General features: G+C 66.7%; 47 protein-coding genes and 1 tRNA gene (2 of these 48 only partly in view). 26 read left to right on the forward strand and 22 right to left on the reverse strand.

Annotated features, from left to right (window positions below; all coding sequences use genetic code 11):
* Together QWJ37_RS05245 and QWJ37_RS05250 are read left to right on the forward strand one after the other, a co-directional pair.
* Positions 1-595 carry the 3' portion of a zf-HC2 domain-containing protein gene (locus QWJ37_RS05245; RefSeq protein ID WP_290244504.1) on the forward strand. It extends 338 nt beyond the left edge of the window, so only the last 595 of its 933 coding nucleotides appear in the window; the start codon falls outside the window, past its left edge; its stop codon occupies positions 593-595.
* A 47-nt stretch (positions 596-642) separates the two neighbouring features.
* Positions 643-1,107, forward strand: coding sequence for a Sec-independent protein translocase TatB (locus QWJ37_RS05250; RefSeq protein WP_290244506.1), 465 nt, complete (start codon positions 643-645; stop codon positions 1,105-1,107).
* Positions 1,108-1,172: 65 nt separating this feature from the next.
* On the opposite strand, the gene QWJ37_RS05255 is transcribed toward QWJ37_RS05250, so the two are convergent.
* The 3 genes from QWJ37_RS05255 to QWJ37_RS05265 are packed head-to-tail and all read right to left on the reverse strand — an operon-like array spanning position 1,173 to position 4,269.
* On the reverse strand, positions 1,173-2,396 hold the full coding sequence (locus QWJ37_RS05255; RefSeq protein ID WP_290244833.1) for an Mrp/NBP35 family ATP-binding protein: 1,224 nt from the start codon (positions 2,394-2,396) through the stop codon (positions 1,173-1,175).
* 9 nt (positions 2,397-2,405) lie between these two features.
* On the reverse strand, positions 2,406-2,990 hold the full coding sequence (locus tag QWJ37_RS05260; RefSeq protein ID WP_227903628.1) for a DUF1003 domain-containing protein: 585 nt from the start codon (positions 2,988-2,990) through the stop codon (positions 2,406-2,408).
* Positions 2,983-4,269: a CBS domain-containing protein gene (locus QWJ37_RS05265; protein ID WP_227903627.1), complete on the reverse strand. Its 1,287-nt coding sequence runs from the start codon at positions 4,267-4,269 to the stop codon at positions 2,983-2,985. The genes QWJ37_RS05260 and QWJ37_RS05265 overlap by 8 nt, the downstream gene beginning before the upstream one ends.
* A gap of 118 nt (positions 4,270-4,387) precedes the next feature.
* Here QWJ37_RS05265 and QWJ37_RS05270 point away from each other — a divergent pair, with 118 nt between their 5' ends.
* On the forward strand, positions 4,388-5,353 hold the full coding sequence (locus tag QWJ37_RS05270) for a general stress protein (RefSeq protein WP_290244508.1): 966 nt from the start codon (positions 4,388-4,390) through the stop codon (positions 5,351-5,353).
* A gap of 77 nt (positions 5,354-5,430) precedes the next feature.
* Here QWJ37_RS05270 and QWJ37_RS05275 read toward each other — a convergent pair whose 3' ends face one another.
* Positions 5,431-6,999: an aminopeptidase P family protein gene (locus QWJ37_RS05275; protein ID WP_290244834.1), complete on the reverse strand. Its 1,569-nt coding sequence runs from the start codon at positions 6,997-6,999 to the stop codon at positions 5,431-5,433.
* 139 nt (positions 7,000-7,138) lie between these two features.
* Between QWJ37_RS05275 and QWJ37_RS05280 the strand changes: the two genes are divergently transcribed.
* The gene (locus QWJ37_RS05280) at positions 7,139-7,996 is read left to right on the forward strand and encodes a PHP domain-containing protein (RefSeq protein ID WP_227903625.1); all 858 of its coding nucleotides are present in this window, start codon (positions 7,139-7,141) and stop codon (positions 7,994-7,996) included.
* Between the two features lie 69 nt (positions 7,997-8,065).
* Here the strand turns inward: QWJ37_RS05280 and QWJ37_RS05285 are convergent, their stop codons facing one another.
* Both QWJ37_RS05285 and QWJ37_RS05290 read right to left on the reverse strand, forming a co-directional pair.
* On the reverse strand, positions 8,066-8,962 hold the full coding sequence (locus QWJ37_RS05285) for a site-specific DNA-methyltransferase (protein WP_227903624.1): 897 nt from the start codon (positions 8,960-8,962) through the stop codon (positions 8,066-8,068).
* Positions 8,963-8,975: 13 nt separating this feature from the next.
* Entirely contained in the window at positions 8,976-10,625 is a 1,650-nt protein-coding gene (locus tag QWJ37_RS05290; protein ID WP_227903986.1) for a DEAD/DEAH box helicase, read from the reverse strand.
* A 459-nt stretch (positions 10,626-11,084) separates the two neighbouring features.
* On the opposite strand from QWJ37_RS05290, the gene QWJ37_RS05295 reads away from it, so the two are divergent.
* Positions 11,085-11,798, forward strand: a complete 714-nt coding sequence (locus QWJ37_RS05295) for a ferritin-like fold-containing protein (protein ID WP_227903623.1) — start codon at positions 11,085-11,087, stop codon at positions 11,796-11,798.
* 75 nt (positions 11,799-11,873) lie between these two features.
* Entirely contained in the window at positions 11,874-12,971 is a 1,098-nt protein-coding gene (locus tag QWJ37_RS05300) for an SGNH/GDSL hydrolase family protein (protein ID WP_290244512.1), read from the forward strand.
* A gap of 246 nt (positions 12,972-13,217) precedes the next feature.
* Here the strand turns inward: QWJ37_RS05300 and QWJ37_RS05305 are convergent, their stop codons facing one another.
* From QWJ37_RS05305 to QWJ37_RS05315, 3 genes are read right to left on the reverse strand one after another with little or no spacing between them, the layout of a single operon-like run.
* Positions 13,218-13,517: a hypothetical protein gene (locus tag QWJ37_RS05305; protein ID WP_290244515.1), complete on the reverse strand. Its 300-nt coding sequence runs from the start codon at positions 13,515-13,517 to the stop codon at positions 13,218-13,220.
* A gap of 18 nt (positions 13,518-13,535) precedes the next feature.
* On the reverse strand, positions 13,536-13,760 hold the full coding sequence (locus QWJ37_RS05310) for a DUF3107 domain-containing protein (protein ID WP_227903616.1): 225 nt from the start codon (positions 13,758-13,760) through the stop codon (positions 13,536-13,538).
* Between the two features lie 44 nt (positions 13,761-13,804).
* Positions 13,805-14,419 (reverse strand): TetR/AcrR family transcriptional regulator, encoded by a 615-nt coding sequence (locus tag QWJ37_RS05315; protein WP_227903614.1) that lies wholly within the window; start codon positions 14,417-14,419, stop codon positions 13,805-13,807.
* Positions 14,420-14,537: 118 nt separating this feature from the next.
* On the opposite strand from QWJ37_RS05315, the gene moeB reads away from it, so the two are divergent.
* Entirely contained in the window at positions 14,538-15,725 is a 1,188-nt protein-coding gene (gene moeB / locus QWJ37_RS05320) for a molybdopterin-synthase adenylyltransferase MoeB (protein WP_290244518.1), read from the forward strand.
* A 68-nt stretch (positions 15,726-15,793) separates the two neighbouring features.
* Here moeB and QWJ37_RS05325 read toward each other — a convergent pair whose 3' ends face one another.
* Positions 15,794-17,143, reverse strand: a complete 1,350-nt coding sequence (locus tag QWJ37_RS05325) for a glutamyl-tRNA reductase (protein WP_356881299.1) — start codon at positions 17,141-17,143, stop codon at positions 15,794-15,796.
* Positions 17,144-17,287: 144 nt separating this feature from the next.
* Between QWJ37_RS05325 and hemE the strand changes: the two genes are divergently transcribed.
* The 8 genes from hemE to hemL all read left to right on the forward strand — a co-directional run bounded on the left by hemE (position 17,288) and on the right by hemL (position 26,053).
* A complete protein-coding gene (hemE, locus tag QWJ37_RS05330; protein ID WP_227903608.1) occupies positions 17,288-18,349 on the forward strand; it encodes a uroporphyrinogen decarboxylase in 1,062 nt (353 codons plus the stop codon).
* Positions 18,350-18,351: 2 nt separating this feature from the next.
* Positions 18,352-19,881 (forward strand): protoporphyrinogen oxidase, encoded by a 1,530-nt coding sequence (gene hemG, locus QWJ37_RS05335; protein WP_290244522.1) that lies wholly within the window; start codon positions 18,352-18,354, stop codon positions 19,879-19,881.
* Between the two features lie 74 nt (positions 19,882-19,955).
* Positions 19,956-20,663 (forward strand): hydrogen peroxide-dependent heme synthase, encoded by a 708-nt coding sequence (hemQ, locus tag QWJ37_RS05340; RefSeq protein WP_227903603.1) that lies wholly within the window; start codon positions 19,956-19,958, stop codon positions 20,661-20,663.
* Positions 20,664-20,728: 65 nt separating this feature from the next.
* Positions 20,729-21,856 carry a ferrochelatase gene (locus QWJ37_RS05345; protein ID WP_227903984.1) on the forward strand — a complete coding sequence of 376 codons (1,128 nt, stop codon included), beginning with the start codon at positions 20,729-20,731 and terminating at the stop codon, positions 21,854-21,856.
* Positions 21,856-22,812 carry a hydroxymethylbilane synthase gene (gene hemC / locus QWJ37_RS05350; protein WP_227903601.1) on the forward strand — a complete coding sequence of 319 codons (957 nt, stop codon included), beginning with the start codon at positions 21,856-21,858 and terminating at the stop codon, positions 22,810-22,812. Before QWJ37_RS05345 ends, hemC begins: the two co-directional genes overlap by 1 nt.
* A 21-nt stretch (positions 22,813-22,833) precedes the next feature.
* Positions 22,834-23,700 carry a uroporphyrinogen-III synthase gene (locus QWJ37_RS05355; RefSeq protein ID WP_290244524.1) on the forward strand — a complete coding sequence of 289 codons (867 nt, stop codon included), beginning with the start codon at positions 22,834-22,836 and terminating at the stop codon, positions 23,698-23,700.
* 32 nt (positions 23,701-23,732) lie between these two features.
* The gene (gene hemB, locus QWJ37_RS05360) at positions 23,733-24,716 is read left to right on the forward strand and encodes a porphobilinogen synthase (RefSeq protein ID WP_227903598.1); all 984 of its coding nucleotides are present in this window, start codon (positions 23,733-23,735) and stop codon (positions 24,714-24,716) included.
* Positions 24,716-26,053 (forward strand): glutamate-1-semialdehyde 2,1-aminomutase, encoded by a 1,338-nt coding sequence (gene hemL, locus QWJ37_RS05365; RefSeq protein WP_227903595.1) that lies wholly within the window; start codon positions 24,716-24,718, stop codon positions 26,051-26,053. The genes hemB and hemL overlap by 1 nt, the downstream gene beginning before the upstream one ends.
* Before the next feature lie 59 nt (positions 26,054-26,112).
* Here hemL and QWJ37_RS05370 read toward each other — a convergent pair whose 3' ends face one another.
* From QWJ37_RS05370 to QWJ37_RS05385, 4 genes are all read right to left on the reverse strand, one after another.
* Positions 26,113-26,952 (reverse strand): MetQ/NlpA family ABC transporter substrate-binding protein, encoded by an 840-nt coding sequence (locus QWJ37_RS05370; protein ID WP_290244527.1) that lies wholly within the window; start codon positions 26,950-26,952, stop codon positions 26,113-26,115.
* Between the two features lie 128 nt (positions 26,953-27,080).
* Complete coding sequence (locus QWJ37_RS05375; protein ID WP_227903590.1) at positions 27,081-27,878, reverse strand: methionine ABC transporter permease; 798 nt, start codon at positions 27,876-27,878, stop codon at positions 27,081-27,083.
* On the reverse strand, positions 27,875-28,855 hold the full coding sequence (locus QWJ37_RS05380; RefSeq protein WP_227929558.1) for an ATP-binding cassette domain-containing protein: 981 nt from the start codon (positions 28,853-28,855) through the stop codon (positions 27,875-27,877). Before QWJ37_RS05380 ends, QWJ37_RS05375 begins: the two co-directional genes overlap by 4 nt.
* A 245-nt stretch (positions 28,856-29,100) precedes the next feature.
* Positions 29,101-29,823 carry a 3'-5' exonuclease gene (locus tag QWJ37_RS05385; RefSeq protein WP_290244532.1) on the reverse strand — a complete coding sequence of 241 codons (723 nt, stop codon included), beginning with the start codon at positions 29,821-29,823 and terminating at the stop codon, positions 29,101-29,103.
* Between the two features lie 75 nt (positions 29,824-29,898).
* Here QWJ37_RS05385 and QWJ37_RS05390 point away from each other — a divergent pair, with 75 nt between their 5' ends.
* Genes QWJ37_RS05390 through QWJ37_RS05400 form a run of 3 tightly spaced genes read left to right on the forward strand, consistent with a single transcriptional unit; the run spans position 29,899 to position 37,145 of the window.
* Complete coding sequence (locus QWJ37_RS05390) at positions 29,899-30,330, forward strand: MGMT family protein (RefSeq protein WP_227929560.1); 432 nt, start codon at positions 29,899-29,901, stop codon at positions 30,328-30,330.
* A gap of 12 nt (positions 30,331-30,342) precedes the next feature.
* Entirely contained in the window at positions 30,343-33,678 is a 3,336-nt protein-coding gene (locus tag QWJ37_RS05395; RefSeq protein ID WP_290244536.1) for an ATP-dependent DNA helicase, read from the forward strand.
* Positions 33,675-37,145 carry an ATP-dependent DNA helicase gene (locus tag QWJ37_RS05400; RefSeq protein ID WP_290244538.1) on the forward strand — a complete coding sequence of 1,157 codons (3,471 nt, stop codon included), beginning with the start codon at positions 33,675-33,677 and terminating at the stop codon, positions 37,143-37,145. Before QWJ37_RS05395 ends, QWJ37_RS05400 begins: the two co-directional genes overlap by 4 nt.
* Positions 37,146-37,175: 30 nt before the next feature.
* On the opposite strand, the gene QWJ37_RS05405 is transcribed toward QWJ37_RS05400, so the two are convergent.
* The 4 genes from QWJ37_RS05405 to QWJ37_RS16170 form a co-directional block, all read right to left on the reverse strand.
* On the reverse strand, positions 37,176-37,865 hold the full coding sequence (locus QWJ37_RS05405; protein WP_227903577.1) for a hypothetical protein: 690 nt from the start codon (positions 37,863-37,865) through the stop codon (positions 37,176-37,178).
* The gene (locus QWJ37_RS05410) at positions 37,862-38,794 is read right to left on the reverse strand and encodes an ABC transporter ATP-binding protein (RefSeq protein ID WP_290244541.1); all 933 of its coding nucleotides are present in this window, start codon (positions 38,792-38,794) and stop codon (positions 37,862-37,864) included. Before QWJ37_RS05410 ends, QWJ37_RS05405 begins: the two co-directional genes overlap by 4 nt.
* Positions 38,791-39,171 carry a GntR family transcriptional regulator gene (locus QWJ37_RS05415; RefSeq protein WP_227903570.1) on the reverse strand — a complete coding sequence of 127 codons (381 nt, stop codon included), beginning with the start codon at positions 39,169-39,171 and terminating at the stop codon, positions 38,791-38,793. The genes QWJ37_RS05410 and QWJ37_RS05415 overlap by 4 nt, the downstream gene beginning before the upstream one ends.
* A gap of 268 nt (positions 39,172-39,439) precedes the next feature.
* Entirely contained in the window at positions 39,440-40,951 is a 1,512-nt protein-coding gene (locus QWJ37_RS16170; protein ID WP_356881315.1) for a phosphotransferase, read from the reverse strand.
* A gap of 156 nt (positions 40,952-41,107) precedes the next feature.
* Here QWJ37_RS16170 and nudC point away from each other — a divergent pair, with 156 nt between their 5' ends.
* Both nudC and QWJ37_RS05430 read left to right on the forward strand, forming a co-directional pair.
* Entirely contained in the window at positions 41,108-42,070 is a 963-nt protein-coding gene (gene nudC / locus QWJ37_RS05425) for an NAD(+) diphosphatase (protein ID WP_227903567.1), read from the forward strand.
* Complete coding sequence (locus QWJ37_RS05430; protein WP_290244544.1) at positions 42,067-44,193, forward strand: ATP-dependent DNA helicase UvrD2; 2,127 nt, start codon at positions 42,067-42,069, stop codon at positions 44,191-44,193. Before nudC ends, QWJ37_RS05430 begins: the two co-directional genes overlap by 4 nt.
* Here QWJ37_RS05430 and QWJ37_RS05435 read toward each other — a convergent pair.
* Positions 44,190-45,311 carry a ThiF family adenylyltransferase gene (locus tag QWJ37_RS05435; RefSeq protein WP_227903563.1) on the reverse strand — a complete coding sequence of 374 codons (1,122 nt, stop codon included), beginning with the start codon at positions 45,309-45,311 and terminating at the stop codon, positions 44,190-44,192. The genes QWJ37_RS05430 and QWJ37_RS05435 overlap by 4 nt on opposite strands.
* A gap of 134 nt (positions 45,312-45,445) precedes the next feature.
* Between QWJ37_RS05435 and QWJ37_RS05440 the strand changes: the two genes are divergently transcribed.
* Positions 45,446-46,030 (forward strand): M48 family metallopeptidase, encoded by a 585-nt coding sequence (locus tag QWJ37_RS05440; RefSeq protein WP_290244547.1) that lies wholly within the window; start codon positions 45,446-45,448, stop codon positions 46,028-46,030.
* A 65-nt stretch (positions 46,031-46,095) separates the two neighbouring features.
* On the opposite strand, the gene QWJ37_RS05445 is transcribed toward QWJ37_RS05440, so the two are convergent.
* Positions 46,096-47,595 carry a zinc-dependent metalloprotease gene (locus tag QWJ37_RS05445; protein WP_290244549.1) on the reverse strand — a complete coding sequence of 500 codons (1,500 nt, stop codon included), beginning with the start codon at positions 47,593-47,595 and terminating at the stop codon, positions 46,096-46,098.
* Positions 47,596-47,841: 246 nt separating this feature from the next.
* Here QWJ37_RS05445 and QWJ37_RS05450 point away from each other — a divergent pair, with 246 nt between their 5' ends.
* From QWJ37_RS05450 to QWJ37_RS05465, 4 genes are all read left to right on the forward strand, one after another.
* The gene (locus tag QWJ37_RS05450; RefSeq protein WP_290244552.1) at positions 47,842-49,068 is read left to right on the forward strand and encodes a S16 family serine protease; all 1,227 of its coding nucleotides are present in this window, start codon (positions 47,842-47,844) and stop codon (positions 49,066-49,068) included.
* A 317-nt stretch (positions 49,069-49,385) separates the two neighbouring features.
* Positions 49,386-52,322 (forward strand): UPF0182 family protein, encoded by a 2,937-nt coding sequence (locus QWJ37_RS05455; protein WP_227903982.1) that lies wholly within the window; start codon positions 49,386-49,388, stop codon positions 52,320-52,322.
* Positions 52,323-52,384: 62 nt separating this feature from the next.
* Positions 52,385-52,461 (forward strand) — tRNA-Met (locus QWJ37_RS05460).
* 198 nt (positions 52,462-52,659) lie between these two features.
* Positions 52,660-53,259: a DUF6328 family protein gene (locus tag QWJ37_RS05465; RefSeq protein WP_227903554.1), complete on the forward strand. Its 600-nt coding sequence runs from the start codon at positions 52,660-52,662 to the stop codon at positions 53,257-53,259.
* Here the strand turns inward: QWJ37_RS05465 and QWJ37_RS05470 are convergent.
* Both QWJ37_RS05470 and QWJ37_RS05475 read right to left on the reverse strand, forming a co-directional pair.
* Entirely contained in the window at positions 53,256-53,996 is a 741-nt protein-coding gene (locus QWJ37_RS05470) for a PspA/IM30 family protein (RefSeq protein WP_227903552.1), read from the reverse strand. The genes QWJ37_RS05465 and QWJ37_RS05470 overlap by 4 nt on opposite strands.
* A gap of 104 nt (positions 53,997-54,100) precedes the next feature.
* Positions 54,101-56,053: a TPM domain-containing protein gene (locus QWJ37_RS05475; protein ID WP_341482217.1), complete on the reverse strand. Its 1,953-nt coding sequence runs from the start codon at positions 56,051-56,053 to the stop codon at positions 54,101-54,103.
* 470 nt (positions 56,054-56,523) lie between these two features.
* Between QWJ37_RS05475 and QWJ37_RS05480 the strand changes: the two genes are divergently transcribed.
* Positions 56,524-57,671 carry the 5' portion of a trypsin-like peptidase domain-containing protein gene (locus QWJ37_RS05480; protein WP_290244557.1) on the forward strand. 400 nt of this gene lie beyond the right edge of the window, so only the first 1,148 of its 1,548 coding nucleotides appear in the window; the start codon lies at positions 56,524-56,526; its stop codon lies beyond the right edge, outside the window.

The raw sequence follows: 57,671 nt of genomic DNA on the forward strand, positions 1-57,671 counted from the left end.
GGCCTACTTTGCCGGCACCCTGCTGGAGGTTCCCGCCGTCGCCGGAACACCGGCAGCCATGGCCGCGGGCTGGCATACGGTAACCCGCGGCTCCGACACACTGGGACAGGAGCAGCTCGCCTCGCTGCGGGCGCACGGATGGTCCTGCCCTGAATTTGCGGATCTGGGCCTGACGCTGGAGTCCGCCCGCTCCCTGGAAGTGGCCGGCCGCCCCGCCGTCGAAATGCGGTTTACCGGCAACGGAGAACAGATCCGGCTGGTGGAACAGCATCCGCTGCCCGGTGAAGACCGGCAGCCGGTTATCAACGCGGTGAGCGGCCGGGCGGTCGCTGCCGACGGATTCAGGGTCACCGGCTCCACCGAAGGCCCCGCAGTGTTCGGCGCGGACGGGAATCCGGGACAGACGGTGATAGCCGCGGGAAGCGTCACCTACACCTTTGAATCCACGCTGCCGGTGAAGACCCTGCCACGTGCCGTGGAGGAGATCTCGGTGATGGAATCCGCCCGCCTGGACCGGCCGCCCGCCGAGCCCGAACCCATGGAGCGGATAGTCCGCGGGCTGGCCGTGTTCTCGCGCACCGGGTGGGCGCTCTAAATGGCGGCAAGTGGCTCCCGGCTCCCGCGAAAAGGTAGTCTTCAAGAGTGGTAGGAATCAACGGTTACGAGTTCATCATCCTGGCGATTATCGCCGTGGTGATACTGGGTCCTGAGCGCCTGCCCGAATACGCCTCGCAGCTAGCCCGGCTGGTTCGGGAAGTCCGCAGGATGGCCACCGGAGCGCGCGAGCAGCTGCGGGAAGAAGTGGGGCCGGAGATTGACCAGGTGGACTGGCGCAAGATGGATCCGCGCCAGTACGATCCCCGCCGCATCATCAAGGAAGCGCTGCTTGATGACTTCGACGACACCGCCAAACCGGCCGCTGCCCGGCCTGCGGCTCCGGCACCGGCCGCTGCCCGGCCTGCGGCTCCGGCACCGGCAGGCCCCGGGGCGGCCCCGAGCCTGGCAAAGGCTCCGGCCGCGCCTGCTGCATCCCGCCCGCCCGCGGTAAAACCGCTTGAGCGGCTGGCAGCCGGTCAGCGCGCGCCCTTTGACATCGAGGCCACCTAGGGGCACTGAGCGAGGCACGCCCGCCCGGCAGCCGTTCCGCCCCCGCGGAGGCAGCCTGCCCGGTTTTAGACGGGGCTGACGCCCAGGTTCCTGCCGGCCAGCCCACGGGGCCGGCGTGCCAGATTCCGTGCAATGCGGCGGAGTTCAGCCGCCGCGGTATCTTCCCCGGTGGTATCTGCTCCGACAGTATCTTCCCTGTCCCCGTCTTCCACGGTACCGATTTTTCCGCGGCCGTCATCTCCGGCGCCGCCGTCAGGACCCAGCGCCACCGGGCGGCCGTTGTCGCCTCCCTCGCGCAGGGAAACGTCCAGGGGAATGCTTCCGAGCAGCGGCACCGGGTACCCGAGCGCGTCACCCAGCCGGCCGGAAACCGCTGCGCCCCCGCCGGAGCCGAAGACCTCCAGGCGTTCACCGCCCGGCAATGCCAGCCATGACATGTTCTCAATCACGCCGGTGACTTTCTGGCCGGTTTGCCGGGCCACGCTGCCTGCCCGCTCAGCGACGTCGGCTGCCGCGCTCTGCGGAGTGGTGACCAGCAGGATTTCCGAGCCGGGAAGCAGCTGGCCCACGGAAATGGCAATGTCCCCGGTGCCCGGGGGAAGGTCCAGGAACAGCACATCCAGGTCGCCGAAGTACACATCGGTCAGGAACTGTTCGAGCGCGCGGTGCAGCATCGGCCCGCGCCAGGCCACCGGCTGGTTGCCGTCCACGAACATGCCGATGGAGATGGTCTTGATCCCGTAGGCCACCGGCGGCAGGATCATCTCATCCACGCGGGTGGGCGGCTGGGTAATGCCCAGCAGGCCAGGCACGGAGAACCCGTGCACATCGGCGTCGACAATTCCCACACGCAGCCCCTGGGCCGCCATGGCTGCAGCGAGGTTCACGGTGACGCTGGACTTGCCGACACCGCCCTTTCCGCTGGCCACCGCGTAGACGCGGGTGAGTGAATCCGGCCGGTTGAACGGGATGGTGCGCACGGGGTCGCCGCCGCGCAGCCGGTCCTTCAGGGCGTTGCGCTGTTCTGGCGTCATAACGTCCAGCTCCACGCCCACGCTGGCGACTCCGGGGACCGCGGCAAGGGCACGTTCGACGTCGGCAGTGATGGTGCCGCGCAGCGGGCAGCCGGCGATGGTCAGCAGGACCTGGACCGCGACATTGCCGGCGTCGTCCATGGTGACGCCTTTGAGCATTCCAAGCTCGGTAATGGGCCTGCGCAACTCCGGATCCTGGACGCCGTCGAGGGCACGCAGTACCTGTGCTTCCAGCGGGGAAGCGGGTTCGGGCAGTGTCACGGCCTAGCTGTCCCTCCCGCCGGGATTGAGTTTGGGCATGGCATCGGCTCCCTCGCCATTACGCCGGCGCCGCCTGCTGCCGCCGTCCTCGTCATTGGCTTCGAGCAGTTCTTCGAGCAGTCCGCGGATTTCGGACCGTACATAGTCCCTGGTGGCAACTTCGCGCAGGGCAATGCGCAGCTCGGCGATTTCCCGGGTGAGGTACTCGGTGTCCATCAGATTGCGTTCGGCGCGTTCCCGGTCCTGACGGACGGAGACACGGTCACGGTCATCCTGCCGGTTCTGGGCCAGCAGCAGCAGCGGTGCGGCATAGGAGGCCTGCAGCGAGAGCATCAGCGTCAGGACGGTGAAACCAAGCGCAGCGCTGTCGAACCGGGCCGATTCCGGACCCCAGGTGTTCCAGATGAGCCAGACCGCACAGAAAACGGTCATGTAGACCAGGAACTGCGGGGTGCCCATAAACCGGGCAAAGTTCTCCGTGGCGTGGCCGAAGGCATCCGGGTTGGGGGAGAGCCGGGGCAGCCATCTCGTGCGTGCAGTGCGGGGAGTATCCAGGCCGCTGGTCGTCGACTTGATCTTCTCAGCCATTTTTCCTTCCCTGCTGCGTTATCGGGCCGGTCTCGTCGGAAACGCGCCAGTCGTCCGGTAACAGGTGGTCCAGCACGTCGTCCACCGTCACCGCCCCGACCAGCCGTCCGGCGTCACTGATGACCGGCAGTGAATTCAGGTTGTAGGTGGCCAGCATCCGCGAGACCTCGCTGATGGTGGCGTAGTCCCGGACCGGTTCCAGGTCCGTGTCCAGGATGTTGCCCAGTGCCTCCGGAGGAGCGGAACGGAGCAGCTGCTGGATGTGCACCACGCCGAGATACTTCCCGGTGGGCGTCTCCAGCGGCGGGCGGCACACGTAGATGGAGGAGGCCAGGGCGGGGGTGAGTTCCTCCCGGCGCACATGGGCCAGTGCTTCGGCCACCGTGGCTTCGGGCGGCAGGATGACCGGGACCGGGGTCATCAGCGACCCGGCGGTGTCTTCCTCATAGTTCATCAGGCGCCGGACGTCACGGGCGTCTTCGGGCTCCATCAGCTGCAGCAGTTCTTCCTTCTGCTCCTCCGGCAGCTCGTTGAGCAGGTCGGCCGCGTCATCGGGATCCATCTCCTCCAGCACATCGGCCGCCCGTTCCACATGGAGGGACTGCAGGATCTCGACCTGGTCATCATCGGGGAGTTCCTGGAGCACGTCTGCGAGGCGCTCGTCCTGCAGTTCGCTGGCGACTTCGATACGGCGCTTTCCGCTCATCTCGTGCAGCGCCTCGGCGAAGTCGGCGGCCTTCAGATCATCATTCTGCGCCACGAAGGAGGTCGCAGCCTGGGGCCCGGAGGTGTCCCAGTGGACGATGTCCTTCCAATCCACGATCATCTGCTCGCCGCGCCGGCGCAGGGACCCCAGCCGGGACGCCGACCCGCCGCGGCGCACAAAAAGGTTGGACACGTGCCAGTCCCCGGCACGGTTCTGTTCAATGGCAATGTCTTCGATGGTGGCGTCGCCGCTGCCGTCACGCAGCTTGACCCGGCGGTCAAAGAGCTCTGCGACCACCAGCATCTCCGCGCCGCGCTGTTCAAACCGGCGCAGATTGACCAGCCCGGTGCAGATGATCTGTCCCGGGTCCATGGAGGTGATGCGGGTCAGCGGAACGAAAACGCGTTTTTTGCCGGGTACCTCCACCACAATGCCCACCGCCTGCGGCGGCCGGCCGGGACCGCGGTCGAGCACGACGGCGTCGCGCAGCCGGCCCAGACGGTCACCGAGCGGATCGAAGACATCAAGGCCGAGCAGGCGCGCGATAAAGACACGGGTAGGATTTGTGCTCACATCATTAGGCTACTTTGTGCCCGCAGCTAACGCCGTATTAAGAGGTAGGCCGGCAGCGGACCGTTCACTGCCAGCGATACGTTACCCTTCCGGGACGCCCATGCGAGAGAATGGGGAAATGTCGAACCTATTTGGTGCCACACCCAAGCCGGACACAGGCCGCAGCCTGCCCCAGGGCGAAACCGTAGGACGGTACACCGCCTACCTGGACGCCCAGAAAGCAGTGGACTACCTCGCTGACAGCAAGTTCCCGGTGCAGATGGTTTCGATTGTCGGCAACGAACTGAAGTCAGTGGAACGGGTCACGGGCCGGCTGACGTATCCGCGGGTTGCGCTTTCCAGTGCAGCCACCGGTGCCTGGTTCGGCCTTTTTGTGGGCCTTGCCCTGATGCTCTTCGGCGGCAGCGGCGCGGGTATTTCCCTGATTCCGTCCATGGCACTCGGCGCCGTGTTCTGGGTACTCTTCGGCGTGCTCGCCTACGCACTGCAGCGCGGGCGCAGGGACTTCACCTCCACCAGCCAGGTCATAGCCACCAGTTACGACGTGATTGTGGCCCCGGAGGCAGCCAATGAGGCACGCCGGCTGCTGCACCAGCTGCCCATGGTCGGCCAGGCCGGCCACCCGCAGGCGCCTGGCGCCCGACCGAACGCACCCACCTTTCATCCGCCGGTCAACGGCGCGCAGGGACAGGCTCCCGAGCGTCCCTCCGGCTGGGCCAACCCCTACGGCCGGCCGGCAGCGGACACCGCTCCGGAGGAACCGAACACCACCGGTCAGGCTCCCGCCGGCGCTTCGGCAACCGAGAACCCCGCCCGGGCAACGACCCGGCGCGGCCAGTTCCCGGACCTGCCGGACGGCCGTCCCCAGTACGGTATCCGCCGCACGCCCCGGCCGGCTCCGGCATCGGATTCGCCGGGACAGGAGTCGCCGGCACAGGAATCACAGGCCCAGGATTCACAGGCCCGGGTTTCCCCCGGACAGGCACCCACGCTGGACAAGGCACCGGAGGAACCGGGCAGCCCCGAACAGCAGCCCGCCGCCTCCGGATCCGATGACACCGGCGAAGGCCGCCACCGCGGCTAAGAAACGGCAGGTACGCAGAAGGCCCGCACTTTGATAAGTGCGGGCCTTCTGCGTACCCGGCGGGGGCTGCCGGGTGGTTACTCTGCGGCGTAGATACCGGCCATCCAGTCCTCGACGTCGTCCGGGTTGCGGGGGAGGGCGTCGCTCAGGTTCACCGGACCGTCCGCGGTGATCAGGATGTCATCCTCGATCCGCACGCCGATGCCGCGGTATTCCTCGGGCACCGCAAGATCGGTGTCCTTGAAGTACAGGCCGGGCTCGATGGTGAACACCATGCCCTCGGTGATGGTGCCGTCCAGGTACAGCTCGGCGCGGGCCTGGGCACAGTCGTGTACGTCCATGCCGAGGTGGTGGCTGACGCCGTGCGGCATCCAGCGGCGGTGCTGCTGGCCCTCGGGGGAGAGCGCCTCCTCCAATGAAACGGGCAGCAGGCCCCACGCGTCCAGGCGCTCGGCCAGGACCTTGACCGATGCAGCATGCACGTCGCGGAACTTCGCACCGGGCAGGGCAGCGGCGAAGCCTGCGTCGGCTGCGTCGAGGACGGCCTGGTAGACCCTGCGCTGGACCTCGGTGTAGGTGCCGTTGATCGGCAGGGTGCGGGTGACGTCGGCGGTGTAGAGGCTTTCGGCTTCCACTCCGCCGTCGAGCAGGAGCAGTTCACCGGCACGCACCGCACCGTTGTTGCGGATCCAGTGCAGCACGGTGGCATTGTTCCCTGCCGCGGCAATGGTGTCATAGCCCAGGTCATTGCCTTCTTCACGGGCCCGGGCAAAGAACGCACCTTCGACAACGCGCTCGCCGCGGGGGTGGGAAATGGCGCGGGGCAGGGCCTTGACCACTTCGGTGAAGCCGTTGACGGTGGCGGCCACGGCGGCCTTCATCTGCTCGATTTCCCACTCGTCCTTGATCAGGCGGAGTTCGGAAAGGGCCTCGGTGAGCTCGCCGTCCAGGGCATCCAGTGCGCTGAGATCGGCGTTCTCCGGATCCAGTGCGGTGTTGTACCGCACGGTGTCCACCAGGGCGTCAACCATTTCGTCGACGCCGCGCAGCAGCCGGACGGAGACGCCGCCGAACTGCGGATCGCCCACATTGTTCGTGATGGCGGTTTCCGCTTCGTCCAGGTGGCGGGCGGGCAGGCCGAGCATGCTGCTGACGGCCTCCAGGCCCAGGCGGTCACCGATCCAGAAGGAACCGTAACGGGCGTTGGAGTAGAACTCGTCGCTGTCGGTGCCGGCGAGGGGACGGAAGTACAGAACGGCGGTGTGGTTGCCGCCGTCGTCACCGGTGCCGTTTTCCACCGGTTCCATCACCAGCACGGCGTCAGGTTCGCGGTCCAGCCCAAGGCCGGTCATGTGGGCGAAGCCGGAGTGCGCGCGGAAGCGGTAGTCGGTGTCGTTGGAGCGGACCTTCAGCGGACCGGCGGGGATGACCAGCCGTTCGCCGGGGAAACGCCCGGAGAGGGCAAGGCGGCGGCGTGCAGCGAAATCAGCCACGGCGTCGCGCTCCGGAAGTTCGCCGGACTCGGGGGCCCAGCCGGAAGACATGAACTTCTTGAACGCTTCGGAGGAGGGCCGCTGTGAGCGGTTGTTGACCCGGTCCTCGAGCGGCTGGCCCTCGGAGGGCTCGGGCAGGGTGTTCTCTGTCAATGCCTTCTCGGGGAAGGCCTTAGCGTCTGTAGTCACCCCTCCATCGTCTCACCGCCCCGCTAAGCGGCAAAACACCCTTTCCCGCCGGTACCCGCAGGTGCAGCGAAGAGAAGGCGGAACGGGGCGTTAGATTGGAAGCGTGAGAATAGACCTGCATACCCATTCCAGCGTTTCGGACGGCACCGAACAGCCCGCCGAAGTCATGGCTGCAGCTGCTGACGCCGGGCTCGACGTCGTGGCCCTGACCGACCATGACACCACCGCCGGCTGGGCCGAAGCCGCGGCGGCGGCTGTGAAGCTGGGCCTGGCCTTCGTGCCGGGCATGGAGGTCTCCTGCCGCAGTGCGGAGGGCATCAGCGTGCACGTGCTGTCCTACCTGCACGATCCGGAGCATCCCGGGCTGCTGGAGGAAATCGCCCGCTCACGCGCGGCCCGGGTCTCACGCGCGGAACTGATGGTTTCCCGCCTGGCCGAGGACTTTCCCATCGACTGGGCAGCGGTGCAGGAGCAGGTAGCGCCCGGAGCCACTATCGGCCGGCCCCACATCGCCGATGCCCTCGTGGCGGCCGGCGTGGTGCCGAACCGCTCGGCGGCATTCAGCGGGATCCTGACTGCGCGGTCCCCGTACTTCGTGGCGCACTATGCGCCGGAGCCGGCCCGCGCCGTGGAACTGGTGCGGCAGGCCGGGGGAGTGCCTGTGTTCGCGCACCCCGTGGCGTCCTCACGAGGGCGGGTGGTCGGCGAGGCCACCTTCCACGAGATGATCGACGCCGGGCTGCTGGGTGTGGAGGTTGACCATCGGGACAATCCGGAAGAGGGCCGGCAATGGCTGCGCCGGCTCGCCGGGGAGAACTCGCTGCTGGTCACGGGCTCCAGCGACTACCACGGAACCGGCAAGCCGAACCGGCTGGCGGAATTCACCACCGACCCGGCCGTGCTGGTACGCATCGCCGAACTGGGCACCGGCAGCGCCGTCGTCGGCACCCTGCCGGACTGAACCGGAAGCCTGCCCCGGCACCGTGCCGGACTGAACCGGAAGCCGGCCCCGGCACCGGGGCCGCGTTGGTCAGGCGCCTGCAGCAGGTAGCGGCCGGCCCGTTTCGGCGGACACCACGGATGCGGCGGAGCCCAGCCGCCGGGACATGACCTCAATGGCCTGCGGGTTCGCATCCACGCAGACGAATTTGCGGCCCAGCTTTGCCGCCACCGCGCCGAGCGTGCCCGACCCGGCAAAGAAGTCCAGCACCCAGTCCCCCTCGCGGCTGCTGGCGGCCACGGCACGGCGCAGCAGGCCCTCCGGCTTCTGGGTGGGGTAACCGGTTTTTTCCCTGCCGGTGGGGGAGACGATGGTGTGCCACCAGACATCGGTGGGCAGCTTGCCCAGCGCCACCTTTTCCGGGGTGACCAGGCCCGGGGCCATGTACGGTTCGCGGTCCACTTCGGCGTTGTCGAAATGGTAGGCGTCCGGGTTCTTCACATAGACCAGGATGTTGTCGTGCTTGGCCGGCCAGCGGTTTTTCGCCCGTCCGCCATAGTCATACGCCCAGATGATCTCGTTCAGGAAGCAGTCCCGGCCAAACAGGGCGTCCAGCATCACCTTTGCGTAGTGCACCTCGCGGTAGTCCAGGTGCACGTAGAGGGTGCCGTCGTCAGCGAGCAGGCGCCAGGCCTCGGCCAGCCGGGGTTCGAGGAACGCCCAGTAGTCCTCGAACGCGTCGTCGTAGCTGGAGAGCAGCCCCTTGACCGTGCTGTAGCTGCGGCCCTTGAAACCGATCCGGTCGCCGCTGCCGTCGATGCTGCGGACCATGGTGGTCTGCTGCCGGCGCTGGGCACGCCCGGTGTTGAAGGGCGGGTCCACGTAAATCATGGTAAAGGAGCCGTCCGGCAGGGTCGGGAGGAACTCCGCGTTGTCCGCGTGTACCACCAGCGACCCGCCGTCCGGCGTCCACAAAGGGGTGCTCATAGCAGTGCTGCGGCTATTCGGCGGCGGGGCTGGACTTGGCCACTACCTCGCCGTTGCGGCGGCGCGTGCGGCTGCGGCGGGGACGGTCCGCGGCCTTGTCGGCTGCGGGCGCTGCCGCCCGTGCCTCTGCCTGCCGCGATTCGGCGGGACGGTCGGCACTGCGGGATTCGGAGCGGGACTCGCCGCGCCGGGACTCACCGGAGCGGGACTCGCCGCGCCGGGATCCTTCGCGGGAGGAGCTGCGGGAACCTTCCCGGGAGCCGGAGCGGGCCGACCCGCTGCGCTCTGAACGGCCGCGGCCGCCGTCGCGGGTGGAGCCGCTGCGTCCGCCGGACTTGCCCGTTTCGCCCAGATCCTCGATTTTCTCGGCGTCAATACCGGCGTGCGTGCGCTTGTCACGCGGCAGCCGGCCCTTGGTGCCTTCGGGGATATCAAGGTCGGTGTACAGGTGCGGGGAGGAGGAGTAGGTTTCCACCGGCTCGGCCTGGTCCATGCCCAGGGCCTTGTTGATCAGGCCCCAGCGGGGAACATCGTCCCAGTCCACGAAGGTTACCGCGGTGCCCTTGTGCCCGGCGCGGCCGGTGCGGCCCACGCGGTGCAGGTAGGTCTTTTCATCTTCGGGGCACTGGTAGTTGATCACGTGCGTGACGTCGTCGACGTCGATACCGCGGGCGGCGACGTCGGTGGCCACCAGTACGTCCACCTTCTCGTTGCGGAAGGCGCGCATGGCCTGCTCGCGGGCACCCTGGCCCAGGTCGCCGTGCATGGCGGCAACGGCGAAGCCGCGGTCCACGAGTTCCTCGGAGAGCTTCGCGGCGGTGCGCTTGGTCTTGGTGAAAATGATGGTCCGGCCGCGGCCGCGGGCCTGCAGGATGCGGGCCACCACCTCGGCCTTGTCCAGGTTGTGCGCCCGGTAGACCACCTGCCGGATGTCCTTCTTCGTCAGGCCTTCGTCATCGGGATCGGCCGCCCGGATGTGGGTGGGCTTGGTCATGTAGCGGCGTGCCATGGAGACGACGGCACCGGGCATGGTGGCCGAGAACAGGAGGGTCTGGCGGACCGCCGGGGTGGCAGCCATCAGGGTTTCCACGTCCGGCAGGAAGCCGAGGTCCAGCATCTCGTCGGCCTCGTCGAGGACGACAATGCGTACGTTCTTCAGCGAGAGGTGCTTTTTGTTGTAGAGGTCGATCAGGCGTCCGGGGGTGCCCACAACGATTTCGACGCCGGCAGCCAGGGCCTCGATCTGCGGTTCGTAGGCACGGCCGCCGTAAATGGTGACAATGCGGGCACCGCGGCGGCGGGCCGCGGTGGTGAGGTCGCCGGCCACCTGGACAGCCAGTTCGCGGGTAGGCACCACAATCAGGGCCTGCGGGGCACCGGGGACCGCGAGGTCGGCATAGCCTTCGTCGTCGGGCGCCACCACGCGCTGCAGGGCGGGGATGCCGAAGCCGAGGGTCTTACCCGTGCCGGTCTTGGCCTGGCCGATGATGTCATGCCCGCCGAGTGCAACCGGCAGGGTCATGGACTGGATCGGGAAGGGGTGGGTGATTCCGGCATCAGAAAGGGATTCCACGATGTCGGCACGAACGCCGAAATCGGCGAAGGTCAGTTCGGGGATTTCCGCAGCCTCGGCCTTGGTGGCCAGACTGTCGGCAACCGTCAGTTCTTCGTTGCTGTCATCTGCGGTGAGGTGACGATCGTCCTCAACCTGGGAAAGTTCAGTGTTCAATTAAATACCGTTCAGTTTAGGCAGCGCGGGGTGCCAGGCTCGACGAGTGGCTGAGACAGCCCATCCCGGAGCGGATGGCACGCACGCGGTGCGCGTCCAGCGGAAGCCGATCGCGGGCTAACAACTGCGGGCCGCCTGTGCTCCATTGGCCACGGCGGCGGCCGAAAATTCAAGATCGCGTAGGGTTTGCGGGTCTGGTCAAAACAATAACTTCACGTGAGCAGGTCACGTGACTATTCATACGTTACTTATACGACAGACGACCGGGCATCCAGTTACTACCTCACCAGTCTACCCGGCACCCGCTGATCGCCCTGCATCCGTGACACGTGGAGGGGCCCGGGCGCGCCGCCGCCGTGCTTCGGGGCTCCGGCGCCGGGTACGCTGGCCGTTATGACTAACGGGCATCATTCGGATCTGCCGGCCTCTTCCGCAACGGACGCACAGGACGCCTCGGAGACGTATCAGCGGTTCCTGACGGATCTGTTCGGGGCTATCGCCTACGGGGAGCTATCCGCTTTTGAACGGATGTCCTCCGACGCAAGGTTTTCCCCCACGCTGCATGACCGCGCCACGCTCGGACGGCTGGCGGTGCACGAATACGCGCACTTCGAAGTGATCTGCACGCGGCTTACCGCCATGGGCGTGGACCCGGAAGAAGCCATGCGGCCCTTCCAGGCTTCGGTGGACGCCTTCCATGACCGGACCCGGCCCGCGGACTGGTACGAGTCACTGATGAAGTTCTACGTCACGGATGCCATCTCCGATGACTTCTACCAGGCTGTCGCCTCCTGGCTGGATGCAGAGACCAACAGCCTGATCCAGGGACTAAAAGCCACAGAACAGCCCGGGGAGATCCTTCAGGGGCGGCTGAAGGTAGCCTTGGCCGACGATCCGCGGCTTGCCTCCCGGCTGGCACTGTGGGGCCGGCGCCTGGTGGGCGAGGCCCTGACCCAGGCCCAGCGCGTAGTGGTGGAACGTGCCTTCCCGGGGAGCCTGCTTGAGGGGCAGGGGCGCGAGGCCGTCGACGCCGAAATCAAGGCGCTCACCGCACAGCTGACACGTAATCATTCGAAACGTATGAGTCTTCTGGGGTTAACTGCCTGACGGCCGCTACGCTTCCCCCATAGGGAGCCAATGGCCAGGACCGGCGGCTACGGGGGAACCAACGCGGAGGAACGAATGGGGCCAGTCCTTCATGCGCGGCGGCTTGCGGGTGTTGCCGTGCTGACCTGCCTGCTCCTGTGCAGCCCGTTTCCCGGCCCCGGCGGATCGGACCGGCCGGGATACGCCAAGCCTGCCGCAGCCGCCAAGACCCTGAATTCGGGATCGTTCAAAGCCGGCCTTGCGCCCGCAGGCGTTCCCAGGGAAGCCTGGCGGGATCTGCAGGTGCTGGCGGAAACCCAGCGGAAAGCGGGGCTGTCACCGGCCGTGCAGGCAGGGAAGGTGACCTGTAATGCTGCCGGGTGCAGCCGGCAGATCGGTGCGCGCCTGGAACTGCGGAATGCCGACACCGGCGCGCATCTGGTCCGCGACGCCGTCCATCGCGTCTGGAACACCCCCGAGGGGGCATCCCTCGGGTTTCCGATACGCTCCGAGTACCCCCATGGGAACGGATTCCGCACTGACTTCCAGAACGGTTCGCTGATGTATGACCCCGTGACCGGACGGGTAATGAGCGTGGTTCCCGGCGTCGATGAGTCCGCCCTGGTGATCGGCGATTCCCAGACTTCGATAAAGACCTGGGTTGGACAGGGCCTGATCCAGGCCGGTTACCGGCCCATCCTCCGGGGTGCCAACGGCACCGGATTCGCCCACGGGAACGGAACGGTCTCCGCATACGCCCAGGCACTCGAGTCACATCAGTGGCTGCTGCCGTGGGGAGAGCCCGCGCTGATCATCCTGCAGGGCGGCGGCAACGACACCGCACATTCAGCGGCAGAGATTCAAAGCGGCGCCCGCCGGCTGATCAGCGATGTACGCCAGAGCTATCCTTCGGCACGGATCCTTATGGTCGGAGTCATCGGAGACGGCACCGGCCCGCGGAAGGACGTGGACCGGTTGCTCGCGGCTACCGCAGCAGAAGCCGGGCTGGAATTCCTCAGCCCGGGGGACTGGTGGGCCCGCTACGGCCTCAATGGGGCGATGCGGCCGGACGGGAGGCACCTGAGCCCCGAAGGCCACGCCAGGACAGCCGGGGTTTTCGCCCGCGAACTGGAACGCATCGCGCCCGTGGACAGCGGCTTTTCCTCGGGCCGGCCGGCGCGTGCCCTGCAGTAAGCGGCAGCGGGCACCCGGAAGGACGCCCGCGTCCCGGACGGGCAGCCGGTCCCCGGCCGGAACCGGAACCGGAAACAGCAAACGGGACGGCACCGAAGTGCCGTCCCGTTATTGAGCTGCGTCCTGTTGAGCTGCGTCCTATTGAGCTGTGTCTTTTGGAGCAGCACCTTATTGATTAGCGTCTCAGCCTCGCCCGGCATGATTTCCCCGAACGTGCACCGGCCGGGCCTTCTCGGCACGGCTGGATCAGAGCCGGAGGATCCGGTCCTGCTCTGCTGCGTCGGCAGCTGCCCGTTTGCGGCCGATGGGTACGGCTGCGATGAGCGGGGCCAGGACGGCTACCGCGGCCGGCACCGCCCATCCGATCCATGCGGATTCAAAGGACGCGGCCCCGGCCATCTGGAACGCAATCCAGGTCAGGATCGCGGCACAGACGGCGATGCCCGGGAGCAGCAGCACACCGTATCTGTCCCGGTGCCGGTCCGCAGCCCAGACGGCAAGGCCGGCCGCCGCGGCGGTCAGGGTAACGAGGATCAGGCTGAGCATAATCCGGCGGCGGTGCGGCTAGAGTGCGCCGAAACCGACGCGGCGGACCTCTTCGGCGCCAATCTCCACATAGCCGATGGAAGCTCCGGGCACCACGATCAGGCGGCCCTTGACATCCTTCAGGCGCAGCAGCGCGCCGCTGGCCAGGGACTGCTCCACGGCGTCGGCAACTTCATCGGCGCTCTGGCCGGACTCGAAGACAATCTCGCGGGCTACGTTCTGAATGCCGATTTTTACTTCCACCGTGGTGCCTCCTGTAAACGATTAAGAACTTCTCGAAATCTACTCTAGATCTCCTTGGGGAACCGGCTGATTCCGCGCCAAGCTAAACGGTAGACCAGCTCGGACGCGGCATCGATGTCCAATCCGCCGTCGGTTTCCAGCCAGTAACGTGCGCTGACCTGCGCCATGCCGGCCAGCGCACGCCCAAGCAGGGTGGCTTCCAGATGGGAGAGCTTTGTGTCTTCGGCGATTACACCGGCAATACTGCTGGCGAACCGGGCATTGAATTCCTCAATGCGTGCGCTGACCTCGGCATCGGACGTCAGATCGGATTCAAAGACCATCCGGTGCCCCTGGCTGTCCTGGGCGACGAAACGGAAATAGGCCCGCATGGTTTCCCGCACGCGCAGTTTGTTATCCGTGGTGGACTTCAGCGCCGTATCCAGGAATTCGGTGAGGGTATTGAGGTGGTTATCCAGCAGCGCCATATACAGTTCCCGCTTGCCCGGGAAGTGCTGGTAGAGCACGGGCTTGCTGACATGCGCGGCCTCGGCGATCTCGTCCATTGCCGCACCGTGGAAACCGTGCGTTACGAACACCTCCTGAGCGGCGCTCAGCAGTTGCCGGCGGCGTTCCTCCCGCGGGAGTCGAACCGGTTTGCCGGCTGCCTGGTTACTCACTGATGGACCTTTCAACAGTTCCGGCGCGGTCCGCTGCACGGACAATGACCATTATTTTACCTGCGGGTGTTTGTAGCGACAGGTCCAAGAGCCATACCCGTGGCTTAGATTGGACTTCATGACCTTAGCAAGTTCACCGGTTCCTGCCACGGAACTACCCGCATTGGTGGCGCCGGGAGCGGAACTCACCCGTGAAGAAACCGAACGCTACTCCCGGCACCTGATCATCCCCGGGTTCGGGGTCCATGCCCAGCGCAGGCTAAAGAACGCCCGGGTGCTGGTGGTCGGGGCCGGCGGATTGGGATCCCCGACGCTGCTGTACCTGGCGGCCGCGGGAGTAGGCACCCTCGGTGTTGTCGACGACGACGTGGTTGATCTTTCCAACCTGCAGCGCCAGGTGATCCACGGGGTCTCGGATGTGGGCAGTCCCAAGGTGGAATCCGCGGCCCGCAGCGTGGCCGAGCTGAATCCGCTGGTGAATCTCATCCTGCACCGGGAGCGGCTGGATAATTCAAACGTGCTCGATATCTTTTCCGGCTATGACCTGATTGTGGACGGCACGGATAACTTCGCCACCCGCTACATGGTCAATGACGCGGCGGAGATCCTGGGCAAGCCGTACGTGTGGGGTTCCATTCTCCGCTTTGACGGCCAGGTCAGCGTCTTCTGGGGCCTGCACGGGCCGACCTACCGTGACCTGTTTCCGCAGGCACCCGAACCCGGATCGGTGCCTTCCTGTGCCGAGGGCGGAGTGCTTGGTGTGCTCTGTGCACAGATCGGTTCCGTGATGGTCAACGAAGCCATCAAGCTGATTACCGGTACCGGCCGGACCCTGCTGGGGCGGGTGCTGGTCTTCAATGCAATGGAAATGAGCTGGCGCGAGGTAAGGGTCCGCCGCGACCCGGCCGCCGAACCGGTAACCGAGCTCACCGATTACCAGGCGTTCTGCGGGGTGGCGCCGGCGGCAGCACCGGCTGGCCCGGAGGTGGACGTGGCGGTCCTGCAGGAACTGCTCGCGGAACGCTCCGCCGGGCTGCGCGACTTCGAACTTCTGGACGTGCGCGAGCCGGGGGAATACGGGATTGTCAACATCGAAGGGGCGCGGCTGGTGCCGCGGGGCACGGTCTTGGCGGGCGGGTTCCGGCCCGATCCGGGCCGCCCCGTGTACGTGCACTGCAAATCCGGCGGCCGGTCTGCGGAAGTGGCTGCTTATCTGCGCGGCGAGGGCTACCCGGAGGTCTATAACGTCGCCGGCGGGATCCTTGAATGGGTGCGCCGGGTGGAACCGGAGAAACCGCTGTACTGAGGAATCCGGCTACGGACGGTGGCAGGGCCAGGGGGGCGGGCCAGGACTATGCGGGACGGTGCAGGAGACTACGCGGACCTGGGTTCATTCCGGCCGGCGTCCTCTGCGTCCGTTTCGGCGGCGGGGGAGGGAGCAGCCGGTGTGGCATTGCCTGCTGTGTCCGCACGGTCCACGGTGATGCCGTACAGGGCTTCGAGTCCGCGGATGTAGTCCTCCTGCTGGCCGCTGGCAGCGAGCTCGCGGGCACGGACCGTGGGCACGTGGAGCAGCTGCTTGACCATGCGGCGCATGGCAAACTCCACTTCCTCGGCCGCGCCGGAGCAACCGTGCTGGGAGCGGACCTTTTCCAGCTCGGACTCCAGGACGTTCAGGGTGTGCCGGCGCAGCGCGATGATCGCGGAATCCATTTCACGGCTGAGCTGCTGCTTGGAGAAATTCCTGGCTGCCTCGGCAACAATGCTGCTGGCCTGCTTCAGCGACTCGGCCTGCTCCGCGGGGGCCGCCAGCCGGACGGATTCCAGGGTAATGAGTTCGACGCCGTCGATCTCGCGGACGGCGGGATCAAAGTCGTGGGTGAGGGCAAGGTCAATGATGATCAGCGGCTTGCCGGCTGCCGCGCGGACGCGGCGGACATCGTCGGCACTGACCTGGCTGTCACTGCCGCTGCAGCCGATCACGACGTCGGCGTTGGTCAGCGCTTCCGGAAGGGACTTGCGCGTCAGCGGCCGGCCGCCACGGGAGGCGGCGAAGGACTCGGCCCGGTTGGAAGAGGAGTAGACACTGATGTCAGTGCAGCCGCGGTCCTTGAGCAGGGCCATGGTGGCGCCGGCATAGGCGCCGGTGCCGAAGACCACCACTGACTTCTTTGACCAGTCGGTATCTTCGGAAAGGTCGGTAGCCAGGCCGAGGGCAACGGACACAATGGAAAGCCCCCGCTTGCCGAGGGCTGTCATGGCACCAACATCCTTCGCGGTGCGGGAAGCGGTTTGGAACAATCTGCTCAACCCGCCGCTGACCGTGCCGGATTCCTGGGCTTCAATCAGCGCCCGGCGCACCTGGCCGGCGATTTCGCGTTCGCCCACCACGGCGGAGTCCAGGCCCGCGCCCACGGCAAACAGGTGCTGGGCAACGGATTCACCGGTATTGGTGGCAAAGGAACGGGACACCTGGTCCTCACTCATGCCGGAGAGCCGGCTGATCTCTGCGACCACGGCGGAACGTGCGGCCTCGACGTCGTCGTCGGACTTCGTTTCGCAGTACACCTCCAGCCGGTTGCAGGTGGCAAGGACCACGGAGCCGGTAACGGCGGTTCCGGATTCGACCAGCGAAGACGGGACCTCGGACGCGCCGGCACTCAGGCGGGCGACAGTCTCCAGGTCTACGTCGGTGTGCGTAGCAATAAGGGAAAGTAGAACCACAGTAGGTCAATACTAGCCACCCCCGGCAGGTTCCCTTCAACCGGGCCGGCCGGAATCACGCCTGCGGGGGTGTGAGAAGGGACACCAGGCGGGCCCGGATGGCCCCGGTTATCGATTGCCGCGGATTTTGGAGAGAATCAAAGTATGACTCTTAGCGCCACTCATCCGCTGCTGGATGGCCGCACGGCCGATTCCCCCCTGATCACCGCCTACCGGGGCGGCACGCCGACGCGCCGCCCGGTGTGGTTTATGCGCCAGGCAGGCCGCTCCCTGCCCGAGTACCTGAAGGCGCGCGAGGGAATCGGGATGCTCGACTCCTGCCTGCGGCCGGAACTTGCCGCGGAGATCACCCTCCAGCCGGTGCGCCGCCACGATGTTGATGCGGGCATCTTCTTCTCCGACATTGTCATCCCGCTGAAACTCGCCGGGGTGGACGTGGACATTGTTCCCGGCGTTGGTCCTGTGCTTGGTTCCCCGGTGCGCACCGCAGCGGACGTTGCCGCCCTGCCGCGGCTGACCGAAGAAGCCCTGGAGCCGATCCGTGAGGCAGTCCGGCTGACCGTTGCCGAACTCGGGTCCAAGCCGCTGATCGGTTTTGCCGGCGCCCCGTTCACGCTTGCGGCGTACATGGTGGAGGGCAAGCCTTCCCGCGACCACCTCGGCCCGCGCACCATGATGCACGCGGACCCGGATGCCTGGCAGGCGCTGACCGCCTGGGCAGCCGACGCCTCCGGCATGTTCCTGCGCGCCCAGCTTGAAGCCGGTGCCAGTGCCGGACAGCTGTTCGATTCGTGGGCCGGTTCCCTGGGCCTGGCGGACTACGTCCGGCACGTTGCCCCGGCCTCCGCCCGCGCCCTGGACCACGTCCGCGGCCTGGGGGCCCCGCTGGTGCACTTCGGCACCGGCACTTCCGAACTCCTGGTGGCCATGCGCGACGTCGGCGTGGACGTAGTGGGCGTTGACTACCGGCTTCCGCTGGACGAAGCCAACCGCCGGCTCGGCGGCCGGACCCCGCTGCAGGGAAATATCGACCCCGCTCTGCTCAGCGCCCCGTGGCCCATCCTGGAAGCCCACGTCCGTGAGGTTCTCGCCGCCGGCGCATCGGCTCCCGGCCACGTAGTCAACCTTGGCCACGGTGTTCCCCCGGAAACCGACGCCACAGTGCTGACCCGGGTGGTTGAACTGATTCATTCGGTGGAGCCGTAACCATGCCGCACCGTTTTGCCGCCAAAACCGGACGGGCAGCCCGGCCCGGCAGAAGCACTGAGTCCGGCGCCGTCCCGCCTGAAAACACCCCTTCCGCCGTTGTTGTGGGCGGGGGCATCTCCGGCCTGATCGCCGCGCGTGACCTCGCCCGGGCCGGCATCCGCGTCACCGTCCTGGAGGCTTCCGGCTCCTTCGGCGGATGTGTGGGACGGCATGAGGTGGCCGGTATCCGGCTGGACAGCGGAGCTGAATCCTTCGCCACCAAATCCACTGCCGTGCCCGAGCTGATCAGCGAGCTGGGCCTGTCCGGCGCCGTCGTACAGCCGAACCCTGCCGGTTCCTGGCTGCAGCTGGCCGCCGCTGACCTGCCCGCCGGCGCACAGCGGATGCCTGCCAGCGGGATCCTGGGCATCCCGGCGGATCCGCGCGATCCGGACATAGTCCGTGCCCTGGGCCGGGTGGGGGCTGCCCGTGCAGCCCTGGACAAGGTTCTTCCGGTGGGTGCCCTGCAACGCCGGGAATCCGTCAGTCTGGGGGAGGTGGTCCGCAGCCGGATGGGTGAAGCGGTGCTTCGCCGGCTGGTCACCCCGGTGGTTGGCGGCGTCTATTCAGCGGACCCGAATGTACTGGATGTGGATTCCGTTGCCCCCGGGCTCCGTGCGGCCATTGCCAAACACGGCTCGCTGGCTGCTGCGGTGGGGGCCATCCGCGCCGCCGCCCCGGCCGGTTCGGCAGTGGCCGGACTGGAGGGCGGCATGGGCCGCCTGGCCGAGGCGCTGACAGCCGATCTTGAAGCCTCGGGCGTGCTGCTGCTCGCCGGAACGCGGGCCGAAAAACTGAGCCGGCATAACGACGGCTGGCAGATCCGCGTCGCTGACGGCGACGGCGACACCCGGGAACTCAGCGCCGATGCCGTGGTGGTAGCCACGGACGGCCCGGCAGCCGTGGACCTGATGTCCGGGGCCCTGCCCGAGCTCTCCGCGTACAAGCCCTCGCCGGGACCCGGCGTCGCACTGGTCACCCTGGTAGTGGACCGGCCGGAACTGGATGCCATGCCGCGCGGCACCGGCGTCCTGGTTGACCGGGAGGTGGAAGGCGTGGATGCCAAGGCACTGACCCATGCCACCGCCAAGTGGCAGTGGCTCGCGGATTCCACCGGACCCGGCACGCATGTGCTGCGCCTTTCCTACGGGCGGGCACTTTCACCTGATGACGCGGCCAGCGAACCCGCCCACGCCGAACGCGCTGACGAGGACCTCCTCCGGCAGGCCGTGGCGGATGCCTCCGCACTGCTGCAGGTTTCCCTCAGTGCCGAGGATGTGGTGGGCGCCGACGTGGTGCGCTGGGTCGGTGCACTGCCGTCCGCAGCAGTGGGCCACAGTGACCGGGTGGCGGCGGTCCGGGCAGCCGTGGCAGAAGTATCCGGGCTGGAAGCGGTCGGCGCCTGGCTGGCCGGTACCGGGCTGGCCGCGGTAACCGCGGATACCCGGACCCGGACGGCGGCTCTGGCGCGGGCGCTGCAGCAGGTGTGACATTAACCACTTTCTACAAGTTGTAGAAGTTCTGTGTTTCGATTTACCCACAAGCAAGGGGCAGACTGTTAATCATGACTGAGACGATGGATCAGAGCGCCTCCGGGGCGGCTGAAAACGAAGAGCAGTTCTTTACCCTCTGGACCGTATTCAAGCGGTCCGGGGCGCCCGCGACACCGGTCTCCGACGGTGCAGTGGAGGCCTTTGAAACCCTCGCGAAGGACCTCGGCGCCGACAACGTGACACTGCGCGGCCTGTACGACGTCTCCGCCATGCGCGTTGACGCGGACGTGATGGTCTGGCTGCACGGCAGCAAGGCCGAAGCGCTGCAGGCAGCCCTGCGCCGGATCCGGCGCACGGAACTGTTTGCGAACACCGAAATTGCCTGGTCCGCCATGGGCGTGCACCGCGATGCGGAGTTCTCGAAGAACCACTGGCCTTCCTTTGCCCGCGGTATCGAGCCCGAGGCCTGGATCTGCGTCTATCCTTTTGTCCGCTCCTACGAGTGGTACCTGCTGCCCGCCGAGGAACGCGGCAAGATGCTGCGTGACCACGGTATGCTGGGCCGCGAATTCCCCCAGGTCCTCGCGAATACCGTAGCTTCCTTCGCCCTGGGCGACTGGGAGTGGATCCTTGGCCTGGAGGCCCCCAATCTGGTTGATCTGGTCGACATGATGCGCCACCTGCGCTCCACTGAAGCCCGCAACCATGTCCGCGAGGAAGTTCCGTTCTATACCGGCCGGCGTATCCCGGCCGCCGAAGTTGCCGAGGTACTTAAATGACATCCGACCTTTCCCACGAGCCCGCTGCGTTCAACCCGCTGGAAGGGGTTGACGAAAACGGGCGCATGGAACCGAAGCATTACGACGCCATCCTGCTGGCATCCTTCGGCGGCCCGGAAGGCCAGGAAGACGTAATTCCTTTCCTGCGCAACGTCACCGCCGGCCGCGGTATCCCCGATGAGCGGCTGGAGGAAGTCGCCACGCACTACCGGGCCAACGGCGGCATCAGCCCCATCAACGCCCAGAACCGTGCGCTGAAGGCTGCACTCGAGGCTGAGCTGGAACGCCGAGGCGTGGAGCTGCCCGTACTGTGGGGCAACCGCAACTGGGCGCCCTACATCAAGGATGTCCTGCAGGACGCCTATGACACCGGGTACCGCCGGATCCTGATGGTCACCACCAGTGTTTACTCCTCCTACTCCAGCTGCCGCCAGTACCGCGAGGACCTGGGCATGAACCTGCTCAAGACCGGCCTGGACAAGAAGCTGCAGGTGGACAAGGTACGTCAGTACTTCGACCACCCGGGGTTTGTGGAGCCGTTCGTCGAAGGCGTGCGCGAGTCGGTCGCCAAGGTCCGCGAACAGCTGGAGGCCCGGGGCATCACGGACGGGAAGATTGAAATCCTCTTCTCCACTCACTCCATTCCCACTGCCGACGCCGAGGCCTCCGGCCCCCGCGACCGGGAGTTCGAAGAAGGCAGCGCCTACGTTGCCCAGCACCTGGCCAACGCCCGCGCCATCATGGACCGGATCCCCGAAGCCGCAGGCCTGGACTGGCAGCTGGTCTACCAGTCCCGCTCCGGCGCCCCGCACATTCCCTGGCTGGAACCGGACATCAACGATGCCATTGCCGAACTGCCGGCCAAGGGCGTCAACGGCGTGGTGATTGTCCCGCTCGGCTTTGTCAGCGACCACATGGAAGTCCTCTGGGACCTGGACACCGAAGCCATGGATACCTGCAAGGAACTTGGCCTCGCTGCAGACCGCACTCCGACACCGGGCATCCACGACACCTTTGTCTCCGGCCTGGTGGACCTGGTCCAGGAGCGCACGGCGGAGAACAACATTGCCGACCGTCCCGCGCTGACCGCACTCGGTCCGTGGTACGACGTCTGCCGTCCCGGCTGCTGCGCGAACCTGCGCGGCGAAAAGCCGACCATCGCCGGCGCTGATTCCACTGTGGGTGTCGAATAGTGGCCCACTCGCCCGTCCTGATCGGGACCCGCGGCAGTGCCCTCGCCGTTACGCAGACCACCACGGTGTCCGAAGCGCTTTCGGCCCTGGGCGGGTTCGACGTCGAACTGGTGCGCGTGCGTACCGAGGGGGACATCAACCGTGCCGCGTTGTCCCAAATCGGCGGAACCGGGGTTTTTGTCGCTGCACTGCGCGAATCGCTGCTGAGGGGGGACTGCGATGTCGCCGTGCATTCGCTCAAGGACCTTCCGACGGCTGCGGCCCCGGGCCTGGCGCTGGGTGCCATTCCCGAACGCGTGGACGTACGCGACGTGCTCTGCGCCCGTGACGGCCTGACCCTGGCGGAGCTTCCGGCCGGAGCCAAAATCGGCACCGGCTCGCCGCGCCGTGCCGCACAGCTGCGGGCCGCCCGCCCGGACCTGGAGATCGTGGACATCCGCGGCAACGTGGATACCCGGCTGGGACGCGTGGCAGGACTCGTGGCAGGCGCGCCGGGAGACCTCGACGCCGTGGTGCTCGCCGCGGCCGGACTGGCCCGGCTGGGCCGTCTGGGTGTGGTCACCGAGTTCATTGATCCCGCCGTGATGCTGCCTGCCCCGGGCCAGGGCGCCCTGGCCGTGGAGTGCCGTACCGCCGATGCCGAAGACGGCGCGCTGGCGAAGGCACTGCAGGCATATGACCACCGGGACAGCAGGCTCACCGTGGCCGCTGAACGCGCCATGCTGGGCAGGCTTGAAGCCGGATGCACCGCCCCCGTAGGCGCACTGGCGCATGTGGAGGAAGGCACCATCAGCCTCGAAGCAGTGGTCTGCAGCGATGATGGAACCCGCCTGCTGCGGCGCAGCGCCGCCGTCGCGGACCTCAGCGAAGACGCAGCCCGCGCCCTCGGCGTGCAGGTTGCCGAGGAACTGCTGGCAGCCGGCGCCGGGCAGCTCACAGATCTGCCCGCCAGCTGATGCTCCACGGGTCCTGCTGAGATGGCAGCCACCAGGCATAACGGTCCGGACCTCACCGGACTCAGCGTGGTGCTTCCGCGTACCCCGGACCGGGCCTCGGCCATGGTCCGGGAACTGGAGGACTGCGGTGCAGCGGTAGCGCTGATGCCGCTGATCGACTTCCAGTTCCCCGCGGACACGGCGGCACTGGACGGAGCACTGAATGCGCTCAGGGCAGGCCGGTTCGCCTGGGTGGTGTTCACTTCCGTGACAACCGTCCGGGCCGTCACGCACCGGTGTGCTGCCCTGGGGATCCGCCCCGGATCCGTGGTTCCGGCGGATACCCGGATCGCGGCGGTGGGTGCGGGCACCCGGCATGCCTTGGAGGAGGCAGGTTTCGACGTCGATTTTATGCCCGACTCGGACCAGTCTGCCCGCGGACTGGCTGCGTCCTGGCCGGACCCCTCCGGCTCAGACCCCGAAGGGGGAGACCTGCGGGTCCTGCTGCCCCAGGCGGACATTGCCGACCCTTCGCTGCATGACGCGCTGACCGCCCTGGGCTGGGAGGTGCGTGCCGTCACCGCTTACTGCACCGTTGATTTCCCGGCGCCGGGAATGCGCTTCACCCCTGAGGTTCCCGCTGACGGACTCCTGGACGCTTCGGCGTTCCGCGCCCTCACGCCTGCCGGGCCCCGCGCCGTCGTCCTGACCTCCCCGAGCATTGCCCTGCGTTTCGCAACGCGGTGTTCCCCGGTACCTGCGGGCACACTGCTGGTGGCGATCGGAGACAGCACAGCCGCGCAGATGCGCGGGCTTCACCTGCCGCTGCATGCCGTGGCGGAACACCCGACTCCCAAGGGAATAGCGCAGGCACTGTCCGTTGCTATGTCAACGGGCTCCAAAAACTAGCTCCACCAATACCGGAAGGCAGACTTACCTCTATGAGCTTCCCCCAGCACCGTCCCCGCCGGCTGCGCACCACACCCGCCATGCGCCGCCTGACAGCCGAATACCGGCTCGATCCGGCCGAGCTGATCCTGCCCGCCTTTGTCCGCGAGGGGATTACCGAACCCAATCCGCTGACCTCCATGCCCGGCGTTGTCCAGCACACCATGGACTCCCTGAAGAAGGCCGCCGCGGAAGCAGTGGAACTCGGGGTGGGCGGCATCATGCTCTTTGGCATCCCCGCTGAACGCGACGCCGTGGGCAGCGCCGGCACGGACCCCAACGGCATCCTCAACCGCGGCATCGCGGCGGTGCGCGAAGAAGTGGGGGACGAGCTGGTGATTATGAGCGATGTCTGCCTGGATGAATTCACCGACCACGGACACTGCGGGGTGCTGGATGACAACGGCGTGGTGGATAACGACACCACGTTGGAAATCTACGGCCGGATGGCTGTGGAGCAGGCCCGCGCCGGCGCCCACGTCCTGGGCCCGTCCGGCATGATGGACGGCCAGATAGCTGTTATCCGCCAGGCTCTGGACGAGGCCGGCTACCAGGACGTTTCCCTCTTCGCCTACGCCGCCAAGTACGCCTCGGCGTTCTACGGACCGTTCCGTGAAGCGGTGGACTCCCAGCTCAAGGGCGACCGCCGGACCTACCAGATGGAAGCTGCCAACCGCCGTGAGGCGCTCCTGGAAGTGGAGCTGGACCTCGAAGAAGGCGCCGACATGGTGATGGTCAAGCCGGCCATGAGCTACCTGGACGTGCTGGCCGACGTGGCCGCGATGTCACCGGTGCCGGTGGGCGCTTACCAGATTTCAGGCGAGTACGCGATGATTGAAGCTGCCGCCGCCAACGGCTGGATTGACCGCCGCCGGGCCATCGAAGAGTCGGTGCTGGGCATCAAGCGGGCCGGCGCGAACATGATTCTCACCTACTGGGCCGCCGAGCTGGCAGCCTGGCTGAAGGAAAGCAAGTAATGTCCTCACCTGTAACACCGTCCTCCAATGACGAGCTTTTCGACCGTGCCCGGGCCCTGATGCCCGGCGGCGTGAACTCCCCGGTCCGGGCCTTCGGCTCGGTGGGCGGCACGCCGAAGTTCATGGTCTCCGCCAAGGGGCCGTACATCACCGACTCCGAGGGCCGCGACTACGTGGACCTCGTCTGCTCGTGGGGTCCGGCGCTGGTGGGCCACTCGCACCCGGACGTGCTGGCCGCCGTGCACGCGGCCGTCGACAACGGGCTCTCCTTCGGCGCTTCCACCCCCGCCGAGGCAGAGCTGGCGCAGCTGGTCATGGACCGCGTGCCGGCTGTGAAGCGCCTGCGCATGGTTTCCACCGGCACCGAAGCCACCATGACCGCCATCCGGCTGGCCCGTGGCTACACCGGCCGGAACCTGGTCATTAAATTCGCCGGCTGCTACCACGGACACCTGGACGGCCTGCTGGCCTCCGCCGGCTCCGGCCTGGCCACGCTGGCCCTGCCCGGCTCCGCCGGCGTCACGGCAGCCACCGCTGCCGAGACCCTGGTGTTGCCGTACAACGATGTTGCCGCCGTGGAAAAGGCCTTTGCCGAGCACGGCTCCGACATCGCCGCGGTCATTACCGAGGCTGCCCCCGCCAACATGGGCGTGGTGACCCCGGACGAGGGCTTCAACGCCGCACTGTCCCGCATCACCGCCTCGCACGGTGCCCTGCTGATCCTGGACGAGGTCCTCACCGGCTTCCGCACCGGGCCGGCCGGCTACTGGGGCCTCACCGGCGGCGCAGCCGACGCGGCGGAGCGCTGGACGCCGGACCTGTTCACCTTCGGCAAGGTCATCGGCGGCGGCATGCCCGTGGCGGCCCTGGGCGGCCGCGCCGACGTAATGGACTATCTGGCCCCGCTGGGACCGGTCTACCAGGCCGGAACCCTCTCCGGTAACCCGATCGCCATGGCCGCCGGCGTGGCCACGCTGAAGGCAGCCACCGCCGAGGTTTACGCCACGGTGGACGCCCGCAGCGCGGAGCTCTCCGCCGCGGTATCCGCCGAACTGGACAAGGCCGGCGTGGACCACAGCATCCAGCGCGCAGGCAGCCTGTTCAGTGTCGCCTTCGGCACCTCCGCCACCGGCGTGCACAACTACGAGCAGGCCCAGGCGCAGGAAGCGTTCCGGTACCGGCCGTTCTTCCACTCCATGCTGGACTCCGGGGTGTACCTGCCGCCGTCCGTCTTCGAGGCATGGTTCCTTTCCGGTGCCCACGACGACGCCGCGATGGACCGCATCTACGCGGCGCTGCCGGCAGCAGCCAAGGCGGCCGCTCAGGCGCAGCCCTGATCCTGACGATAAAAAACCCCGCACCTGGCAGGTGCGGGGTTTTTTATTGTGCCTGAGGGCTAGAACGCAGCGGTCACGTCGCCGTTCGGCCAGGTTTCTTCAATGAAGGCCTTGGTCTCGGGGGAGTGCAGCAGCTCTTCAAGCTTGTCGATCCGGGCATCCTTGCTGCCGGCCTTCCAGACCAGGAAGTTCGCGTAGGGGTTCTCCTCCACGGATTCCACCAGCAGGGCGTCATCGGTGCTCAGCCCCGCCTCGAGGATGTAATTGCCGTTGATGATAGCCAGGTCCACCGTGGGATCACTGAGATCGTTGACCAGCAGTTCGGGCTGGTTTTCCTGGAAGTCCAGGTTCTTCGGGTTCTGCTCGTCGGTGAGGGTGAGCACGGAGGAATCCTCGGCAATGTCTTCGACGAGGCCTGCATCTTCGAGCATCTTCAGGGCACGGGCCTGATTGGAGGGATCGTTGGTGACCATGACGCGGGCACCGTCTTCAATGCTGGAGACGTCCTTGTGCTTCTCCGAGAAGGCGGCGTACGGCTCCACATGGATGCCGGCACCGTGCTCGAAGTCGTAGCCCTGGCTTTCCATCTGGGATTCCAGGTACGGCAGGTGCTGGTAGTAATTGACGTCGCTGTCGCCGTCATTCAGGGAGATGTTCGGCGTGATGTAATCGTCGAATTCCTGGATCTCCAGTTCCAGCCCGGCCTCTTCGGCGAGGTTGTCACGGACAAATTCCAGGATCCGGGCGTGCGGCGTCGGGCTGGCGCCCACGGTCAGGGTTACCGGATTGGCGGGGTCAAGGCTCTCCACGGCGCTGGGGGCGGAATCGGATCCACCACAAGCCGTCAACGCCAGAGCCGTGGCCACACCGGTGGCAACGAGGGTTAGTGCTTTACGCATCGAGTGCGTTCCTTTCGCGAAACCCGTGACGGAACTCCGCCCGCGGGTGGGGTGCAGCTAGCGGCTACTGGCTGCAGATCCGGGAATCAGTCCGGACGCTGCCCGGACTGTGCGGAAAACTGAGGGAATCAGACTGCGGCACCGTCCCGTTCGCGGTCCGCTCCGCCGGCAGGGCGCACGGCTGCTGCGGCGTCGGTACCCGGGACAGCGGCGGCCGGACGGCGGCGCCTGCTGCTGCCCGAGGCTGAACGGTGGTCCACCCGGCGGGAGAACCAGTCGCCCACCAGCTGGATGATCTGTACCAGCGCCACAATGACGACAATGGTCACGAGCATTACCTGCGTGTCGAAACGCTGGACGCCGTAGTTGTAGGCCAGCCGGCCCAGGCCGCCGCCGCCGATGATGCCGGCCATGGCCGAGTATCCGACCAGGGTCACCATGGTGGTGGTCAGGGCAGCCACCAGACCGGGCATGGCCTCGCGCAGCAGGACCTTGGAAACCACCTGCATCTTGGTGGAGCCCATCACCAGGGCGGCATCGATCTTGCCGCCGGAGACATCACGCAGGGCGTTTTCCACCAGGCGGGCGAAGAACGGAATGGTGGCGATGCTCAGCGACACGGACGCGGCCACCGGGCCGATGGAGGTTCCGGTAACCAGCCGGGCCAGCGGGATGAGGGTGACGGCCAGGATCGCGAACGGCACCGACCGGGTGATGTTCACGATGATGTCGCTGACAATCCGGTTCGTGATGCGCAGCGGCCGCAGCCCGCCCGGCGCGCTGGTGTGCAGGAACACGCCCAGCGGCAGGCCGATCAGCAGCGTAAAGAAGCCGGAGATGCCAACCATCTGCAGGGTTTCAACCACTGCTTCGGGCAGTGCCTTGGTAATACCGGGATTGTCGAAAAGCTCGGTCAGGAAGTTCATGCGGCCACCTCCACGGTGACGCCCTGCAGGGCGAGGTATTCATGGACGGCGGTCATGTCGGTATGCGTGTCCAGCTGGATGCGCAGCCGCCCAAAGCGGGTACCGGCCAGCAGCTCAACGCTGCCTGCCAGGACGTTGACGTCCGTGTCGAAGCGGCGGGTCAGCGCCGAGAGCACCGGGTCCGACGTGGTCTGCCCGGTAAACAGCAGTTCCAGCACCGGTCCGCCCGGGGACGGGGGCGTGGCCGGCAGCGGAATGAGCTGCTTGGCGAGCCGGCCGCGCAGATCCGAGGCAACCTCGCGCAGCGGTCCGTGCTCGACGACGCGGCCCGCCTCCAGCAGAGAGACGGAATCGCAGATGCGCTTCACCACGTTCATTTCATGGGTAATGATCAGCACCGTCAGGTCCAGCCGGCGGGTCAGGTCCGAAATCAGATCCAGGATGTCATCGGTGGTTGCCGGGTCCAGAGCGGACGTGGGCTCATCACAGAGCAGGACATCAGGATCCGAGGCCAGTGCCCGGGCAATGCCGACGCGCTGCTTCTGGCCGCCGGAGAGCTGGGCGGGATAGGCGCCGGCAAAACCTTCCAGTCCCACCAGGCCCAGCAGTTCCCGCACCTTGGCGTCGATGACGCTCTTTTTGGTTCCCACCAGTTCCAGGGGATGGGCGATATTGGCTGCCGCAGTCCGGGAATCCATGAGGTTCGCGTGCTGGAACACCATGCCGATGCGGCGTCGGGCCGCGCGGATCTCAGAGTCCTTTACGGCCGTCAGTTCGCGTCCGTCGATGGTCACGGAGCCCGACGTCGGCCGGTCCAGCAGGGTCAGGCAGCGCACCAGCGTGGATTTACCGGCACCTGAATGCCCGATGATGCCGTGGATGGAGCCTTTCGGCACGCTGAGGCTGACGCCGTCCAGGGCGGTGACATCGCGCTCACCCTGCCGGTAGACCTTGCGGAGGTCGGTAACTGTGATCATTGGTCCTCGTCATGTGCGTAAGCGGCCGGACAGGGGCGTGCCTGGAGAGGGCACTCAGGGGTGCCTTGGCCAAGGGCCGGCCGTGCGGAGGGTGCCCGCCAATCTCGTGGCGCGGGGCGGGATGCGCGCGCATGGTGCGCGGGTACGCCCGGGCGCCATCAGCGCCTGACACAACTACCAGTATCTCATGACACCAACAGGCGTCCTGCCAAGGTGACGGCCTGTGACGACTGGCCAAAGACAGGTCAGGCCGGGGCCGGCACCGCCAGCGGATCAAGGTCCGGTGCCTGGCGCAGGGGCCAGGCACCGTCGATCACGGCCTCCGGATCCCGGCGCCGCAGGTATTCCTGGAAGCTGGCAGCCTGGGCGGCGGCCCATCCGATCTGGTACTGGTGCAGTTGTGCGGCTTCGCACTGCAGTTCCGGGTACTTCGCGGCCATGACCGCTGCCACGGACAGCGTGGCGGCAACGTCCGCAGCCGACGTGTGGGCATTCTCAAAACCGACACCGTAGTGTTCCGCCATGGCCGTGAGGGTGCGCTTGCCGCGGCGGAACCGATCCACCTGCTTGTCCAGGATGTACGGATCAATCACCGGGAACGGGGTCGGAGCGGTGAGGCCGAAGCGCTCGCATTCCCGCGCCAGGACCGTGAAGTCATAGCAGGCGTTGAACGCCATCACCGGGATCCCGGCGGCGAAGAAGCCGCCCAGCACTTCGGCGACTTCCGCGGTCACGGATGCCGGCGATCCGCCCTCTGCACGGGCACGCTCGGTGGTGATGCCGTGAATGGCGGCCGCTTCCGCGGGAATGGGTATTTCCGGATTGGCCAGCCACTCATGGTGCTGCAGCGTGTCACCCCTGCCGTTGACCAGAATAATGGACGCGGTGACTATCCGCGCGGTCTGCGGGTCCCGGCCCGTGGTCTCCAAATCGAAGGCGGCCCGGGGGAGTTCATGCCAGCTGTTCATGCATCAAACGTACCGGCGGGCACCGACAATCCCGGAATTGGCGGGGTGTGCCGCGGCCTCGGTACCCTACTGGATATGCAGGCGGAGTATGCGGATGCGGTGCTGTCAGTAGCGGATCTCATTCCGTCCGGCCAGGTGCTGTCCTACGGCGACATAGCCGAACTGCTCGGAACAGGCGGCCCCCGCCAGGTCGGTGCGGTGATGTCCGCCCGCGGATCGGAGGTCTGCTGGTGGCGGGTACTGCGTGCCTCCGGTCAGCCGCCCCGGTGCCACGGCGGACAGGCATGGGAACATTACCGGCGGGAGGGCACCCCTGTTCGGGGAACGGCCGACGACGGCGGCAACGGTTACCGGGTGCTGATCGGTACGGCGCGCTGGCAGCCGACGGAGGAGCAGTGGAGGTTCCTTGATGAGCTCCGGAACCGGCTTCGCCAGGCTGCGGATCCCGTACCCGGCGCCGCACCACACGCGGGTTCGGCGGATAACAGGAATGTCAGTGGGTCATGATGAAGTGGAGCCATGAGCGTTAAACTCCAACTCGTTTCACCGGCTGCTGCTGCAGCCGGTGCCCCGCAGCTCAGTGCTGACCAGCAGGCCGTGGTGGACCTTCCCGCCGGAAGCGGTCCGGTGCTGGTGCTCGGGGCACCTGGAACGGGTAAATCCACCGTCCTGGTGGAAGCCGCCGTCGCCCGCATTGAACGGGACGGGCTGGATCCCGCGAACCTGTTGATGCTCGCTCCGACCCGGCTTGCCGCGGCGGGGCTGCGCGATGCACTGTCCGCGCGGCTGCAGGGAACACTAAGCACCGCTCCGGCGCGGACCTGGGCGTCCTACGCCTTCGACCTGATCCGCCGCGCCAAGACCGAAGGCAGGCTCCCGTACCTCACCCGTGCGCCGAAACTTCTCTCCGGTGCCGAACAGGACGTGATCATCAAGGAACTGCTGGCCGGACACGGGCAGCATGGCGTTCCGCAGCTGCCGTGGCCCGAGAGCCTGGACCTTGCTTTGGGCACCCGCGGGTTCCGGCAGGAAATCCGTCAGCTTTTCGACCGGGTCATCGAATACGGCATTTCCGCCCAGGAGCTGCGGGAACTCGGACAACGGTACGGCCGCCCCGACTGGGTGGCGGCGGGAGACCTCTATGCCGAGTACCGCGATGTCCTGGACCTGCGGATGCCGGAGTCCTTCGACCCGGCGGGCATCATTACCTCAGCGCTAAACATCCTGCGCTCCGATCCGGAGTTCCTGGCCGCCGAGCAGGACCGCCAGCAGCTGGTGCTGGTGGATGACCTGCAGGAAGCCAACCCCGCCATCCACAGCCTCTTCACACTTCTGGCCGGCACGGGGGATTCCGTGGCCACGGCGTGCCCGGACACTGTGGTCCAGGGCTTCCGCGGTGCCCGCCCGGACCTGGTGGGCAAGCTGGGCAACCGTTTCCCCGGCGGTATTCAAACGCACGTCCTCACTACTTCGCACCGGCTGACCGGTGAACTGGCCGGGGCCTGGATCCGGACCGCCGCACGCATATCCGTGGTGGGGTCACTGCCGTCCTACCGCACTGCGGTTGCCGATGCCCGGTTCCCGTTCCGCAAGGCAGCCGCAAGCCCTGCAGCTGCCGGCGCCGCGGACCTGTCCTCAACTGCGGATCCGGCCCGAACTCCGGATCTGCCCGATTCCGGGGACGAAGCACCTGCTCCCGCCCTGGTCCCCGCCGCCGAAGCCCACGTCGTGGATTCGCCCATGCATGAGCAACGCTATGTTGCCCAGCGGATCCTCGAAGCCCAGCTGCTGCACGGGCGCTCGCTGGAGGACATGGCAGTGATCGTCCGGACCGGTGCGCAGCTGGCCGCACTGCAGCGTTATCTCTCGGGCCAGGGAATTGAGGTCAAGGTTCCGGTTGCCGAAAAGGCGGTCCGCGACGAAGCCGCAGTCCGTCCGCTGCTGGACGCCTTCGCCGTCGTCCTCGATCCGGACCTGCTGACGCCGGAACTTGCTGTTTCACTGCTGACCTCCCGCATCGGCGGTGCCAGCACCCTGGAACTGCGCCGGCTGCGGCAGGCGCTGCGGCGCGAGGAACTCAGCGGCGGCGGCGGGCGCACCAGCGACGTGCTCCTGGTGGAATCGCTGCTGGACCCGGAATCGTCGTCAGGGCTGGCGCTTGCCGGCCTGCAATGGGATGCCCGAACCGCGGCCCGGCGCATCGCCGGAATGCTCACCGCCGGACGGAAGGCAGCAGCAGAACCCGGGGCCACCGCGGAAACAGTTCTCTGGGCGCTCTGGTCAGCATCGGGCTGGTCCAAAAAATGGGCCGAGACGGCACTGGCGGGCGGTCCCGCCGCGTCCCGTGCGGACCGGGACCTGGACGCCATCATGGCCCTGTTCCAGACTGCTGAACGCTACGTCGACCAGCTGCCGGGCTCCACTCCTGCACAGTTCCTGGATTACCTCACGAGCTCGGAGCTGCCGATGGATACGCTGGCTGCCCGGGCCCAGCGCCGGGAAGCGGTGGAACTGCTTACTCCCGCCAGCGCGGCAGGACGTGAGTGGCCAATGGTCATAGTGGCCGGGATCCAGCAGGATGTTTGGCCCAACCTGCGGTTGCGCGGGGAACTGCTGGGAAGCGGGGAACTGGTGGCGGCGGTGGAGCACGGAGACAGCTTCCGGGCCCACCGCGACCCGCTGACCCTGATGCAGTCCATCCGCTTTGATGAGCTGCGCAGTTTTTCCACTGCCATCTCGCGGGCAACAGAGGTACTGATCTGTACCGCGGTGTCCTCCGAGGACGAACAGCCTTCGCAGTTCCTGGACCTGGTGGCGCCGCTGGAACCGGGCGCCGAGAAACGCGCACGCACCGAGGTACTGCGGCCCAGCACGCTGCGCTCGCTGGTGGCGGAACTGCGCAGGTACGCCCAGCAGCCCGACGCCGACCGGGGTGCGGCGGATGAAGCGGTGTACCGGCTGGGCACCATGCTCAATCACCAGGTTCCCGTTCCGGGCGCGCACCCTGATTCGTGGTGGGGCCTGGCGTCGCAGTCCACGGACGAGCCGATCCTCCCGCCGGATGCCCCGATCCCCGTGTCCCCTTCCAAGGTCGATGCCGTCCTGAAGTCGCCGCTGAGCTGGTTCGTTTCCGCAGCGGGTGGTGAGCAGGCGACGGATTTTGCCCGCTCACTGGGGACGCTGGTGCACGCCATTGCCCAGGACATGCCCGACGCCGCAGGCAGCGAATACGTAGCCGAGCTGCAGAAGCGCTGGCCGTCGCTGGGCATGAAGGAGAATTGGGAAGGCCAGATGGACTTCCACCGGGCCGAGACAATGGTCCGCAAGCTCGCCGAATACGTGATCAGCATGCGCCGCAGCGGACGGTCCCTGGCCGGCGTGGAACAGGACTTCGAGGTGGAGCTGCCGGTGGAGATCAACGGTGCCGAACGTACGGCCCTGCTCCGCGGCCAGATTGACCGGTTGGAGAAAGACGCTGACGGACGGCTGTTCATTGTGGACCTGAAAACGGGCAAGTCTGCGCCGAAAAAGGATGACCTTGCGGGCCATCCGCAGCTGGCGGCCTATCAGGAGGCTATCCGTGAGGGTGCCTTCCCGGAGGCATCACAGGCCCCCGGCGGTGCGGCGCTGGTGCAGCTGGGTACCACCAACAAGGGCGTTTCCGTCCAGGAGCAGCCACCGCTGGATCCGGAGGATACCTCGGCACGTGACATGGTCCGGGAGGCCGCCCGGCTGATGTCGGCAGCGTTCTTCGAAACGGTTCACGATCCCGGCCGCAGCGGGTTCGGCGGCAACGGCTGCCGGCTGCCGGAAATCTGTCCATTGTGTGCTGAAGGAAAGCAGGTCACTGAATGAGTGCCGTCACTGACGAGGGCTCCAGCGGAGCGCCGGAGGCTGCACAGGCGCCGAAGTACAGCGCCCGCGAGCTTGCCGAACTGCTGCACACCGATCCCCATTCCCCGGTGCAGTACCCCACACCGGACCAGATCGGCATTATCGAAGGTCCGCTGGAGCCCCTGCTGGTGATCGCCGGCGCCGGGTCCGGGAAAACCAAAACCATGGCCGACAGGGTGGTCTGGCTCGTGGCCAACGGGCTGGTCCGGCCGGAACAGATTCTGGGCGTGACCTTCACCCGGAAAGCGGCGGGCGAACTCGCCAGCAGGATCAGGGGACGCCTGAACCTGCTGTACCGGCAGCTGGACGGGGCCGAGGGGCAGGCCGGAGCCAACGGGGAACCAGGTTCCGGCGGTGACGAGCGCCTGGACCCCAGCGTTTCGACCTATCACTCCTACGCCAACGGAATCGTGAACGACTACGGTCTGCGGATCGGGGTGGAACGTGATTCGGTGATGCTCGGCGGTGCCCAGGCCTGGCAGCTGGCCAACGAAGTGGTGGAAGCCTACTCCGGCGAATACGACCATTTCACTGCCGCGAAATCCACCCTGGTCAATGCCGTCCTGCAAATGGCGGGGGAGTGCTCCGAGCATCTGCGCACACCAGCCGAGGTGCGGGCCGAGCTTCAGACGCACGTAGATGCGGTTTCTGCGCTGCCGTATCACTTCGGCAAACCCAAGGAGCCCACGCAGGCTGCCCGGAAGCTGCTCAACCGGCTGCGTACGCGCATCACGGTAACGGAACTGGTGGAAGCATACCGGCGGGCCAAAGCCGAGCGCCGGCAGCTGGACTTCGGTGATCTGGTGGAGCTTGCTGCCAGGATTGCCGCCACTATTCCCGAAGCAGTGGAAATGGAACGTGCCAAATACAAGGTGGTCCTGCTGGACGAATTCCAGGACACTTCCCACGCGCAGATGGTGCTCTTCTCCAGCCTGTTCGGTGACGGCCGGGCCGTGACGGCCGTAGGCGACCCGCACCAGTCCATCTACGGTTTCCGTGGCGCCTCCGCCGGCCAGCTGGGGACGTTCCGCGAGAAGTTCCCGCTGATAGGCGAACACCGCAGGGACCTGGCGCCGCTCGCGAACCTGTCAGTGGCCTGGCGTAACTCCACATCCGTGCTGGCCGCCGCCAACACGGTTGCCGGGCAGCTCAACGATGCCGCCCCCTGGCTGAAACACCAGCGGCTCCCGAACGTGCCCGCACTCGAAGCCAAGCCGAACGCGCCGGTCGGGGAAGTCTATTTGGGGCGCTACCTGTGCGACGTATCGGTGGAACCGGGCAAGGGCAACCCGGAACGGATCCTCGGAGAAGCTGAAGCCGTGGCAGAGCAGGTGGCCTACCACCGGGAGCGGTTCTTCGAACGCGATGAGCGGAACCAGGGGGTCCGGCCGACCGTGGCTGTGCTGTGCCGCGGACGGAAGCAGTTCGAACCCATTCGGAAGGAACTGGAACTGCGCGGCATTCCCGTGCAGATCGTTGGACTCGGCGGACTGCTGTCAACACCGGAAGTCGTGGACCTCCTGGCTGTCCTGCGGGTGCTGGGCGATCCGGGGCGTTCGGACTCGATGCTGCGTATCCTGGCCGGGGCGCGCTGGCGTCTGGGCCCGGCAGATCTGATGGCGCTGGCTGATTGGTCCCGGCATCTGGTCCGGGTCCGGGAACGGGCAGTGCGGGTGGCCGATGCTGCGGAGATTCACGGTCCGGACGAAGCGCCGGACCTCGTGGTGGAGGCCGATCTCGTGGAGGCAGGGAGCCTTGTGGAAGCGGTGGATTCCCTGCCGCGGCCCGGCTGGGTTTCCAACGCGGGCCGGTCCCTTTCCGAAGAGGGCCTGCGCAGGCTGACAGTGCTGCGTGATGAACTGCGGGACCTGCGCGGGTTTGTGGGCGAGGACCTGACCACACTGATCGGGGAAGTGGAGCGGCGGATCCTGCTGGACATTGAAGTGGCGGCCAAACCCGGTGTCACGCTGCACGAATCCCGCCGCAACCTGGACGCCTTCATTGACGCTGCAGCCACGTTCAGTTCTGCTGCGGAACGGGTAGACCTGGCCGCGTTCCTGGCCTGGCTGGAAGCCGCCGACAGCGAGGAAAACGGCCTGCCCGTCACGCCGCTGGAACCCAGCCGCGAAGCGGTCCAGCTGCTCACCGTCCACGCCTCCAAGGGCTTGGAATGGGACATTGTGGTTGTCCCCGGCCTGAATGAAGCATCCTTCCCCAGCGATAAGGATTCACGCTGGAGCAGCGGCGACGCGGCCGTGCCCTGGACCCTTCGGGGGGACAGCCTGGACCTGCCGCAGTGGGAATGGGACCAAATTGACCAGAAGACCTGGCTGGAGAGCGAAAAGCTCTTCAGCGAAGATGCGAAGGGGCACGCAGAGCGGGAGGAACGCCGGCTTGCCTACGTGGCCTTCACGCGCGCCAAATCGGTGCTGATCTGCACTTCCTCCGCCTGGGGCGGCGGACGCTCCAAACCGCTGGCACCATCCCGGTACCTAAGGGACCTCTATGACCTGGAGCAGGAGGGCGCAGCCGGTTACCGGCTCCTGCAATGGGTCAGTCCCGAGGATGAAGGGACCGAGAACCCGGCGAACGCTGAAGCGGAACGGGCGCGCTGGCCGCTGGATCCGCTGGGAGCGCGCCGCCCGCGGATGGAAGCGGCGGCCCGGTCCGTCCTGGCTGCTGCGGAGCGGCAGCCCGCTGACCGTGCCTTGTCCCCGGACGGCGCGGATGTCCCGGTGCCGGACGGCCGCTGGGGGCGGGAAACGGAGCTGCTGCTGGCTCGGCACCGGCCGCCGAATGAAGTGGTGCAGGTGGAACTCCCCGCCCACATCTCGGCGTCGATGCTGGTGGACCTGAAGGATGATCCGGCTGAGGTGACCCGTCAGCTTCGGCGTCCGGTTCCCCGCCAGCCCGGTATGGCCGCCCGCAAGGGCACCGCGTTCCACGCCTGGGTGGAGGAGTTCTTCGGTAGCAGCGGCATGCTGGATATCGACGAGTACCCCGGGGCTGCCGACGCATACGTGGATGAGGCGTACCAGCTCGAGGACATGATGGCGACCTTCGAGGCATCCGAATGGGCGCAGCGGACGCCCGCCTATATTGAGGTTCCGGTGGAAACCAAGGTGAACGCCGTGGTTGTCCGAGGGCGTATCGACGCGGTTTTCCAGGACGCAGACGGCACCTGGGACCTGATCGACTGGAAAACCGGTGCCCCGCCGTCGTCCTCGAAGCTGGACGTCCGCGCGGTGCAGCTGGCCGTATACCGGCTTGCCTGGTCCCGGCTGAAGGGTGTGCCGTTGGAGAAGGTCCGCGCCGCGTTCTATTACGTGGCGGCGGACAAACTGATCCGGCCGTTCAACCTGGCCGGGGAAGCCGAGCTGGAGCGCATCATCGGTGAGGCAGCGAAGACCCCGTCCGCCGGATTCTGACCCGGCGGACAGGGTGGCTGGGGCTTTCGCCTACGGGACTGCCCGCCGGAGGGTGGCGTAGGACGTCAGCGCAAGAAGCGCTCCGGCCGCAAGCACCCAGCCGGCGAGGGAGAGCGGTGTCAGTTCCATGATCCAGGCACCCACTGACGGCCAGGCGTCCTGCCAGGTGATCAGGGCGATGACTCCCAGCAGCACTGCCCCGACTCCGACCAGAGCCGCGGTCAGGCCGACGGTCCGCCACCGCTTGTAGATCGTCGAACTCCAGAAGCCCGCCAGGAACAACAGGATGGTGACTGCGAAGTAGAACAGGATCTGGGTGTACCAGGCGCCCTCCGCAATCCACGGGATGGCGAAGATGGCTCCGCCCATGCCCCACCCGTCGGTGGCCTGCTCGATCAGCCCCAGGATCCAGTACACAACTGCCAGTACCAGGGCCACGCCGGCGAACAGCCCCACGGTCCCCATGTAGAAGGAACGCCGGCTGGCACTCATGGCCTGGGAGAAAGGGAAGAGCAGTGTCATGGCCTGGATTCCGAGTGCAAAGAAATACCACATCACGGCCTGCCCGGAGCCTGAAATGACGGTGGTGGCGTCATCAGGGACCATGGCGAAGATGGCCAGGGAAATCAATGTTGAGGCCACGAGGATGATGAGCGGGGTCCACAGGTAGATCCACTTGTTGGTCAGCTGCATCCTCGCAACGGCTAGTGACTGGTTCATTTGAACACCTCCAGGCTAGGTGCGCCGGTGCCGGGTTTCTCCAGGCCATCGGGTTGCAGGGATTTCCTGACTACGAGTTGCTGCAGGGACACGGGTGTCAGCTGCAGTCCGAGTTCGGCGGCTTCCCGGCGCTCGCCGTCGTCCATTCGGTGCTCCAGGGTCAGCGACACGAGCGAACCCAGGGATTCGCGGTGCAACACCGTCCGGCCGGAAGCGAAGGCCTCCACGACTTCCGCCGTTCCGGTCACGGTGATGGCACTGCCCCGGATGTTCTCGGCGTCATCGTCCAGGACTATCCGGCCGTCGTCGATCACGATGATGTGTTCCAGCAGATTGGCCACCTCATCGATCAGATGTGAGGAAAGCAGGATGGTGCGCGGGTGTTCGGCAAAGTCCTGAACCAGCCGGTCATAGAAGATCTGGCGGGCAACGGCGTCGAGGCCCAGATAGGGTTCGTCGAAAAACGTGATGTCTGCGCGCGAAGCCAGTCCGAGGATCACGCCGACGGCGGAGAGCTGGCCGCGGGAAAGTTTCTTGATCCGGCGCTTCAACGGGAGGTGAAAGTCTTCCGCGAGGGAGGCGGCGTATCCGGCGTCCCAATTGGGGTAGAACAGCCGGGCCGACGCGAAGGCATTCGCGGCCGTGAAGTCGTCCGGATACTTCTGCGACTCGCGGACAAAGCACAGCCTGCGCAGCACCCGCTCATTTTCGAAGGGGTGTTCCCCAAAGACCCGCACCTCACCCGCGGACTCAAACCCCTGGGCGGTCAGGATCGACATCAGTGTGGTTTTACCCGCCCCGTTGCGGCCGAGCAGCCCGTAAATCCGGCCGCCGGAAATGCTCAGGTTCACATTGTCGAGCGCTAGCTGGTCCCGGTAGCGGCGTGTCAGGTTCCGGGTTTCTATCACGTTCTCGGTGCCGGCGGTCATGGCGCCATGCTCCCTTCGGTGTCGGCGGTGCTGCGGTGGATTAAGCCGGAGAGCTGCTCGTCATCGATCCCGAGCCTCCGGGCTTCGAGAGTCAGCGGACGGACATACTGCTGATAGAACTGCTCGCGGCGCTTCTTCAGGACGGCTTCCCGGGCGCCGGGGGCAACAAACATGCCGATGCCGCGGCGCTTGTAGAGGATGCCTTCATCGACCAGGAGGTTGATCCCCTTGGCTGCGGTTGCCGGGTTGATCCGGTAGAAGGCGGCGAACTCGTTGGTGGACGGCACTTGGCTTTCCTCTCTGAGGATTTCGTCAAGGATGTCGCCTTCGACGCGTTCTGCGATCTGCTGGAAGATCGGCCTGCTGTCATCAATCAAAGCGGCTCCTGCGCTGGGTACCCGGGATCGAACACGAATCCCGTCCGGGTGGTTATTTGGTTCATTACTTGTGTAACTAACCATAGGACCATTGTCTGGTTGAGGCAAGACTCCTGCCCCACGGGTTTTCGGCAGGCGTCACCGCACAGCAGAAGTCTCTGGGCAGCAAGAGTCTCAGGGCAGCAAAAGTCTCAGCAGCAAAAGTCTTAGGGCAGCAAAAAAGGTGCCCCGCCGGGGCGGGGCACCTTTTAGTGGGGGATCCGGCGGACTACTTGTCCGGGACCGGAGCCAGGGGCAGGGACGTGGTGGCAGGGCCGGCAGGGCCGGGCTTACCCGCCGTGCCGTCGCCGTCTTCCGGGCTGCCCGGCTCCGCCGTATCCCCGAGCCTGTTCTTCGGTTTGCGTGCGGTGTCTGCGTCGGCGGCGATCTTTTCTTCGTCGCCGGTGTCCCCGGCGGGTGAGGATCCGGCCTTGTCCTGTTCCGCCGGGTCCGTGTCCGCTTCCGCGGCGTCAGGTGCCGTAGTATCCGGTGCTGTCGTTTCGGGTTCCGTGCCGTCAGCGCGGGCCGGCAGCGCAATGACCTCGGCCAGGGGTTCATCCGATCCGGCGGTTTTCCCGGCGGAGGTGTCCTCGCCGGGAGCATCCGGGCGGGTGATCGCGGGAGCGGAGTCCGGCGCTATCGGGGCGACCGTTACCTTGGCCTTCCCCTTCGAAGCAACGGAGGTTTCGACGCCGGTGGTCCCGGTGGTGGAGGCAGGGCGTTCCGCCGTGGAGGCGGCCGCCGGTGAAGACTCCGGTGCAGGGGTTACCGTTCCCTCCGGCCGGGCGACCGAAGCGCGTGCCTCTGCTGCCCGGGCCTGCCCCGAGCGTTTGTCGGCGGCTTCCTGGGCACGCACGTCCTCTTCCAGGGTGCGGAGCATCTCCACGGCTTCGTCCACCATGGCGTCATTCTCCGCGGCAACGCCGCGCACCAGCCACTGGGCCAGGGCAAACTCGGCGGACAGGGCGGCACGGCGGATCAGGTGCGGATCCTCCGGATCCTTGCCGGCTTCGAGATAGGCCTCATGCACGTTCCGGGTGAAGCCTGGATCATTGGCGGCAATCAGCCAGGCGAAGTCGTCAGCCGGGTCGCCGACGCGAAGATCCGTCCAGCCGGTAACGGCACTGACCCGCTCGCCGGTGAGCAGGATGTTGTCTTCATGCAGGTCACCGTGAACCACTGTTGGCTTGAACCGCCAGAGCGAGACATCCTCGAGGGCATGTTCCCAGCGCCGCAGCAGCACGGAGGGGATCTTTCCGGTGGTGGCGGCCTGGTCCAACTCGTTCAGCCGGCGCTGGCGGAATTCATTGGCACTGTAGCTGGGAAGGTCCGCCTTGGTAACCAGGTCGCGGGGGAGGGCGTGGACGGCGGCCATGGCCCGTCCGATCTCCGCCGCCACGGACTTTCCGGCAGTCATCAGCTGATCGATACTGCGCGTGGCTCCGGGCAGATGGGAATAAACGAACGTGCACAGCTCGCCCTGACGGACAGTTCCGGCAACATAGGGAAGCGCAAACGGCAGTTCAGCCCGGACCGCAGGCACGAAGGTGCGCAGCACCAGCAGCTCGGTTTCCAGCCGCATGCTGGCTTCGAGGTGCTTGGGGGACCGGACGCGCCACCGGCGCCCGGCATCGTCAACCAGCAGCGCGGCGTCGAAATCCGCGGCGTCGTCGGGGGAACCGGCAACGCCGGTGGGGGTCAGCCCTGGGACGGCAGCGCTGGCCATTGCAGCCAATTCCATGGGGGTCCGTTTCACATCTTCAACCGTATGGGCAGATGTGTCCCGAATAACCATTGTGCGGCGGCGAGTCGCCCAAACCGTGAGGAAAACCTCAGGCCGGGTAGTGCCCTGCGGCCCAACTACAGTTTCGGGGGGAGTAGTCAGTACGGTGGTGGTATGAGTATCCCGGCACCGGCAGCAGAAGTTTCCCCCCTGGGCTTGTTACCGCTGGCCCGGACAGCCGTGGACCGCGGCTCCGCGCGACGCGTCGCCCCTGACCTTTTCGAGAAAATCCGCGGTGCGGCCGGAACCCGGGTTATGTACTTCGCCCAGGGCAGGACGCTCGTCCGGGACTCCGTACTGGTTCTGCAGGAGCCGCCTGAAACCGGTTTCGGCGAGGTGCCCGTCTATCTTGGCCGCACGCTGGAGGCAGCGCAGGTGCCGCTGGGGACCGACGTCGTGCTGGTGACACTGGCCGAGCCCGATCCTGCGCTCGCGGTAGACGGCGCAGCCTGGGTAAGCCTTCGTCATGCGGCCACGGAACTCGGTGCCCTGGATGCGGGCCTGTTCGTGGAGGCCGCGGCCATCGCGAACTGGCACGCGGGGCACACCCACTGTCCGCGCTGCGGCGCCGGAACCGTTCCGGAGCAGGGCGGCTGGGTCCGCCGCTGTCCCGAGGACGGCAGCTCGCATTTCCCGCGCACCGACCCGGCCATCATCGTCTCGGTTATCGACGCCCAGGACCGGATCCTGCTCGGTTCCGCGGCAGCCTGGCCCGGCAACCGCTATTCCACGCTCGCCGGTTTCGTGGAACCGGGCGAGTCGCTGGAGGCGGCGGTGATCCGCGAGGTGGAGGAGGAGTCGGGTGTGGTTGTCCACTCCCCGCAGTATCTCGGTTCCCAGCCGTGGCCGTTCCCGTGTTCACTGATGCTCGGGTTTACTGCCCGGGCCGGGGATTCCGTGGCGCAGGCCGACGGCGTGGAGATGTCCGATGTCCGCTGGTTCAGCCGCACCGACCTTGCCGACGCCGTGTCCAGCGGCGAAATTACCATCGCCGGCCCCATCTCCATCGCCCGGAACCTGATCGAGCGCTGGTACGGCGGGCCCATTACCGAACCGGAGGCCAACGCCCGCGCATGAGCAGCGAATCACCCGAAGCACGCATCCTGTCCGGCCTCGACGACGAGCAGCGGGCAGTGGCCACCACCCTGACCGGCCCGCTCTGCGTCCTGGCCGGTGCCGGTACCGGCAAAACCCGTGCCATCACCCACCGGATGGCCTACGGGGTGGCCACAGGCGTCTATAAACCGCAGCAGGTCCTGGCCGTGACCTTCACGGCGCGGGCGGCGGCGGAAATGCGTACCCGGCTGCGTGACCTCGGCGCCCACGGCGTCCAGGCCAAAACCTTCCACGCCGCAGCGCTCAAGCAGCTGCAGTACTTCTGGCCGCACACCGTTGGCGGAGCCCTGCCGGGGCTGCTGGACCACAAGGCACAAATCATCGCCGAAGCAGCCCGCAGGCTTCGGCTGTCCACGGACCGGGCCGCCATCCGCGACGTGGCCGCGGAAATCGAGTGGGCCAAGGTCTCCATGCTCACCCCGGACAGCTATGTCCGGGCAGCTGCAGACCGGGAGCCCCCGGCAGGGTTTGACCTCACGGCTATTTCACGCATTTTCCAGTCCTATGAGGACGTGAAAGTGGACCGGAACATCATCGATTTCGAGGACGTCCTGCTGATTATGGTGGGCATCCTCCAGGAGGACGAGCGGGTCGCTGCCATGGTGCGGGACCAGTACCGGCACTTCGTGGTGGACGAATACCAGGACGTTTCCCCGCTGCAGCAGCGGCTCCTTGACCTGTGGCTCGGTGCCCGCGACGAGTTGTGCGTGGTGGGCGATTCAAGCCAGACCATTTACTCCTTCACCGGTGCCACGCCCCGGCACCTGCTTGAGTTCACCAAGCGCTTCCCGAACGCCGACGTCGTCAAACTGGTCCGTGACTACCGTTCCACTCCCCAGGTGGTGGGGCTGGCAAACCGGATCCTTGCAGCGCGTACGGCCGAGGGGGAGCGCAACCGGAACGCGCCGTCCTGGCCCACACCGCTGGAGCTCGTGGCACAGCGTCCGGCCGGGCCGGAACCCACCTTCACCGAGTGCGCCGACGACGAGGCAGAGGCCGCGCATGTCGCCTCCTCCATCAAGGCCCTGATAGCTCAGGGAGTCCAGGCCAGCGAAATCGCGGTCCTTTTCCGCACCAACGGACAGTCGCAGGCCTATGAGCAGGCCCTGGCCTCCGCGGGGATCGGCTACCAGCTGCGCGGCGGTGAAAGGTTCTTTGCACGACGCGAGGTCCGCGACGCGGTCCTGCAGCTGCGGGCGGCATCCCGGTCCGTGGGCAACGAACCGGTGCCGCAGCTGGTGCGGGACATCCTGGCCTCGCTCGGCTACACACCGGATGCACCGGCGGGCGGCGGAGCCACCCGGGAACGCTGGGAGTCACTGGCTGCCCTGGTGGCGCTGGCCGAGGAACTGCAGGTAACCCGTACCCGTGACCCGGACAGCATCTTCACCATGCAGGATTTCGTGGCCGAGCTGGAGGAACGGGCGGCAGCGCAGCACGCCCCCCGGGTCCAGGGCGTCACGCTTGCCTCCCTGCACTCCGCCAAGGGCCTGGAATGGGACGCGGTGTACCTGGTGGGGCTCAGCGAAGGACTGATGCCGATCTCCTTTGCCGACACCGCTGAGGCCGTTGATGAGGAACGCCGGCTGCTGTACGTGGGCATCACACGTGCCCGTGAGCATCTGGCACTGTCCTGGTCCACGGCGCGGACGCCGGGCGGCCGTGCCAACCGGAAACCGTCCAGGTTCCTCGACGGGCTGCGTCCGCGCACCGAGCGTGACACTGTCCGGACGGCGGGCCCGGCGAAGCAGCCCCGGCGCAAGGTCACCGGGCCGGCAAAATGCCGCAGTTGCGGGGCGCTGCTCACCACCGGCGCCGAGCGCAAGGTGGGCCGCTGCGGTGACTGCCCGGTGACCTATGAAGAAGCGACCTTTGAGGCTTTGCGGGAGTGGCGCCGGGAAGCGGCGCAGGAGGCCGGGATTCCCGCTTTTGTTGTGTTCACCGATGCGACCCTGGTGGCCATTGCCGAAGACCGCCCGCCGTCATTGAACCGGCTGGCAACGCTGCCCGGCGTCGGTCCGTCGAAGCTGGAGCGCTACGGCGAGGCGGTGCTGCAGGTACTCTCGCAGGGCACCGACTCCTAGGCTGCATGCCCCGGCCGCCCGGCACGGGTTTCGCGGTGCTGCAGCCGGCACCCGCAGGCCGGGTGGTAGTCCAGTTCCTGCAGCCGTGAAAAGCCGTCCGAGGTACGCAGTGACAGGACTGCGGAGAGCAGGGCGGGCTGGTTGATGCCGTCGAGGAAGACCAGGGCCGCCAGGGATGCCGCTCCCGCCGCGAGGGCCGCGCCTGCCGCTTCCTCACCTTCGGGGATGGCACACTCCGCGTTCCCGGCGGGACTCCGGACAGGACCCGCGCCTGAGCGTTGCCTGTCCTGGCCGGCGAGGGCCTCGACCGCCGCGTACCAGCCCGGGTCCGAGTCCGCGCGCCGCCGGTCCAGGCATTCCAGGCACGGCGTTGCTCCCGGCACCAGCAGCGGGCCGACATCCCAGCCGGTTTCGTTGACGGACAGGAGGAGGCTGGGCACGCCGGGCGACGTCCCCGGTTCGCTGCCTCGGGGAACGGCCCCCACAGCCCTCACCGTCACCGCGAGATCCACTGCCCGGGGCTCCGTGCGCTCCCCGCCATCGGTGACCGTCAGCACCTGCTGGGTGGGATCAATCCGGAACAGATGCCGCTTAACCGCTGCAGCCCGGTTCATCCCGATATCCGTCACCGCATAGGCGGTGCCCACATCGGCAGGGGCCACCACGGCAGGATCGCGCAGGAGCAGCCGGCCTACCCCTGCGGTGGCGAGCGTACGGGCCAGCAGTGCCCCGGCGCGGCCGAGACCGTCAATAAAAACCGTTGCCTGCGACCGGCGTCGGACGGGTTCCTCGCCATTGATGCCATAGGCAGCGGAAAGGCGCCGGCCATCGGGAGCCAGGCGTTCGGAACGCAGCGAAGGAACCGGCGGGGCAGAGACCTCATGCGGGACCAGAAGGGGGCGGAGCGCCTCTATCAGTGCTGCTGCCCGCTCTCGGGGCACCCGCAGCGCGGACGCAGCAGCGGCTTCCGTACCGTCTGGCACCCCGCGGCGAAGCGCTCCCAGGAAGGCAACATCGGCATCCTGGAGATTGCGCAGGAGCAAGGAACCGGAGCCTATCCCCAGCTGCCTGGCCCGCGGCGAAATGTTGAGTACATGGATTCCCGGATTGATGCGCATGGTCTGCTCCCTGCGGTGTGCACGACGCCGCCCCCAGCCGGCCCAACTGCAGACCATGCTGGCACGCGGGCCCGCGGGGCCGGCGGTTATCCACAGGCTGCAGGGCCGTCAGAACGGGAGGTTAGGCTTGAAACATGCCTTCCCCGTCCCGGACCGCCGACGCCTCGATACCGGCAACCACCACTAGCGGAATCCCCATCCAGGTACGCCGCTCCGCCCGCCGCAAGCGCACCGTGAATGCGGTTTTCCGGGACGGTGTGGCATTGGTGTCCATCCCGGCACACTTCTCCGTCGCGCAGGAAGCCGAGTGGGTGCAGCGTATGGTCGCACGGCTCGAACAGCGTGTGTCCGCGGAACCCGATGAGGCCGCCAGCGAAAACGACCTGATGCGCCGGGCAGCCGAACTATCCAGCCGCTATCTCTCCGGGCACGCACGGCCTGCATCCGTGCGGTGGGTCAGTAACCAGAACTCCCGCTGGGGATCGGCCACGCCCGGCCGGGGCACCATCCGGCTGTCAGACAAGCTGAAAGGGATGCCGCAATGGGTGGTGGACTACGTGCTGCTCCACGAACTGGCCCACCTCCTGGTCCCGTCACACGGCCCGGCCTTCTGGCGGCTGCTGGAAAACTATCCGCAGACGGAAACGGCGAAGGCGTTCCTCTCGGGAGCCGCCTTTGCCAGTTCACGCGGACTTAAGGGGGACATGGGGGAGGACTAGCGCAATGCCCCTGCGGGCGCTGCACCAGTCCTCCATCATTCCGCCCGGTTGACGGCCGGAACAGGTTAGTTGGAACCCGGCTTCCCGGGTTCGTCGGTCCCGTCGGTTCCGTCGCCGGCCCCGCCGTCGTCGTCATTCCGGGATCCGCCCTCAGGAACGGTTCCTTCACCGGCGGTCCCGTCGGTGCTTTCACCGGAAGACGCGTCGATGGGCTTGTCCGTCTCCTCCGGAGTATCAAAGCCGCCGTCAAGCAGGCGCTTCAACGCGGCATCGACGTCGGAGTCAGCTGCTTCGATGAGCTGGCGCCGCTTGCCGAAGCCCTTGGGATCGTCCAGGTCCTCGGACGTCGGCAGCAGGTCCGGATGCTCCCACACGGCGTCGCGGCCTTCGATTCCGCGTTCTTCGGTCAGGTGCGCCCAGAGGGCTGCGGCATCCCGCAGGCGGCGCGGCCGCAGTTCCAGGCCCACCAGCGAGGCGAAGGTGTGCTCGGCAGGTCCGCCGCTGGCACGGCGCCGGCGGATCATCTCACGCAGCGCGCCCGCGGAAGGAAGATTGGCGGTGGCCGCTGCAGTGACCTCGTCCACCCACCCCTCCACCAGGGCCAGGGCGGTTTCCAGACGTTCCAGTGCAGCTTCCTGCGCCTGGGTCCGCTGCGGCTGGAATACGCCGCCGGACAGCGCCGACTGGATGGATTCCGGATTGGCGGGATCGATGTCGCGGGCAGCTTCCTCGATCTTGGAAATATCAATGTGGATGCCGCGCGCATAGCTCTCAATGGCACCGAAAAGGTGGGCAGTCAGCCAGGGGGCGTGCGCAAACAGGCGGGCATGGGCGGCTTCACGGACCGCGAGGTACAGGCGGATTTCCGCTTCGGGAACGTCCAGTCCTTCGCCGAAGGCGGCAACATTGGCCGGCAGCAGTGCCATGGTTCCGGACGCCAGCGGCAGCCCGATGTCGGTGGAGCTGACCACTTCCTTGGACAGGGCGCCTACCGCCTGGCCGAGCTGCATGCCGAACATTGCACCGCCCATGTTGGCGAGCATCGAGGAGGCTCCGCCCATCATGGACTTCATTTCCTCCGGCATCTGGGTGGTGATGGCGTTGGAGAGTGCTTCGGAGATGCTTACGGCCACGGGCTCCGTGAGCCGGCGCCAGGAATCCATGGTGGCTTCAACCCACTCCGCGCGGGACCATGCCCGGCCGAGCGTGGACGTGGCGGCAAAGTCGGTAACCGGATCAAGCCAGAGGCCGGCCAGGTGCAGGGCCTCGTCGACCTCACGGGCAGCCGTGGGGCCGGTGGAGGGGTCGCTCCCGGTGGCGGCCACCCGCCTGGCATTGTCCTTGGCCAGCTGCCAGTTCACCGGACCGTCAGAGGAGGCACTGAACATGGCCTGGACCTGCTGGAAGATCATGGCCATGGCATTGGGATCGGAGGGCAGGCCTGCGGCTTTGGCAAGTTCAGCGGGATCCATGCCGCCGGCGCCGCCGCCGCCGAACAGGCGTGCAAGTATCTCGGACAGGGGATCCTGCGGGTTGTCCCCTCGGTCGGATGGGTTGGAGCTCATGGGATACCACCGGTCCTGTGGAAGAAGATAGTGCCTTACGGTGCCCGGCGCTGCCGGACATGTTCCCTTTACGTTACCGGCAGTGCCTAATGTGTGTCCTGTACGACGCTGATCGTTCGCTGTAGGCAAAGCCGGGGCTGCGCACCTGCGCGCCTGCACGCACCTGCGCGGCGTAGGCTTGCAGGGTTGGCCGCCGGACCACGGCGCCGGGAACATGCCGTACGAGCGCAGGAAAAGGTTGGTCAGTTGCGCCCCTCTCATGACGACAGCAGTGCCCCCTATGGCAAAAGCGGTGCCGCAGGGAACCCCGGACCCGGCGACGGGCGCCCCGGCATGCCGGTTCCCGCCCCGCAGCCGGACGGCAGCTACTCCGTCTACCCGTACCAGGGGCTGGGGCAGGGACAGCCTGCTCCGGGCCGGCGTACGCCGCGCGCACGGGCAATGCTTGTCTCCGGTGCGCTGGCACTCCTGCTGGGCGCAGCGGCCGTACTGCTGCCGGCACAATACGTAGTGGAATCCCCGGGCCCCACGTTCAATACGCTGGGCAGCGCCGGGGACAAGGACATCATCGAAATCGAGGGGCGCACCAGCTACCCGGCCGACGGCGAACTGGACCTGACCACGGTGTACGTGTCCGGCGGTCCCAGCACCAACATCAGCATTTTCCAGGCCGTGGGCGGCTGGCTGAACCCTGACGACGTGGTGTACCCCACCGAGTTCCTCTACGCCCCGGGAACCACCAGCGACGAGGTGGACGAGCAAAACGCCGCCGCCATGACCTCATCCCAGGAAGCCGCGGTCGCCGCTGCCCTGACGGAGCTCGAGATTCCGTACACGCAGGAACTCACCGTCGCTGCCGTGGTGGAAGGCTCGGCGGCGGAAGGCCTGCTGCAGCCCGGGGACACCGTGCTGGCGGTGGGGGACACCCGGATAGACGGCATCGAGACCCTGCGCAACGCGCTGAACGACGTCGGCGGCTCGCCCACGGAGGTCACCGTTCGCCGTGACGGCGCGGAGGAGGTGGAGACCGTGACGCCCGCGCCAAACGACGCAGGTACCTACCAGCTGGGCATTGAGCTGGCGACCACCTTCGATTTCCCCTTTGACGTCGAAATCGGCCAGGGCATGGAACGGGTGGGCGGACCGTCGGCGGGAATGATGTTCGCGCTGGGGATCATCGACCGCCTCACCCCGGAGCAGCTCACCGAAGGAAAGCACTTTGCCGGCACCGGAACCATCGACGCCGCCGGGAATGTGGGACCGATTGGCGGCATCCGGCAGAAACTCATCGGCGCCTCGGACGCCGGAGCCGAATTCTTCCTGGCACCGGCCGCGAACTGCGCCGAGGTTGCAGGCCACGTGCCCGAGGGCCTGGGCGTTGTCCGTGTTTCCACCCTCGAAGAGGCGCTGGACGCGGTGCAGAAACTGGCTGCCGGCGGCAGTGCAGCGGATCTGCCGCAGTGCACCTCATAGCCGGGCAGCGGCCGCAGGCACTGGCAGGTGCGGCCGTGCCTCGTTACGATCGGGACAAGGTTCTCTCCGGCTCCCTGGAGAAGTAGCAGCGGGAGAGCATTCCAAGGCAGAATGGTCTACGGACGGCTTCCGGGCCATCCGGCGGGGACATGTATGCCACGGGGCACCGCCCCCGGCAGCAAGTCCCTCCGGTGCGGCCGGCAATGCCGCGAGCCGACGCACCGAACGATGAGGTAACTGTGACTTCCGGACCAAACGGCCCATTTTCCCGACCCGGCACGGCCACGTCCAGCGGAAGGCGACGGCGGCGCAGCCCGCTGATTGCCACGCTGATTGTGGTTGCCGTGCTCGTCATTGGCTTTGTGTATTTCTCGCAGGTCTATGCAGATATCCTCTGGTATAACCAGCTGGGTTATCTGGAAGTCTTCTTCAAGGAGAACCTGACCCGGATCTGCATGTTCCTGGCAGCCTTCCTGGTGATGGCCGCTGGTGTTTTCGCCAGTATCCGGGTCGCCTACGTCTCGCGGCCCATCTACGCCCCGGACAGTGCGCTCCAGGACAACCTCAACCGGTACCAGGCCCAGCTGGAGCCCATCCGTAAACTGCTGATGATCGGCATCCCGATTGTTGTGGGCGGTTTCGCGGGCACCGCGGCCATGTCCATGTGGCAGCAGACACTGCTGTTCTTCAACCGGCGGGACTTCGGCAAGACCGATCCCGAGTTCAACATGGACTACAGCTTCTACCTGAACACGCTGCCGTTCATTGGTTTCCTTGTCGGCTTCCTCATCAGCGTCGTCGTGATTGCCGGCATTGCCGGACTGCTGACGCATTACCTCTACGGCGGTATCCGCCTCGAGGAGAAGGGCGTGTTCGTTAGCCGGCCCGCGCGTATTCATCTGGCCGTCGTGGCCGCAGCCTTCCTCATCCTGCAGGGCATCAACTTCTGGCTTGACCGCTATGACACGCTGCTGAGCACCTCCGGAACCTGGACCGGTGCCCTGTACACCGATGTCGAGGCCGTGATCCCCACCAAGGCCATCCTGGCCGTGGCATCGGTCATTGTCGCTGTCCTCTTTATCCTTTCCGCCGTCATCGGGCGGTGGCGCCTGCCCATCATCGGTACCGCCATGCTGATCATCACGGCCATCGTGGCCGGCGGCGTTTACCCCTGGATTGTCCAGCGCTACCAGGTCCAGCCGTCGGAGCTGAGCCTGGAACGCGAATACATCCAGCGCAACATCGATATGACGCGTGAGGCCTACGGACTGTCGGACACCGAGGTCATCCCGTATGACGCCACGGTGAACGCCAATGCCGGCGCCCTGGCCCAGGATGCGGGCACCACCACCAACATCCGCCTGCTGGACCCGAATGTCGTCTCCGACGCGTTCAGCCAGCTGCAGCAGTTCCGCCAGTACTACCAGTTCCCGCAGACACTGAACGTGGACCGCTACGAGATCGACGGCGAAGTCCAGGACACGGTGATCGCGGTCCGTGAGCTGAACGTCGGCGGCGTGCCCTCGGGCTGGGTGAACGAGCACATCCTCTACACCCACGGCTATGGCGTGGTCGCCGCACGCGGCTCCACGGTTGAGGCGGACGGCAAGCCCAGCTTCATGGAGTCCGGGATCCCATCCACCGGTGTGCTCACCGAAGGCGGATCCTACGAACCGCGCATCTACTTCGGTGAGAACTCCCCGCAGTACTCCGTGGTGGGCGCGCCGGAAGGCACCCCGCCGGTGGAAATCGACCGTCCGCAGACCGGTAACTCGGAGGAGGAGTCGCAGACCACCTTCAGCGGCGAGGGCGGCCCCAGCGTGGGCAACCTCTTCAACCAGCTGGTGTACGCCATTAAGTTCCAGTCCACCGAGCTGCTGCTTGCGGATGCCATCAATGAGGAATCCCAGATCCTGTATGACCGGGACCCCACCGAGCGTGTGGAAAAGGTAGCACCGTACCTGACCGTTGACGGCAACGCGTACCCGGCCATTGTCGACGGCCGCGTGAAGTGGATTGTGGACGGTTACACCACCAGCAAGTACTTCCCGTACTCCACCCAGCAGGAGCTGCAGGACGCCACCACCGACTCGCTGACTCCGGGAGCGGCAGCCCTGCCGCAGGAACAGGTCAACTACATCCGCAACGCGGTCAAGGCCACTGTTGACGCGTACGACGGTTCCGTCACGCTGTATGCCTGGGATGACGAGGATCCGCTGCTGAAGTCCTGGCAGGCGGTCTTCCCGTCCACCCTGAAGCCCTACAGCGAGATGTCTGCCGATCTGATGGCACATGTCCGCTACCCGGAGGACCAGTTCAAGGTCCAGCGCGAACTGCTGGGCAAGTATCACGTGACTGACCCGGACTCGTTCTACAAGAACGACGACGCGTGGAGCGTTCCCAGTGATCCCACCGGCGGCAACGGCAACGTCAAGCAGCCGCCGTACTACCTCTCCCTGCAGATGCCGGGACAGGACGAGGCCACGTTCTCGCTGACCACACCGTTCATCCCGTTCGTGACGGAGAACGGCGAGGCCCGCAACGTGCTGTACGGCTTCCTCTCCGCAGACGCGGATGCCGGCACCGGCGAGGATGGCGTGAAGGGCGATGGTTACGGCAAGTTGCGGCTCCTGGCCCTGCCCACGGACACTGCTGTGCCGGGCCCCGGCCAGGCACAGAACACCTTCAACTCCGACCCCACGGTGTCCAACGCGCTGAACCTGCTGCGCCAGGGTGCATCTGAAGTCATCAACGGCAACCTGCTCACCCTGCCGGTCGGCGACGGCATCCTGTATGTCCAGCCGGTGTACGTCCAGTCTTCGGGCGCCTCCTCCTACCCGACCCTGCAGCGGGTGCTGGTCAACTTCGGCGAGAAGGTCGGATTCGCTCCGACGCTCGACGAAGCACTGAACCAGATCTTCGGCGGCGACTCCGGTGCGGAAACCGGCGACACCGGGAACGTCGGCGCTACCCCGGAAACCCCGGGTGCCGGCGGAGACGCAACGGCCGCGTCCGAGCTGGCTACAGCCCTCGCGGATGCAGGCAAGGCGATCCAGGACGGGCAGGCTGCCCTTGGACGCGGTGACTTCGCCGCCTACGGGGAAACGCAGAACCAGCTCAAGGACGCCATTGCACGGGCCACCGCTGCGCAGGAACAGCTGGACAGCGCGGCAGGCGACACCGCCGGCGACGGTGCCACGGCTGAACCCAGCGACGCTGCCACCGATTCGGCTGACGGTGAGGGCGGCGACTAGGCGCGTGAAATGATCCCGGTTTGCGCCGGGCCCCCCGCGGCGGGTAGAGTTGAGTATCACGCCGCGGGGTGGAGCAGTTCGGTAGCTCGCTGGGCTCATAACCCAGAGGTCGCAAGTTCAAATCTTGCCCCCGCAACCAAGGAAAGTCCCCCGAGGATCCGCAAGGAACCTCGGGGGACTTTTGTTTGCCCTTGCTTGCCTGGCCCCAGGCCCCAGGCCCCAGGCCCCAGGCCCCGCCGGGTCCCGGGAACGGTTACGGGGATCCGGACGCATGGAGGCGCCCGAACAGTTTCCGTACGGCACGGCCCGTTGCCGGTGGGCGAACTACACTTCCCCCATGGGCCATACCCCCGCAGCACGCGATCCGGACCGCGGTGAAACCCTGCTGCAGAAACTGGACCGCAACTGGACGGACCTGCTGCAGGAACTGCGGGTCCTGCAGACCGGTATCCAGATTTTGACCGGCTTCCTGCTAACCCTGCCGTTCCAGCAACGTTTTGCCGAACTAACCCGGGTCCAAGTGGCCATCTACCTGTGTCTGGTCGTGCTGTCGGTACTGGTCACCGCGGTACTGATCTCTACGGTGGTCATGCACCGGACCTTCTTCCGGCAGGGGATTAAACGGGATCTGGTCCGGAGTTCGGACGTCCTGCTGCGCGCCACCCTGGTACTGGTCGGCCTCATCCTGATCGGCACCATCGGGCTGATTTTCGACATTGTGCTTTCCGGCATGGCCGGAGCCGTGGCGGCGCTGGCGATGGGTGCAGCAGTGGGGCTGCTGTGGCTGCTCCTGCCGCTACGCCTGCGCCGCCGGGCACTACGCAACCGCAACCGCAATCACAGCCGCCAGTCAGCCATCCGCAGACAGCCGAAGGGCGGGCACCCCCAGCGGGGTGCCCGCCCTTCGGACGGCGGCGGAGGGAACGGTCAGAGTTAGTCCTCGATAGCGGACTGCTTGCCGCCGGAGGCGGACTTCAACGCAGCGAGGCGCGCTTCGACCTCGGTCTGCTCGCCGAGGTCCTCGAGGCTTTCGAACTGGGCGTCCAGGCTGGAGGACGCCAGCTCGTTGGCGCCGCGCACACGGGCTTCCTCACGGCGTATTTTCTCCTCGAAACGGCCCACCTCGGACGTTGAATCCATCACGTCGATGCTCTTCATGGCATCATGCATCTGGGTCTGGGCAGCGGCATTGCGGGACCGGGCAACCAGCTCGTCCCGCTTGCTGGTGAGCTGATCCAGCTTGCCCTTCATCTGGTTCAGGCCGGTCTTCAGGCGCTCAACGATCTCTTCCTGGGAGGCAATGGTCGGCTGGGCGCCCTTGGCCTCGTTTTCGGAGGCGATCTGGCGCTGGATGGCTACCTTGGCCAGGTTGTCGAACTTCTCAGCGTCGACGGCGTTGCCCGCGGCGCGGAACTCGTCGGCCTTGCGGGAGGCGGCCAGAGCCTTGTTGCCCCAGTTCTGCGCGTTCTGGATGTCCTCGTTGTAGTCGTCCTGGAGCATGCGCAGGTTGCCGATGGTCTGTGCGACGGCGCTTTCAGCCTCGGCAATGTTGTTGCTGTAATCCCGCACCATCTGGTCGAGCATCTTCTGCGGGTCCTCGGCCTGATCGAGGATGGCATTGATATTGGCCTTCGCCAACTGGGTGATACGTCCGAAAATCGACTGCTTAACCACGATGTCTGCCTTTCAATCTGCTGTGTGTAAGTACTGCCCCGCACCGGCCATGAGACCCGTACGGTACATATTGGTGCACCTTCCCGCGCATCCGCCCGGGTGGATCAGAAGTTGCCTCCCGAGGATCCGAAACCGCCGCCGCCTCCGCCGAAACCGCCGCCGCCTCCTCCGCCGAAGCCGCCGAATCCGCCGCCGCCCCAGCCTCCGCCGTGGGAGCCGCCGCGGAGGATGGAATCAATCAGGATGCCGCCCAGGATGGCACCGCCCATCCCGTTCCCGCGTCCGCCGCCGAAGCCTCCGCCGAATCCGCCGCCACCGAAACCGTCGACATCCTGCTGGGCCATGTCAGCGGCCTGTGCTGCCAGAGCGTTGGCCTGCTGGGCATAGGCCAGGGCACTGACCGGATCGGAGGACTGCATGGCGACAGCCTGCTGCAGGTTGCGCTCGGCCTCAGCCAGGCGGGTGCGTGCCTCACTGCCCACTCCGCCGCGGCGCGCCCTGATGTAGTCAGAGGTGCCGGAGATCTGGGCCTGGGCGGCCATGATGGCGTGCTGGAGGGAGTCCCTTGCCCGGCGCTCCTGCTCCTGCCGGTCGCGGATGCCTTCCAGCGCCGTGTCGAGCTGGGTGTTCGCGGTTTCCAGCCGGCGGAGCAGCTCCACCGGATCATACGGGCCGGACTGCATTGCCTGCTCCACCTCCTCCAGAGCTGCCCGCACGCCGGCCATGGGGCCGGCGAGGCCGGGGGAGGCCCCGGACGCGGAGAATGCATCGGCCTGGGCGAGATCCTGCCGGGCATCGGCCACGGCCCGCTGCAGCTCAGTACGTGCTGCATCCAGCTCCCGGGACCGCTTGTCGATCGCGTCCAGCAGCACATTGGCCTGATGGACGGACTCTTCGGCAGCGCGGACCAGTACCACCGCACCCGAGGTGTCCTGTTCAGCGAGTTTTTCCTCGGCCTCTGCGGCGGTATTGGTGACGAAGGCGAGGCGTTCATTGGCCTGGTCGATGTTGTCACTGACCTGCTGTACCGCCGTCGCCGCGTAGCGCGAGCGCAGCGCGTCCAGAGTGGCGGCGGCAGTACTGAGCCGCGCGGATGCCTGTCCGGCTGACTCGCGGGCGGAAGCCAGCGCGGCCGGCGCGTTCTTCTCCAGTTCCCGCAGGGCGTCGAAGTCCTCTTTATGCGCCTGCAGGGACTCGTTGACCGCTTCGCACCGGCGAATGATTTCCTTCAGCCAGCTCCGCTGCTGTGCTTCGGTGTCGGGGATGTGGTCATCCAGCTGCTGCTGCAGCTTAAAGGACTCGCCCATATGGTTCCGGGCAGCGGCCAGATCCTCCGAGAAGGTCGCGACGGCTTCCTCGCCGTAGGCGGCCATGGCAAAGCCCAGTTCCTGCTCGCTGGACTTGATGGCATCGTCTGCGGCAACCAACAGGCTTCCTGCCCGTTTCCGCAGGTCGGGAACGCTCATGGTGTCCAGCGGGTCCACCGGTGCGGCGGGTCCCTGGCGCCGGCCCGGTTCCAGGTTCCCCGCGTTCTTCTTCCGGCGGTTACGCATCAGCAGGGCAGTGCCCACACCGCCGGCCACCACCAGGCCGCCTACCACCAACGGGGCAATGCCGGAGCCGGAACCGGAGGCCGCAACGTCCCCGTCTCCTCCGCCGGCGATGTCCTCCAGCGATTCTGCCGCGGCCACTGCCGAATCCGCCCATTGGGAGGACGTAATGTTCTGTGAACCCAACAGGGGATCGGTGGCCGCCGCCAGGATGGCATTCCGCCGCTCCTGGTTCAGGACGCTCTGGTCGCCGGTGGAAACCTGGATCTTCCGGTCCGTAGTGGCAATGCTGAGCAGGGCCTCCCTGGCTCCCATGCCCTTGCTCTCCACTACATCCCGGGACCAGGCGACGGGATCTGTCGGGCTGGTAAAGGAGTCCACGTAAACCACGTACAGGGTGTACCCGGTGCTGTCCTGTACATCGGCAATTGCCTGCTTCACCTCTGCGGCGTTGCTCCCCAGCACATCGGCGGGATCCACAACGTATTCTCCCGGCGGGATGGTCACGGGGGATTCCGCCGGAACAGCGGGGGCAGCTGGCAATGATCCGTGAATCGCCAGGGGAGGAACGGTATGCGCCGGTGCCGTGCCGGCGAAAGCCGCCGCCGGAGGCATGACCGCCAGAGCACCCAGGCCTAGAATGGCTGCCAACCTGTACCGTGACCGCATAAATAATCCTTTGGTTGCATCTCGCCCCGGGTTCAGGTCCCAGCAATCGTTGGTACCGATTCTAGGGGCCGCCCTATGCGGCGTCCACCACGTCAGGGCCCCGCCCCTGTCTCCGGACGGTGGCCGCACCCCTGTCTGACCTGCCCGTTTACCGTCCGGAGGTCGAACCTGCTGTCTACCGGACATTCGGGGTTTTCACAGCCGATGTTCAGCATCCATCCTCATATGTCCCAGCAAGCGCTGTCATAGTAGGTACAGAACGTTGTGGCTACACCATGGGTACATCGAACTTCGAAAGGACAGCCCACATGACTGAGCACCACGGGGGAAACGACGGCGCTGCACGCCCGTTGCCGCCCCGCCCGCCGGCACCGCCGTCCTCCGCCGGCTCCGCCCAGAGCGATCCGCAGACCGGGCCGCAGACAGGACCGCTGACCGAGCCGCTGAACGACCCGCTGAACGACCCGGCAGCACATGGTACCGGTGGGAACGCCGGCACGGATGCCACTCAGGCCGCGGAAGCGCACGGCTCATCCCCGCAGGCCCCGTCAGCGCACGGCGCCACCCCTTACGGGCCGCAGACCTTCGGCGAGTCCACCGGCAGCTCGTTCCAGCAGCCCCCGGCTGCTTCGCCGTCGGGACGGTCCACAGCAAAAAAGTTCGGCGCCGGAACCCTGGTCGGGGGAATGCTCCTTGCCGGGCTCGTCGGCGGCGGTGTGGCAGTGGGTGCCAATGCACTGATGGATGACGGGAACGGAACTGCGGGCCAGGCCGGCCAGTCACAGACCGTTGTGGTTAACAATGAAGACAGCGTCAATGCGGTCACTGCGGCAGCGGTAAAGGCCTCCCCGAGCGTCGTGACCATTGAGGTTGCCGCCTCGGGCAGCAGCGGCACGGGCTCCGGAATTGTCCTGGACGATGACGGGCACATCCTCACCAACACCCACGTGGTGACCCTGGGCGGTCTGACCGGTGACCCCGGCATTGAGGTCCAGACGTCCGACGGGCGGGTGCTGCCGGCCACTATCGTGGGCACTGACCCCGTCTCCGACCTTGCGGTCATCAAGGTGGACGGAGCCAACCTGACGCCGGCGTCACTCGGCGACTCGGGAAACCTGAACGTCGGCGACACCGTCATCGCCATCGGCGCCCCGCTGGGGCTGTCCGGCACGGTCACTGACGGTATTGTGTCCACGCTTAACCGGACCATCAGCGTTCAGTCCTCCGCCGCTCCGGAGGGGGAAACGGACAGCTCGGAGGAACCCGAGGATGACGGCTTCGGCTTCCGGTTCGCGCCGCCGGACGGTTCCTCGGAGAACCAGTCCTCAGCGGAGAGCTCGATCTACCTGAACGTGGTGCAGACGGATGCTGCCATCAACCATGGCAACTCCGGCGGTGCCCTCGTGAACACTGACGGGGACGTGATCGGCGTCAACGTGGCCATCGCCTCGGCCGC

Source organism: Arthrobacter sp. YD2 (assembly GCF_030410475.1).
In the GTDB taxonomy this organism is placed as follows: domain Bacteria; phylum Actinomycetota; class Actinomycetes; order Actinomycetales; family Micrococcaceae; genus Arthrobacter_B; species Arthrobacter_B zhangbolii.

Bases quoted from the DNA above. Each gene is read 5' to 3' on its own strand.
- QWJ37_RS05430 (WP_290244544.1), top strand. From the start codon at position 42,067: ATGAGCAGCGAATCACCCGAAGCACGCATCCTGTCCGGCCTCGACGAC.
- hemG (WP_290244522.1), top strand. From the start codon at position 18,352: ATGCCGCACCGTTTTGCCGCCAAAACCGGACGGGCAGCCCGGCCCGGC.
- QWJ37_RS05445 (WP_290244549.1), bottom strand. From the start codon at position 47,595: ATGAGCTCCAACCCATCCGACCGAGGGGACAACCCGCAGGATCCCCTG.
- QWJ37_RS05355 (WP_290244524.1), top strand. From the start codon at position 22,834: ATGGCAGCCACCAGGCATAACGGTCCGGACCTCACCGGACTCAGCGTG.
- QWJ37_RS05300 (WP_290244512.1), top strand. From the start codon at position 11,874: ATGGGGCCAGTCCTTCATGCGCGGCGGCTTGCGGGTGTTGCCGTGCTG.
- QWJ37_RS05305 (WP_290244515.1), bottom strand. From the start codon at position 13,517: ATGCTCAGCCTGATCCTCGTTACCCTGACCGCCGCGGCGGCCGGCCTT.
- QWJ37_RS05390 (WP_227929560.1), top strand. From the start codon at position 29,899: ATGCAGGCGGAGTATGCGGATGCGGTGCTGTCAGTAGCGGATCTCATT.
- QWJ37_RS05385 (WP_290244532.1), bottom strand. From the start codon at position 29,823: ATGAACAGCTGGCATGAACTCCCCCGGGCCGCCTTCGATTTGGAGACC.
- QWJ37_RS05440 (WP_290244547.1), top strand. From the start codon at position 45,446: ATGCCTTCCCCGTCCCGGACCGCCGACGCCTCGATACCGGCAACCACC.
- QWJ37_RS16170 (WP_356881315.1), bottom strand. From the start codon at position 40,951: ATGGAATTGGCTGCAATGGCCAGCGCTGCCGTCCCAGGGCTGACCCCC.
- hemE (WP_227903608.1), top strand. From the start codon at position 17,288: ATGACTCTTAGCGCCACTCATCCGCTGCTGGATGGCCGCACGGCCGAT.
- QWJ37_RS05285 (WP_227903624.1), bottom strand. From the start codon at position 8,962: ATGAGCACCCCTTTGTGGACGCCGGACGGCGGGTCGCTGGTGGTACAC.
- QWJ37_RS05410 (WP_290244541.1), bottom strand. From the start codon at position 38,794: ATGACCGCCGGCACCGAGAACGTGATAGAAACCCGGAACCTGACACGC.
- nudC (WP_227903567.1), top strand. From the start codon at position 41,108: ATGAGTATCCCGGCACCGGCAGCAGAAGTTTCCCCCCTGGGCTTGTTA.
- QWJ37_RS05345 (WP_227903984.1), top strand. From the start codon at position 20,729: ATGGAACCGAAGCATTACGACGCCATCCTGCTGGCATCCTTCGGCGGC.
- moeB (WP_290244518.1), top strand. From the start codon at position 14,538: ATGACCTTAGCAAGTTCACCGGTTCCTGCCACGGAACTACCCGCATTG.
- QWJ37_RS05395 (WP_290244536.1), top strand. From the start codon at position 30,343: ATGAGCGTTAAACTCCAACTCGTTTCACCGGCTGCTGCTGCAGCCGGT.
- QWJ37_RS05295 (WP_227903623.1), top strand. From the start codon at position 11,085: ATGACTAACGGGCATCATTCGGATCTGCCGGCCTCTTCCGCAACGGAC.
- QWJ37_RS05375 (WP_227903590.1), bottom strand. From the start codon at position 27,878: ATGAACTTCCTGACCGAGCTTTTCGACAATCCCGGTATTACCAAGGCA.
- hemB (WP_227903598.1), top strand. From the start codon at position 23,733: ATGAGCTTCCCCCAGCACCGTCCCCGCCGGCTGCGCACCACACCCGCC.
- hemL (WP_227903595.1), top strand. From the start codon at position 24,716: ATGTCCTCACCTGTAACACCGTCCTCCAATGACGAGCTTTTCGACCGT.
- QWJ37_RS05400 (WP_290244538.1), top strand. From the start codon at position 33,675: ATGAGTGCCGTCACTGACGAGGGCTCCAGCGGAGCGCCGGAGGCTGCA.
- QWJ37_RS05380 (WP_227929558.1), bottom strand. From the start codon at position 28,855: ATGATCACAGTTACCGACCTCCGCAAGGTCTACCGGCAGGGTGAGCGC.
- QWJ37_RS05405 (WP_227903577.1), bottom strand. From the start codon at position 37,865: ATGAACCAGTCACTAGCCGTTGCGAGGATGCAGCTGACCAACAAGTGG.
- hemQ (WP_227903603.1), top strand. From the start codon at position 19,956: ATGACTGAGACGATGGATCAGAGCGCCTCCGGGGCGGCTGAAAACGAA.
- QWJ37_RS05370 (WP_290244527.1), bottom strand. From the start codon at position 26,952: ATGCGTAAAGCACTAACCCTCGTTGCCACCGGTGTGGCCACGGCTCTG.
- QWJ37_RS05465 (WP_227903554.1), top strand. From the start codon at position 52,660: ATGGGCCATACCCCCGCAGCACGCGATCCGGACCGCGGTGAAACCCTG.
- QWJ37_RS05260 (WP_227903628.1), bottom strand. From the start codon at position 2,990: ATGGCTGAGAAGATCAAGTCGACGACCAGCGGCCTGGATACTCCCCGC.
- QWJ37_RS05435 (WP_227903563.1), bottom strand. From the start codon at position 45,311: ATGCGCATCAATCCGGGAATCCATGTACTCAACATTTCGCCGCGGGCC.
- QWJ37_RS05270 (WP_290244508.1), top strand. From the start codon at position 4,388: ATGTCGAACCTATTTGGTGCCACACCCAAGCCGGACACAGGCCGCAGC.